Source organism: Streptomyces sp. NPDC059010 (assembly GCF_042740355.1).
Taxonomy (GTDB): domain Bacteria; phylum Actinomycetota; class Actinomycetes; order Streptomycetales; family Streptomycetaceae; genus Streptomyces.
On record NZ_JBHYJA010000001.1, the window covers coordinates 289,314 to 346,984 of the forward strand.

A 57,671-nucleotide genomic window follows, 5' to 3' on the forward strand; every position below is an offset into this window, starting at 1 on the left:
GGGTGTCTGGGCTGTGGGTGGGCGCGCGTCCCATCGACGCGTTGTGCGTTAGAGTTGTTGTTCTTGTTTTTCCCCGTCGCGCGCCGCCCCCCCCCCGGGGGGGGCCCCCCCCCCCCCCCTTTTGCGTGCCCAAGTGGGGCTGGGTGGGGGCGTGTTTGGGGGCGCGCCTACCGGTGTGTCACAACCGATGCGCCGCCCCGGTGGGCGCCGCCCCCCGCGTGTCCAGCAACAGTTGCGCCTTCACCGACAGCCCCTGCAGGTCGTACGTCCGATGCTGCTGGAGCAGGATCGTCAGGTCGGCCTCCGCGACGGCCTCGTACAGGGCGTCCGCGCGGGGGACCGGGCGGTCCAGGATGCTCCAGGAGGCGACGTAGGGGTCGTGGTAGCTGATGGAGGCGCCCAGCTCCAGCAGGCGGATGGCGACCTCCTGGGCGGGGGTGGACTGCTGGTCGGCGAGGTCGGGCTTGTAGGTGACGCCGAGGAGGAGGATGCGGGCGGCGCGCACGGATTTGCCGTGTTCGTTGAGGAGGGCGGCGGCGCGCTGGACGACGTAGCGCGGCATCTGGCTGTTGACCTGCTCGGCCAGTTCGACCATGCGCAGGGTACGGCCGGCGGGGCCGGTGAGGTCCTGGGGGACGGCGTGGCCGCCGACGCCGGGGCCGGGTCGGAAGGCCTGGAAGCCGAACGGCTTGGTCTCCGCACAGCGGATGACGTCCCACAGGTCGACGCCCAAGTCATGGCAGAGGACGGCCATTTCGTTGACGAGGGCGATGTTGACGTGCCGGAAGTTGGTCTCCAGCACCTGCACGGTCTCCGCCTCACGCGGGCCACGCGCGCGTACCACCTTGTCGGTGAGACGGCCGTAGAAGGCGGCCGCCGACTCGGTGCACGCGGGGGTGAGGCCGCCGATCACCTTGGGGGTGTTGGCGGGTGTGAAGTGGCGGTTGCCGGGGTCGACGCGACTGGGGGAGTAGGCCAGGTGGAAGTCGCGGCCGGCGCGCATCCCCGAGCCCTCTTCGAGGAGCGGGCGCAGGACGTTCTCGGTGGTGCCCGGGGGTACGGGCGACTCCAGGATGACGGTGGTGTGCTGGCGCAGCTGGGCCGCCAGGGTGCGGGCGGCCGTCTCCAGCTGGCTCAGGTCGAGCCCGCCGTCCGTGCCGCGCGGGGTGGGCGGGCAGATGACGGCGGTCCGTACCCGGCCGAGTTCGGCCGGGTTGGTGGCGTGCCGGAAGCCCCCCGAGAGCATCCGGCGCAGTTCTGCGGGACTGAGGGAGCCGGGCTCGGGCCCGGTTCGGTAACCGAGCGTGGGGATGCCGACGGCGATGGCGGCCTTGGCCAGCGGCAGGCCGTACGGGCCTAGTCCGATGACGGCGAGATCTGCGGGCATGGCGTGGGCCGTCCTTCCCAATAACCGAAGCGAAGCAGGTGCGCAAGCCCTGTGGACAGAACGAGGGGGCGCAATGTCAGACTAGGAGTAAATATGACCGATTTGCTGGATTGAATGATCGCGTTTCCTTGAGTGTTGTCCACAGGGTGAGGGTGCGTAGTGGCTGAAGTTGGGCAAGCCGGTCAGAATTTGGGCATGGGGGGTTCGAACCGGGCTTCGCCCGACGGGTGCGGCCTACGCGACCGATGAGCGGGAGGCAGCGGTGAGGACAGCGACACTGGGGCCGGCGGAACGCGCCGAGTCACTGGCAGCGATGGCCGAGCGCGAGCTGGACCTACTGGTCGTGGGCGGCGGTGTCGTGGGCGCGGGCACCGCCCTCGACGCGATGACCCGCGGACTGTCCACCGGCCTGGTCGAGGCCCGCGACTGGGCCTCGGGCACGTCCAGCAGGTCCAGCAAGCTGATCCACGGAGGCCTGCGCTATCTGGAGATGCTCGACTTCGTGCTCGTACGGGAGGCATTGAAGGAGCGCGGCCTGCTGCTGGAGCGGCTCGCACCACACCTCGTGAAGCCGGTGCCGTTCCTGTACCCGCTGCAGCACAAGGGCTGGGAGCGTCTGTACGCCGGTGCGGGCGTCGCGCTCTACGACGTGATGTCGATGGCCCGGGGCCATGGGCGCGGCCTGCCCCTGCACCGCCACCTGACCCGCAGTCACGCCCTGCGCGTCGCCCCCGCCCTGAGGAAGGAAGCGCTGGTCGGCGCGTTGCAGTACTACGACGCACAGATGGACGACGCCCGCTATGTGGCCACCCTCGTGCGCACGGCGGCGGCCTACGGCGCGAAGGTCGCCAACCGCGCGCGTGTCACCGCGTTTCTGCGCGAGGGCGAGCGTGTCGTCGGTGCGCGGGTGCAGGACGTCGAGGCGGGCGGGGAGTACGAGATCCGCGCCAAGCAGGTCGTCAACGCGACCGGGGTGTGGACCGACGACACCCAGTCGATGGTGGGGGAGCGCGGGCAGTTCCATGTGCGCGCCTCCAAGGGCATCCACCTGGTCGTCCCCAAGGACCGCATCCACTCCTCGACGGGCCTGATCCTGCGCACCGAGAAGTCCGTGCTGTTCGTCATCCCCTGGGGCCGGCACTGGATCGTCGGCACCACCGACACCGACTGGGACCTCGACAAGGCCCACCCGGCCGCGTCCAGCGCGGACATCGACTACCTGCTGGAACACGTGAACTCGGTGCTCGCGGTGCCCCTGACGCGCGACGACGTGGAGGGCGTGTACGCCGGACTGCGGCCCCTGCTCGCGGGTGAGTCGGACGCCACCAGCAAGCTGTCGCGCGAGCACACCGTGGCCCACCCGGTGCCCGGGCTCGTCGTCGTGGCCGGCGGCAAGTACACGACGTACCGGGTGATGGCCAAGGACGCGGTGGACGCGGCGGTGCACGGGCTCGACATGCGGGTCGCCGAGTGCGTCACGGAGGACATCCCGCTGCTGGGTGCCGAGGGGTACCGGGCGCTGTGGAACGCGCGGGCGCGGATCGCCGCGCGGACGGGCCTTCATGTGGTGCGGGTGGAGCACCTGTTGAACCGGTTCGGGTCGCTGGCGGAGGAGGTGCTGGAGCTCATCGCCGCGAATCCCGCGCTGGGCGAGCCCCTGCACTCGGCCGACGACTATCTGCGCGCCGAGATCGTGTACGCCGCCTCGCACGAGGGCGCGCGGCACCTGGACGACGTGCTGACGCGGCGGACGCGCATCTCGATCGAGACGTTCGACCGCGGGACCCGGTGCGCACGCGAGGCGGCCGAGCTGATGGCGCCGGTGCTGGGCTGGGACAAGGACCACATCGAGCGCGAGGTCGAACACTACGAGAAGCGGGTGGAGGCCGAGCGGGAGTCGCAGCGGCAGCCCGACGACCTGACGGCGGACGCGGCGCGGCTGGGGGCGCCGGACATCGTGCCGCTGTAGGAATCCGGCGGCCCCGAACCGGGGAACGTCACCCGAACGGGCGACGGAAGTGGGGATATCTGCTCGAACCCCGTCCGTTCTACCTGGTGCGAGGGCAGAACTCGGCGGCGAGCAGCCGGGGTTCGAGACCGGGATCTGCGATCGCCGTCGTGTTCACCCGGAAGGTCAGGACACGACGACCGCCGACGGTGGCCGCGGAGCGCACGTAGCTGCCGGAGATGCGCCCGTTGTGCCCCCACACGACGGTGCCGCACGGCAATTTTGTGGGAAAGAGCCCCATGCCGTACGAGCCATGCGCGGCACGGGTGTCGAGCATCTCGCGCAGCCAGCGCGGGGGCAGCAGCCGCCCGCCGAGCAGTGCGGCGTAGAAGCGGTCCAGATCGGCGAGCGTGGTCACCAGCTCGCCCGCGGCGCCGGCCACCCGCGGGTCGAGTTCGGTGACGTCGGTCCCGTCGGTGGCGTAGGCGCGGCCGTGCGGGGAGGGGAGAGAGGTGCGGGAGCCAGGGAAGGAGCTGCCGGCCAGACCCAGCGGAGCGATGATGCGCCGCTCGGCCTCGGCGGCGTACGAGCGGCCCGTGACCCGCTCGATGACCAGGCCGAGCAGGACGTAGTTGGTGTTCGAGTAGGAGTAGCTGCCGCGTTCGGCAGGGGGGTGGGTGAGCGCGATGCGCAGGGCCTGAAGCGGCGTGACGGGGACGGTGCCCCCGGTCTCGGCGGTGAAGTCGTACAGGCCGCTGGTGTGGGTCAGCAGGGAACGAAGGGCCAGCGCGCGCCCGTCGTTGCCCGCCCCGCGCACCAGGCCCGGCAGGTACCGCTCCACCGTGTCGGAGAGGGACAGCTGTCCTTCGGCGGCCAGTTGCAGTACGACCGTCGCGATGAAGCTCTTGGTGATGCTGCCGGCGCGGAAGTGGTCGGTGAGGTCGACGCCCTGGCCGGCCTGGGCGTAGCGGGTGCCGGTCTCCTCGCGGGCGAGCAGGACCGCGGCGGGGGCCTTGCCCTGGGAGACGAGCAGAGGAAGGAGGGCGCCCGTCGCCCGTGCCGGGGGCGCCGATGCGGCGATAGGGGCCAGACCGAGCAGCGCCACGGACACCAGACCCAGCAGGGACAGGCACACAGGAACGCCCAGTAGCGTCCGGAACAGCGGCGTCGCCGGTCGTGCCATTGCGGGTTCCTTCCCTTGCCGCGGCCCATCATGCCGGGCAGCGGAATGTGCGATTCAGCGGGGCTCGGGTGTGATGTGGCGGAGAGGTTCGGGTCGTGCGGCCGTGTGGCGGCGCGACGGGCACCCTGGGCGTTGGGCACTTGTCGGGTGAGAGACAATGGAGGCTCTGTCAGGGCGGGTTGTATGAGGGGACGCATGTCGGAGGCGGAGCGGGCGGGGACATCCCGTCAGGACACTCGTCAGGACAACCACGAGCGTCTCCTCGCGGGGCGGTACCGGCTGGGAGGAGTACTCGGCCGAGGCGGCATGGGCACGGTGTGGCGCGCCGAGGACGAGACTCTGGGGCGGACGGTCGCCGTCAAGGAGCTGCGGTTCCCGTCGAACATCGACGAGGAGGAGAAGCGTCGCCTCATCACGCGCACACTGCGTGAGGCCAAGGCGATCGCGCGGATCCGCAACAACAGCGCGGTCACGGTGTTCGACGTCGTCGAGGAGGACGACCGGCCGTGGATCGTGATGGAGCTGGTCGAGGGCAAGTCGCTCGCCGAGGTCATCCGGGAGGACGGCCTCCTGGAGCCCAAGCGGGCGGCCGAGGTCGGTCTGGCCATCCTCGACGTGCTGCGCTCCGCGCACCGCGAGGGCATCCTGCACCGTGACGTGAAGCCGTCGAACGTCCTGCTGGAGTCCGACACCGACCGGGTCGTGCTCACCGACTTCGGCATCGCCCAGGTCGAGGGCGACCCGTCCATCACCTCGACCGGCATGCTCGTCGGCGCGCCCTCCTACATCTCCCCGGAACGGGCCCGCGGCCACAAGCCGGGTCCGGCGGCCGACCTCTGGTCGCTTGGCGGGCTGTTGTACGCGTCGGTCGAGGGGGTGCCGCCGTACGACAAGGGCTCCGCGATCGCCACGCTGACGGCGGTGATGACCGAGCCGATGGAGGAGCCGAAGAACGCGGGGCCGCTGAAGGACGTCATCTACGGCCTGCTCACCAAGGATCCCGTCAAGCGGCTCGACGACGCCGGAGCGCGGGCGATGCTCAGGGCCGTCATCCACGCGCCCGACCCCAAGGACGAGCCGGAGCCGCTGGACGCGACGCGGGTCGTGCCGCTGCCGCCGCAGCCCGACTCGCCCGAGGGCAAGAGCCGTTCGGGTGCCGGGTCCGGGTCCGGTGGCAAGCGGGGTGAGGAGGCCGGGGAGCGGTTGCGCGGGGCGCTGCGGTCCGTGCGGAAGGCCGCGGTGAGCGCGGGGGCGGCCGGAGCGGCGGCTGCGTCTCGGGCCAAGTCCGGGAGCGAGGCCGCTGGTTCGGGAGCCGGCGCGGGGTCCGAGGCGGCCGAGTCCGGTCGGGCGGCTGGTGGGGCGGCGTCCACGGGCGTGGGCGGGGCCAAGGCGGCGTCGGGTGCGGAGGCTGCGGAGCGGGGTTCCGGTGCTGGTTCCGGTGCCAAGGCTGCTGCCGGTTCCGAGGTCACTCGTGTGAGCTCCGGTGGAAGTGGGAGCTCCAGCGCCGGGGCCGCGGCCGGTGCGGGTGTCGGTGAGGGGGATGCCAAGACGGCGAAGGTGCAGAGCGGGGGCCGGAGTTCGGGGTGGCCCGTGATGACGCCGCCGGATCTGCCGTCGCGGCCTGTGCCGAGAGCGCCGCTCAGCGATGTGGTGCCGAAGCGGACGCTGGTGATCATCGCGGCCGTCGTGGTGCTTGTGGTGGTCGCCGTGGTGCTGGCCATCACGTTCAACGGCGGTGACGATTCGAAGGCGTCGGCGAGCGGCGGCGGGGGCGCGAAGGCCTCTGCCCGTGCGAGCGGGAGTGCCGACACCAAGCAGGACAAGGGCGGCGGTACGCACACGGACGGTGCGGCGACCGCGTCCGCGACCACCGGGGCGAAGGGCGGGAGCACGCCGAGCGCCGGGGCGAGCGCGACCGGTGAGAGCGGTGCCGAGGCGGGGTCCGGGAGCGACAGCGGGGCCAAGTCGACGCACCAGGGGGGCCAGGGGTACTCGATCGGGCTGCCCGACGGGTGGAAGTTCCAGTCCTCGGCGTCGGCGGGGGACCGGTTCACCGGGCCCGACGGACAGAAGCTGCTCGTCGCCTGGACGTCCACGCCGAAGGACGACCCGGTGGCGGACTGGAAGAACCAGGAGCGGTACATGGAGCGCTCCCAGTACGAGCGGATCCGGATAGAGAAGGCGGACTACCGCGGTTGGAACACGGCCGACTGGGAGTTCACTTATGACGAGGGCGGGACGAAGTACCGGACGATCGACCGTGGGTTCGTGGTGAACGGCCAACTCGGATATGCGCTGATGTACACCGCGAAGGGTGCGAACTGGGACAGCGGCCTGCGCAAGGAGACATGGCGGACGCTGACGGATTCGTTCAAGCCGAAGTCGTGAACTGAGCTGGTCTCGGTTCCGGGTTGCGGTCGGGTTTGAGCCGTGAGATACGGCAACCCCTCTTTGTGGGTTGCCTCCGGCACGTATCGTGAATGATTGCGGACCGTACGCATCCAGTCCTGCGTTCGAAACGGGACGCAAGGCGAACGGGATTGACCAACCGGGCGGCCGGGGGAGGCAACGTGGACGACTATGCGGGTCGGGTACTCGCCGACCGCTACCGCCTGCCGCTGCCGCCTTCCGACGAGTACGAACTCACCGAGTCCCATGCCTTCGACACCTACAGCGGGCAGGAAGTCCTGGTCCGGCAGGTGCCGTTGCCGGAGGTCGTCGAGGCGGAGGTGCTCGACGCCGAGGGGCTGCCCGACGGTTTCACCGCACGGGAGACGCGGGACCGCGGGGCGGGGCGACGGCCCTCGGGGCGTTCTAGTGCGCGTCGGCCCAGCGATCCCGCCGTGCGGCGGGCGGTCGAGGCGGCGCAGGCCGCGGCGCGGATCCCCGACCATCCGCGGCTGGACCAGGTCTTCGACGTGTTCGCCGAGGGCGGTTCGCTGTGGATAGTGAGCGAGTTGGTGGCCGCGCGTCCGTTGGCCGCGTTGCTCGCCGAGAAGCCGTTGACGCCGTATCGGGCCGCCGAGGTCGCCGCCGACGTGCTCATGGCGTTGCGGGTACTGCACGCCCATGGCTGGGTGCATCGGAACATCACCGCGCGCACGGTGCTCGTCTGCGACGACGGCCGGGTCATGCTGACCGGGCTCGCGGTCGGGGCCGCCGAGGAGGCGCTGTGCGGGTATGACCCGGTGCCGGTCGAGGACGGCGCCGGTGGCGCGGGCGCGGGCGCGTCGGTCGAGGTGCTTGGTGGTGGGCCCGGTTCCGGTGGCGCGGGGCGTCCCGGTGAGCTCGCGGGCGCGAGCGGGGCCGGTGGGATCGGTGGGATGGGTGGACCCGGTTCCGGTGACGCGGATCCCGAGGCCGCCCGGCGTGCCGCCATCGAGGCGCGTGCGGCCGGTGGGCTGCCGGCGCCCGGGGGCGAGGTGGGCAACGGCACCGGGGGGTCCGATGCGGCGCCGCACGGGGCCCTTGAAACCGGCGGGGACATCAGGGCGGCGCGGGCCGGAGCGATCGCCGCGTATCGGGCGGGGGCGCGTGCCGCGGCCCGCGTCCAGGAGGGGCAGCAGAACGGCCGGGCCGCGCTGCCCGGAGCCCGCCCGGCACCCGAAGGCGGCCCCGCCGCCCACACCAATGGTTCGGCACAGCACCCGTACCCCACACCGCCGTACCCCTCCCAGCCCCACCCCTCCACCAACGGCGCCACCACACCTCCGGGCCAGATCGCCGACCCGTACGGCGTGCAGGCCACGCCCTGGCACGGCGCGGCGCCTCGAAGCGGTGCGGTCGGCGGCATACCCACGGACGAGAGCCGTGACCGCACGGCACTGCCTCCGGCGGGCCCGGACGCCCAGCCCCGGCCTGACGGCACCGACGGCTTCCCGACGCGGGGCGTGCCTGCGCCAGGCACGGGCGGCTTCCCGGCGCAAGGCCTCCCGGCCCCCGGCGCCATGGGCTCCTCCACGACGGGGTTCGCCGCTCCTGGCGTAGACGGCTCCCCCGTGCAGGGCGTGCCCGCTCCAGGCACTGGCGCCTTCCCCACGCAGGGTCTCCCCGCTCCCGGCGTTGACGGCTCCCCCGTGCAGGGCGTGCCCGCTCCAGGCACCGGCACCTTCCCCACGCAGGGTCTCCCCGCTCCCGGCGTTGACGGCTCCGCCACGCAGGGCCTCCCCACACCAGGCACCGGCACCTTCCCCACGCAGGCCGTCCGAGCCCCAGGTCCCACCGGCTTGCCCACCCCGGGCGCGCCCATCCCCACCGGCTCCCTGGCGACAGGCAGCTCCGCCTCCGCCGCTCCCTCCGGGCCCTCCGCGTCCTCCGCCCCCGACGGTGCCCCCCACTCCCCGGCCCGCTGGGACGATCTCGTGGCCCGTACCCCCGCTCACCGTGGTCCCGCCACCGCGCTGGCCGCGGAGCGGGCTCGGCAGGCGCGGATGGCTGTGGTGGGGCCCGTGACCGAGCGGTGGGCTCCGGAGCAGGCCGGGCCGGTGCATGAGAACTGGCAGCTGGCCGCGCCGATCGGGCCCGCGACCGATCTGTGGGCGCTGGGGGCGCTGCTCTTCCGCGCCGTGCAGGGGCATGCGCCGTATCCGGAGGAGTCGACGGCCGAGCTGGTGCAGATGGTGTGCGCGGAGCCGCCCGCCTTCGCCGAGGAGTGCGGGCCGCTCAGGCCGGTCGTGGAGTCGTTGCTGCGTCAGGACCCCACCGACCGCCTCGACTTCGAGGAGCTGGGCGGCTGGCTGCGGTCGCTGGTGCGGTCGGCGCCCGAACCGGACGCCGGTACGCATGTCGTCGCCGCGCCGCCGGTCGACCCGAACCGGCTGCCGATCGTGCGGCGCCGCGGCGAGCTGGTGCGCCGGCGGCGGGCCGGGCTGCCCGCGCATCACGGGCGGCACAAGCGGGCCAGGCAGGAGGAGCCCTCGCCGCGGAGACTCGGCCGGACGCTGCTGCTGCTCGTCCTGCTGGGCATGGCCGCGGCGATCGCGTACGCCATGCTGTTCATGCCGAAGGCCGGCCAGGGCGACGGCGCCACCGCGGACGCCGATCGCACCGGCGCCGCGGGCCGGGCCGATCAGGCGACGCCGGAGCAGTCCGCGGAGGCGAGCAGTGAGCCGCGGCCCGACCAGACGTCCCCGGAGTCCGGCAACGGCCCTTCCGAGTCGGCCGGTTCGACCGAGGCTCAGTCCAACGACCCCGAGGTCCCCGACGGTTTCACCCTCCGTGAGGACTCGGCCGGTTTCCAGGTCGCCGTGGCCAACGGCTGGGACCGCACGCCGAAGAACGGGCGCGGTCAGGTCGTGTACACGCACGGCGACTTCGACCTCATCGTCGTACCGGGGCGGGACACCGCGGACCAGTACGGCAGCGACCCCATGGTCTACCAGCGGGAGAACGAGCGGGAGCTGCAGCCCTACCGCGACTCCAGCTGGGCCGCCTCCAGCGGGCTGAAGTCGATCCGGGTCGGTGAGCGGAGCATGGCCGAGGGGCAGTTCACCTGGACCGACGACCAGGGGCGCGAGCTGTTCGTGCGCAACCTCGCGATCCTGATCGGCGGGCGGTACCACGTGGTGCAGGTACGCGGTCCGGAGGCCGAGCGGGACGAGGTGACGCGGCTGTTCGAGCAGGCGTCGGCGACGTATCAGGTCACCGGCTGACTGGTTGACGGATGTATCAAGTCGTCGGCCGACGGACGTATCAAGTCACCGGCTGGTTCCGGGCGTAAACCCTGTGTGATGGTTGCTTCCGAGCTGCGAAAGCGACAACCATCACAGTGCGGTCTCCTTGGCGCCCCCGTGGTTCCAGTAGTGTCGGCCGGTCCTTAGTCTGACCCTGTCAAGAGCATTGCGGGGCAACGTGAATCAGATGCAGGGCCAGCTCGTTTCGGGGCGCTACCGGCTCGCCGACGCGATCGGCAGCGGCGGTATGGGCCGAGTCTGGCGTGCGCACGATGAGGTGCTGCATCGGGCCGTCGCGATCAAGGAACTGACCGCCGCGCTGTATGTCTCCGAGAGCGACCAGGAGCGGCTGCTCGCCCGCACCCGTGCCGAGGCCCGCGCCGCCGCGCGCATCAACCACTCCGCCGTGGTCACCGTCCATGACGTGCTGGAGCACGACGGCCGGCCGTGGATCGTGATGGAGCTGGTCGAGGGACACTCGCTCGCCGACGCGGTCAAGGAGCGCGGGCGCGTCGAGCCGGCCGAGGCCGCCCGGATCGGCCTGTGGGTGCTGCGGGCCCTGCGCGCCGCGCACTCCGCCGGGGTCCTGCACCGGGACGTCAAGCCCGGCAACGTCCTGATCTCCGCCGACGACGGCCGGGTCCTGCTCACCGACTTCGGTATCGCCCAGATCGAGGGCGACACCACCATCACCCGCACCGGAGAGGTCGTCGGCTCGGTCGACTATCTCGCCCCCGAGCGCGTCCGCGGCCATGACCCGGGCGCCGCCTCCGACCTGTGGGCGCTCGGCGCGACGCTGTACACGGCGGTGGAGGGCCGCTCGCCGTTCCGGCGCACCTCGCCGCTGTCCACGATGCAGGCGGTCGTGGACGAGGAGCCTGCCGCGCCGCAGCACGGCGGCGCGCTCACGCCCGTGATCACCGCCCTGCTGCGCAAGGATCCGGCCACCCGCCCCGGCGCCGTCGAGGCCGAGCAGATGCTGGCCGAGGCGGCGGAGGGGCGCAGGCCCAGCACGGCGCAGGCGTTCGTGCCGACGCAGCACACCCGGTACGAGCCGGAGGCGCGCACCGGGCCCGAGTACGCGGGCTCCGAGTACTCCGGGACCCCGCACACCGGAGCCACGGCCCGCACCGGGCACCAGACGCCCACCGGGACGCCGTATCCCCCGATGACCGGCCCGACCGCGATCGGCCCGCCGCACGACAGGACGGGCACCGGCACGGGCGCCCGGCCGGGCAAGCGGCGGCGGCGGTTGCGCACGGTCGTCCTCGTCGTCGCCCTCGCCGCGATCATCGGCGGCGGCACCGCGGTCGTACTGCAGAAATGGGCGCTGCAGAGCGACGGTACGTCCGCCTCGGTCGCGCCCGAGCCGAGTGCCACGGAGTCGAAGGGCCCGGGAGGTGTCGTCTGGGAGAAGGTCGACGACCCGCTGGGATTCAGTCTGGACCTGCCCAAGGGCTGGAAGCGGAAAGTGGTCCAGGACGACGGCGATCTCAAGCAGATCGACTACACGCCGGACAACGGCCGGCACTTCGTCCGGATCGCCGTCGACAGGTCGCCCGACTTCGCCAGCCCGTATGAGCACCAGCGTGACCTGGAGGAACAGCTCCAGCGGCTGGCCGACTACAAGCGGGTGGCCATGGAGGAGAACCTCTACCGCGACCGCAAGGGCGCCCAGTGGGAGTACACCTGGACCGCCCTGGCGAAGGACACGCCCTACCCCGGGCCGCGGCGGGCCATCGAGGAGACGTACATCGCCCGCGACGGCACCGAGTACGCGATCTACATGTCCTCGCCGGCGAGCAGCTGGAGCACCACGCGCGAGCAGTTCAAGGCGGTGCTGCAGGGGTGGCAGCCGGACGGCTCCTGAAGCGCCGGTTCCTGAAGCCCTTTGCCGGTTTGCAGAGCCTTTGCCGCTTTGCATAGTTGGCCGATCGGCACCCCGGAGTCGGTCCATCCGGTGCGGCATGATGAGGCGCATGGGGACCGAGGGGGCCAACTTCCGTGTGATCGCGGGGCGTTACCGCCTCGACGCGAAGCTCGGCCGCGGCGGCATGGGTGTCGTGTGGCGGGCGACCGACCAGTTGCTCGGGCGCAGGGTGGCCGTCAAGGAACTCCCTCTCGACGAGACGCTCTCCGCGGCCGACGCCCGGCGCCAGCGTGAGCGCACGCTGCGCGAGGCCCAGGCGGTGGCGCAGCTCAGCCATCCGCACGTCATGGTCGTCCATGACGTGGTCGAGGACGACGAACGCCCGTACATCGTCATGGAGTTGATCGACGGCGACTCCCTCGCCGACCGGATCGCGGCACAGGGCCCCGTCGACGCACCGGAGGCCGCCCGGATCGGCGTCGACCTGCTGAGCGCGCTGCGCACGGCCCATGCGGCCGGGGTGCTGCACCGGGACATCAAGCCGGACAACGTGCTCATCGAGAACGGCACCGACCGCGTCGTCCTCACCGACTTCGGCATCGCCCAGATGCCGGGCGCCAGCACGCTCACCGAGTCCGGGTCCTTCGTCGGCTCGCCCGAGTACACCGCGCCCGAGCGGATGTCCGGCGCCGGGACCGGCCCGGCCGCCGACCTGTGGTCGGTGGGCGCGCTGCTGTGCGCGGCCCTGAGCGGTGAATCGCCGTTCCGGCGCGACTCGTTGAGCGGCATCGTGCTCGCCGTGGTGTCCGACGACATCCGTCCGCCCGCGCAGGCGGCGCCGATCCTGCCCGTCGTGGAGGGGCTGCTGGAGCGCGATCCAGGGCTGCGGCTGGATGCGGCGGGGGCCGAGCGGATGCTGCGGGAGTTTCTGGTGACGGGCTTTCTGCCTGTGCCGAAACGGTTCAGCAGAGGGGGGCGCACCTACTCGCCCCGCAGTGTGCTGGCCACCGCCGTGCTGGTCGCCGCGATGGCGGTGGCGGGGGTGTCGGCGGCGGCGCTGCTGGTGAAAGGGGGCGGGGACGGCGGTGTCGTGCCGACCAGTTCGGTGCCGGGCACATCGGTCGGGCGGACGGCCACGGTGACCATCTCCAGTACGGTCACCACTTCCACCACGGCGACCACCTCCAGTACGGCGACCACCTCCTCGCCCAGCGGATCTCCCTCCCGTAGCTCGTCGCCCTCCCGCACTCCGTCCCCTTCGCTCACCCCGTCTCCCTCCCGCACCCCCTCCCCTTCGCTCACCCGGCCTCGCCCACCGGGCGCTTCGGGGACTTCGGCCCCCGTACCCGCCAACTCCGAATAAAGGGGAGATAAGCAGCATCGTGGGTCACGGCTCTGTGACCGGAAAGGGTTCTCGCTGGATGCCGAAGCGCTTGCCGCGATATGCATGGAGCCATGAGCAACAACGGGGGAGCCCCTTATCGGCCCGACGAGCCGACGAGTTTCGACCTGCAACCGCCGCAGCCCAACCCGCCCGCGGCACCGCTGCCGCACCCGGACAATCCGTACGCGGCGCCCACCCAGGTCGTACCGCAACAGGCCGCACCCGCCCGGCCGTCCGCACCGGCTCGGCGGAGTTCCCCTGAGCCCGCCCCCGCCCCCGCCCCTGCCCCCACCCCCACTCCCGACCCCGGCACCGGCCGCCTGATCGCAGACCGTTACCGGCTGCTCGCCAAGCTCGGGCACGGCGGCATGGGTACGGTCTGGCGGGCCAAGGACGAGACGGTGGACCGCGAGGTCGCCGTCAAGGAGCCCCGCGTACCGGATCACCTTCCCGAACGCGAACGCGACACCGCCTTCGAGCGGATGCGCCGCGAGGCACGCGCCGCGGCCCGGCTCGACCACCCTGCCGTCGTGAACGTCCATGACGTGGCCGTCGTGGACGGACGGCCCTGGATCGTGATGGAGCTGGTGCAGGGCCGTTCGCTGGGGGACGCGTTGCAGGAGGGCACGCTCGGGGCCCGGGATGCGGCGAGAATCGGCCTCGAAGTGCTCGGCGCGCTGGAGGCCGCCCACGCGGCGGGCATCCTGCACCGTGACGTGAAGCCGGACAACGTCATGCTCGGCCGTCACGACCGCGTCGTCCTCACCGACTTCGGCATCGCCCAGATCGAGGGCGAGACCAACCTCACCGACACCGGCGGCTTCGTCGGCTCGCCCGAGTACATCGCGCCCGAGCGGGTGCTGGGCCAGCGCCCGGGCCCGGCGAGCGACCTGTGGTCCCTGGGCGTCGTCCTCTACGCGGCGACGGAGGGTGTCTCGCCGTTCCGCCGCAGCAACACCCCGGCGACCCTCCAGTCGGTCCTCAACGCCGTACCCGCCCCGCCCGCCGCCGCGCAGGGCCCGCTCGCCGAGGCCATCAACGGGCTGCTCCAGAAGGACCCGGCCCGCCGCCCGAACGCCGCGCAGACGCGTGCGCTGCTGGAACAGGCCGCCAATCCGCCGACGCCGGCCACCACCCAGGTCGTACGCATACCGGAGGGCGTCAAGGCCGGCATCCGGCTGGGGCCCAAGGTGCTGCTCGGCATCGGCGCGGCGGTCGTCGCCGGTGCGGTGGCGGCGTATCTGGTGATCGCCGACCCGTTCGCGGGGCCGCTGCCGGACCACTGGAAGATCCGCGAGGAGAAGTCCCTCGCCGCCTCCATGGCGGTGCCCGACAGCTACAAGCGGGGCGTGCCCGAGAAGACGGACGACGACCACTGGGTCACGTACACCGACGAGAGCGGCGCCATCTCGATCGGCCTGAGGCTCGACAAGAAGGCCGAGGACATCAACAACGAGATCGCCGGCTCGGCGGCGGCCGAGATGTACGACGACGACGGCGAGTACAAGGCGAACGGCGCCTACGACGCGAGCATGCCGGAGAACCCGAAGACGAATCCCGACGAGACCACGTACCAGGGCCGCAAGTCCGCCGAGAACACCATCACCTTCATCACCACCGACACCCAGAACCCCCGCCCCCGCGAGCTGCGGATCTTCTACTACAAGACCTCCGCCGGCAACATGTACAAGCTCACCGTCGGCTACCCGAGCAAGGGCGACTTCGCGGACCGGGGGCGTGAAGTGGCGCAGACGGCCATCGACAACCTGAAGATCGACAAGCTCTGAACTGGCCAAGGGTCGCTCCCGCAAGGTAGTCATGGGACATGAGCGATGACGGGGGCGCCGCGGGCCACAACAGGCGGGTGATCGGCGGGCGTTACCGGCTGGTCGAGCGCATCGGCTCGGGTGGGATGGGCACCGTCTGGCGGGCCGTCGACGAACTGGTCGAGCGTGAAGTCGCCGTCAAGCAGCCGAGGTTGCCCGGCGACCCGGAGGACGCGGCGCATCAGCGTGCCGCCCACCGGCTGCACCGTGAGGCCCGCGCCGCCGCCCGCGTCGACCATCCGGCCGCCGTCTCCATCCACGACGTCGTGGTCGAGGACGGAGTGCCCTGGATCGTCATGGAGCTGGTCCGCGGCGAGTCCCTGCACGAGGTCCTCCAGCGCGGACCGCTGCCGCCCGCCGAGTCCGCCCGTATCGGCCTCGCCGTCCTGCACGCCCTGCGCGCCGCGCACGACGTCGGCATCGTGCACCGCGACGTCAAGCCCGCCAACGTCCTGCTCGGCCGTCACGACCGCGTCGTCCTCACCGACTTCGGCATCGCCCATATCCAGGGCGAGGAATCCCTCACCGTCAGCGGCGAGTTCATCGGCTCCCTGGAGTTCATCGCCCCCGAGCGGATGTCGGGCCGCGGCGCCGGCCCGTCCTCCGACCTGTGGTCGCTGGGCGTTCTGCTGTACGCCGCCGTGGAGGGCTGGTCGCCTTTTCGCCGTACGACGCTGGAGTCCACGCTCGCCGCGATCCTCGCCGCCGACCCGCCCGAGCCGAAGCAGGCGGGACCGCTGTCGTCGCTGATCGTGCGGCTGCTGGCGAAGGCCCCCGAGCGGCGGCCCGGCGCGGAGGAGGCCGCCGCGGTCCTTGAGGCGGTGGCGGAGGGGTGGCCGGTGCCGGAACCCTCCGGGGGTGCGGCGGTGGCCGGGCCCCAGGACGCTTCCGGGCTGCGGGAGTTCGCGGAGGACTCGGGGACGGTACGGCTGACTCGCGGGGCGGCGTCGTCCGGAGCGACGGATGGGACGAAGCCCGGGCCCGAGCCCGAGTCGAGCTCCGAATCCGCGCCCGAGCCGATGTCCGAACCCGCCACGGGAACATCCGGCGAAGCGGTGACCGGATCCACTTCAGCCGTAAGGTCCCAGCGCCGCTCCCGGCTGCTGCGCCCCGTCCCCGTCGCGGTGCTCGGCGTTCTTCTCGTCGCCGGGACCTGGTTCGCCACCTCCTCCTTCCTCGTCGACAAGGGCGATGACGTCAAGGAGATGAACCCCACCTACAGCTCGGCCCCCCTGGCCCCGGCGACCAGGTCCACCCCGACCTCCACCCCCAGCCCCGGCACCTGGACCGAGCACCGCGAGAAGGACATGGACGCCGTCCTCTTCCTCCCCGCCGAGTACAAGGAGGCCGCACGGGAGGGCGGCGCCACCGACCAGCCCCGGCTCGTCGTCTACGACATCGAGGCCGGTCTCGTCCAGGTCCGCCTCACCCAGTGGGACAAGTCGCCCCGCCCGCTGCTGGACATGGCCGAGGAGGCCAGGGAGACCTGGGACAGCTACAACCACGACGCGAGCGGCCAGTACACCCGCACGAGCTTCAAGGGTCACGACGCCGTCCTCGCCGACACCACCTACGACAAGGAGGAGTCCCCGACCCGCGTCATGCAGCTGTTCATCGCCACCGCGGATGACCGCATGTACGAGCTGCGCGTCGACATGCCCAAGGGCACGCCGTCGGAGAAGAAGGGCACCGCGGTCTTCAAGGGCGCCCGTGACCGACTTGAGATGGGACAGGGATGAACGACCTCCGGTCGTCGTTGGCAACGCCCTGATCAGCGCGTTTGTTGCCAGTGGACACTGGCGGCATGTGAGCACTCGGTGAATCCCCGTTACCGACGGGTACACAAAGCCCCGGCTCCGGCATACCCTGCGCCTCATGACGGACGCGCAGGCCCCGGCCCAGACCGGCACGAACCCCCTCGCCCCCGCCCCGGAGGGCGCCCGTACCGCAGCCGACGTGGTGACCCCGGAGCTGGTGGCCCAGCTGACCAAGGGCGTGGTCGGCTCCGGCCGTACCGCCAACCACACGCCGTTCACCGGTGAGAAGCTGGCCGACCTGCCCGAATCCACGCCCGAGGACGTGGAGAAGGCCTTCGAGGCGGCCCGCGCGGCGCAGGCCGTCTGGGCGCAGGTCCCCGTCCGGCAGCGCGCCGCCGTCCTGCTCCGCTTCCACGACCTGGTCCTCGAACGCCAGGCCGAGGTCCTCGACCTCATCCAGCTGGAGACCGGCAAGGCCCGGCTGCACGCCCACGAAGAGGTGCAGGCCGTGGCCGTCGCGGCCCGCCATTACGGCCGTAAGGCGCCCGCCTACCTCAGGCCGAAGCGGCACGCGGGTGCCATGCCCACGCTCACGAAGGTCACCGAACTGCGCCACCCGCGCGGCGTCGTCGGCCAGATAGCCCCCTGGAACTACCCCCTGGAGCTGTCCGTCGGCGACGCGCTCCCGGCGTTCGTCACGGGCAACGCGGTCGTCATGAAGCCCGACACGGAGACCTGCCTGACCGCGCTCTGGGCCCGTGACCTGCTGATCGAGGCGGGCCTGCCCGCCGACGTCTTCCAGGTCGTCCTCGGCGAGGGCCCGGTCGTCGGCCCCGAGGTCGTCAAGCACGCCGACTACGTCTCCTTCACCGGCTCCACCCGCACCGGCCGCCAGGTCGCCCAGGGCGCCGCCGCCCGGCTGGTCGGCGTCTCCCTCGAACTCGGCGGCAAGAACGCCATGCTGGTGCTTCAGGACGCCGACATCGAGAAGGCCGCCGCGGGCGCCGTCCGCGCCTGCTTCTCCTCGGCCGGCCAGCTGTGCATCTCCATCGAGCGGCTGTACGTCCACGAGTCCGTCGCGGACGCCTTCGTCGAGCGCTTCGCCGCCCGCACCAAGGCGATGCGGCTGGGCAAGTCCCTCGCCTACGGCGCCGACATGGGCTCCCTGGTGGGCGAACGCCAGCTGGAGACGGTCACCCGGCATGTGGAGGAGGCCGTCGCGAAGGGCGCCAAGCTCGTCGCGGGCGGTGCGGCCCGCCCGGACATCGGCCCGTACTTCTTCGAGCCGACGATCCTGGACGGCGTCGAGCCGGAGATGACCGTCTGCTCCGAGGAGACCTTCGGCCCGGTCGTCTCCATCTACCGTTTCAAGACCGAGGACGAGGCGGTCGAGCACGCCAACTCCACGCCGTACGGCCTCAACTCGTCGGTCTGGACGAAGGACGGCCGACGCGGCCGCGAGGTCGCCGCCCGGCTGCGCACCGGCACGGTGAACGTCAACGACGGCTACGCCCCCGCGTACGGCAGCGTCCAGTCGCCGATGGGCGGCATGAAGGACTCCGGCCTCGGCCGCCGCCACGGCTCCGAGGGCATCCTCAAGTACACGGAGGCCCAGACGGTCGCCCAGCAGCGGCTGCTGCCGATGGCGCCGTCGCTGGGCATGGACGACGAGAAGTACGCGCAGTTCATGAGCCGCAGCCTCCGGATGATGAAGGCTCTGCGCTTCAAATAACGACCCCGTTCAGGAACACCGTTCTCAACGAGGAGAGCACGTGCCACAGGACACCTACGACTACGACGTGATCGTCGTCGGCTCCGGCTTCGGCGGCTCCGTCACCGCCCTTCGACTCACCGAGAAGGGCTACCGCGTAGGCGTCCTGGAAGCCGGCCGCCGCTGGACCCGTGAGGCCCTGCCCAAGAACTCCTGGGACCTCAAGAACTACCTCTGGGCGCCGAAACTCGGCATGTACGGCATCCAGCGCATCCACCTGCTGGGCAACGTCATGGTGCTGGCCGGCGCGGGCGTGGGCGGCGGCTCCCTCAACTACGCCAACACCCTCTACGTACCGCCGAAGGCCTTCTTCGACGACCCCCAGTGGCGTGACATCACCGACTGGCAGGAGGAGTTGGAGCCGTACTACGACCAGGCCCGGCGGATGCTCGGCGTACGGCTCAACCCGACGATGACCCCCTCCGACGTCCATCTGAAGGCGGCCGCCGAGCGGATGGGCGTCGGCGACAGCTTCCACATGGCGCCGGTCGGCGTGTTCTTCGGGGACGGCGAGGACGCCGCGGGCGAGGCCAGGGTCGAGCCGGGACAGGAGGTCGCCGACCCCTACTTCGGCGGGGCGGGACCGGCGCGCAAGGCGTGCACCGAGTGCGGTGAGTGCATGACGGGCTGCCGGCACGGCGCCAAGAACACCCTCAACGAGAACTACCTCTATCTGGCCGAGAAGGCGGGCGCGGTCGTCCACCCCATGACGACGGTCGTCTCCGTCACGGACGACTCGCAGGGCGGGTACGCGATCGCGACGCTGCCGACCGACCGCAAGAAGGGGGACGAGGGCAGGCTGTTCAAGGCCCGCCGCGTGGTGATCGCGGCCGGTACCTACGGCACCCAGACCCTCCTGCACCGTATGAAGGCGGGCGGCCAGCTCCCGTACCTCTCCGCGAAGCTGGGCGAGCTGACCCGCACCAACTCCGAGGCCCTGGTCGGCGCGCAGACCGACAACCGGCGCTACCGCCGGGCCACGGGCGAGGCGAAGGTCGACTTCACCCGCGGCGTCGCCATCACGTCCTCGATCCACCCGGACGAGAACACCCACATCGAGCCGGTGCGCTACGGCAGGGGCTCCAACTCGATGGGCGGCCTGTCGATCCTTCAGGTGCCGTACGCGGAGGGATCCTCGCGGGTCGCGGGCTGGCTGGCCAACGCGGTCCGGCATCCCCTGCTGGTCCTGCGCTCGCTGTCCAACCGGCGCTGGTCGGAGCGGACCATCATCGGCCTGGTGATGCAGTCGCTGGACAACTCCCTGACGACGTACCTGAAGGCGGACGGCGTGGGCAAGGGCCTGCTGACCGCCCGCCAGGGCCACGGTGCCCCCAACCCCAAGCAGATCAAGGCCGCCTCCGAGGCCGCGTCGGCCATAGCCGCCGACATCAACGGCTTCGCCGGCTCCAACGTCGGCGAGCTCATGGGCACCCCCCTCACCGCCCACTTCCTCGGCGGCTGCCCGATCGGCGACTCGCCCGAGACCGGCGTGATCGACCCGTACCACCGGCTGTACGGCCACCCCGGCATCTCCGTCGTCGACGGGGCGGCGGTCTCGGCCAACCTGGGCGTGAACCCGTCGCTGACGATCACCGCGCAGGCCGAGCGGGCGATGTCGTACTGGCCGAACAAGGGCGAGGCGGATCCGCGTCCGGCGCAGGGGACGGCGTACGAGCGACTGAAGCCGGTCGAGCCGCAGTCCCCGGCGGTCCCGTCGGAGGCCTTCGGCGCGCTGAAGCTGCCGTTCCTGGGGATACCGGCGGTGCCGCCGAAGAAGTAGGCCGAACGGCGCATAGAGAAGGACCTGCACCCCCCTCCGAGCGCAGGTCCTTCTCTGTCTTGCGTAGAGCTTTGGTGAGGCTTAGGCCTCCGCACCGACCTTGCGGCGGCGCATGGCGAACACCACACCGGCACCGGCGAGGATGGCGACACCACCGACGGTCGCGATGACCGGCAGGGTGGAGCTGGAGCCGGTCTCGGCGAGCGAGCCGTCCACGTCGACCTCGCTGACGTCGGAGATCGGCTTCTGGCCACCCGTCTGCGGCTTGGCGTCGTCCGGGTCACCCGGGTCCGAGCCCGCGGCGAGGATGTCGAAGAAGTAGACCCAGCCGTTCGGGTCGTCGGCCATCCAGCAGCCGTCCGCGTCCGAGTACTGCGCGAAGCCACCGGTGATGCCGATGGCGTCCGGCACCTTGCCGCTGACGCTCAGCCGCAGCTTGAACGACGTCGACTGACCGGCGCCGAGCCCGAACGCGGTGAAGGTCGCGCCCTCACCCGCGGCGTCCGCGAGGGTCTGCCACGAGCCGGTCTGCTTGTTGAAGACCTGGACCGTGATCTGGCCGGAGTAGTCCTCCGCGTCCCAGCCGACCGCGGCGACGCCGATCAGCGGCTTGATGTTCTTGATGTCCTGGTCGCCGGAGTTGGAGACGTTGAACGTGAAGTCGGTCCAGCCGCTGCCGGCGACGATCGTCTCGGGCAGACCCGACAGACCGCTGTGCAGGTCCTCGCTGAGACCGACCTCCTCGTCGCCGGCGTCCTCGCAGAAGTCGACCTCCTCGGGGGCGCTCTCGCTGGCGCTCGGCGTCGGAGTGACGGTGGCCGTCGGCTCCTCGGTGGGCGTCGGGTCCTCGGTCGCCGGGGTGGTCTCGTCCTCGGTGGGCGCCGGCTCTTCGGTGGTCGGCGTGGTCTCGTCCTGGGTGGGCGTCGGCTCTTCGGTGGCCGGGGTGGTCTCGTCCTCGGTGGGTGCCGGCTCCGCGGGAGCCGACGTGCTCTCCGTCGGCGCCGCGGTGGTCTCGTCCGTGGCGAACGCGGCCGGCGCGGACAGCAGCGCGATCGGTGCTATGACTGCCGTCGTCGCTGCGGCGGCCAGTGCACGGCGAAGCTTCATGAAGACCTCGAAAGTCCGTAGGTGCTGCGACATCGCAACACGCGTCTACAGGGGAGGCCTCCGCGTGTGGGGCGCGGGTGTGGCCCTTGATACGCAGGGTTTGATCGGCGACGGCTGTGAAAGGTTGCACGCTCACTAACAGATTTCTTATGTGGCCTACGTCACGCCCGAAGGGGCTCCATGCGGCGGCCCGGAGCTGACGTACGCTCAGCCGGCGTTACAGCCCGCCGAGTCGACAGCCCACCGAGAGGAAGCGCACACCGCCGTGACCGACAAGCCGTCCGAGGGCTCGTCCATATCGGACGAGGAATGGGAGAAGTTCGTCCAGGACGCCGAGCGCGACCACCCCTCCGCCCCGAAGGAACCCTCCGCCCGCGCCCGTATGGTCACCGAGCGCCTGCGGCGGCAGGACGCCCTGGGGGAGCAGCCACCGGGGTGGCGTACCGGCCCCGCCGGGCATGAGGTGCACGGCCGGACCGCGCGCCGCCGGAGGATGTGGAGCGTCCTCGGCGTGCTGCTCGCCGTCGCCGTGGCCGTGATCGCCCTCAAGCCGTCCACCGCCCTGTCCTGGCTGCCCGGCGGCGGCCCGGACGCCGGCGCACCGCCCGCCTCGCCGCTGCCCGCGGAGACCGGCCGGCCCACCGGCGCGCCCACCGACGTCGCAGGTCAGCCCACACGGAAGCAGCCGTTCGCCGGTTCCCCGGCCGAGCGCTGGGCCACGGGCGAGGACGCCATCGAGGTGCCGAAGGCCAAGGCCGTCGGCGGCGTCCCCGCCGCACGGATCGAGACGGCCCTGAGGCGCACGAAGAAGTTCCTCGTCGCCTCCAACCTGGACCGCGAGGTGCTGTACGGCGCCGAGCCGAAGGAGGCGCTGGCGCTCCTCGACCCGATGGCGAAGGATTACGTCGCCGAGATACGCGAGGGCCTGCGCCGCCCCACCGTCGAGAACGACCCCAAGTGGAAGTTCACCCGTTTCGACCCGGACGAGATCGAGCTCGTCGGCACCGAGGTGAAGGTACGCGGCCGGATGACCGTCGAACCCGGCAAGGAGCGGGGCAGACCGCTGATCCGGGCCGACTACACCTTCGTCTACCCGGTGGCCAGGGCCGACGGCGGTGACGAGGTCACACGCGTGATCGTCCGCCGCGTCGTCGAGGTGGCCGTCTTCGACCCCGCCGAGTACCGGGCGACCGAGGGCCGCATCTGGGTGCGCGAGGTCAGCAGCGAGATCGGCAACGACATCTGCCGGCAGGGTGACGGCTTCATCCATCCGAGGTTCCGGGCCGACCTCGACGCCCGCCCCGAGCCCTCCGGCGACGTGATCGACCCGTACGACCGCAGCAGAGGACTGAGCGGGGCCGGAAAGGAATGCGGCACCGTCTCGCGCACCTGACGAGGGCTCGGCCCGAACGGCATGAACGCCCGCCCGAACGGCATGAGAAGGGCCCCGCAGGCAGTAGCCGCGGGGCCCTTCTTTCGTCAGCACCGACGTCAGGGCAGCGTCGGTGCTTAGGGAGCGGCGCCGGGGGGTGCGCCGCTGGTTCTGGTCCGGTGGGTCTGGTCTCGACCTCTGGCAGTGCAGTCGTCTCATCGCATCGTGCTGGACGGGCGCGTCCACCGCAACCGTTTGACCCGCCCCTGTACGTCGTCGTACGTATTCCCGCAGATCCGCCGGCCGGCCCCGGGCGTCCCCGGAGCCGACCCTCTTGGGTGACCGGGCTGCTGTCCCCTGCCGTCCGGTCACTTACCTGGAGCGAGGTCCCACGGCGCCGGCACGATCCGTAACGCCTCATCGCTCCAGTGAGCCACGCGTGGTTTCTTCGGGCCCGCCCCTGGCTGGCACGGACACCGGTACCAACGAAGGGGTGCGGGAGGCGTCACGCGCCGTACGGGTGAGAGGGGGCCCGAACTCAGATGCGACCGCGGCACAGTTCGAGCAGCGTCATCGCCAGCGATGTGCCCGGCTTGCCCAGCGCCTCGCTGTAGTGGTTGAGGACCTCCATCTCGCGGGAGAGATTCACCCGCCGGCCGCCGGAGGTGATCCGCGCCTCCTGGATGACGGCCGAGACGGCCATGCGTTCCTGGATCAGCCCGATGATCCGGTCGTCCAGGGCGTCGATGCGTTCACGGGCACCGGTGATCACGTCCGCGGCCTCGGAGGTACGGGCGCCGGTCACGTCGATGGCGGTCATTTCGGGGCTCCTCGTGGAAGGGGGGCGGTGCCCCGGAGCGGCAGGACCCGGAAACGCCAGACGCCCCGGGCCTTGTCGGCCCGGGGCGCCTGGGAAGTCGCTTGTCAGTTGCTCAAGCAGCACGACCATGGCAGCCGGCGGGCCGGGTGCCATAGGTAAAGACGAAGGTCTGGTGCGTGAGCATGGGGTCAGTATGCCGCGCCTTCCGGGGGCGGCCAACCCGGTTCGCATCCTGAGACGAGGCTTGCCCCAGGGGTGGCCCCGGGGATCCCGGTAGACTCGGCCCCACACACACCTCGCTCACCGCCGGAAGGCAACCCGTGTCATCAGCGAACCCCGCCGCCGCCCCCGACACCGTCCTGGTCGTCGACTTCGGTGCGCAGTACGCCCAGCTCATCGCCCGTCGTGTCCGCGAGGCCCGGGTCTACAGCGAGATCGTGCCGAGCACCATGCCGGTCCAGGAGATGCTCGCCAAGAACCCGGCGGCGATCATTCTCTCCGGCGGCCCCTCGTCCGTGTACGAGAAGGGCGCCCCCCGTCTCGACCGCGCGCTCTTCGAGGCCGGCGTCCCCGTCTTCGGCATGTGCTACGGCTTCCAGCTGATGGCGCAGAGCCTGGGCGGCACGGTCGACAACACCGGCGCCCGCGAGTACGGCCGTACGGATCTCCACGTCTCCCGGTCGTCCTCCACCCTCTTCGAGGGCACCCCGGCCGAGCAGCACGTGTGGATGTCGCACGGCGACGCCTGCTCCGCCGCCCCGGAGGGCTTCTCCGTGACGGCCTCCACGGACGTCGTCCCGGTCGCCGCTTTCGAGAACGACGAGAAGAAGCTGTACGGCGTCCAGTACCACCCGGAGGTCATGCACTCCACGCACGGACAGCAGGTGCTGGAGCACTTCCTGTACCGGGGTGCGGGCCTGAAGCCGGACTGGACCACCGGCAATGTGATCGAGGAGCAGGTCGCGGCCATCCGCGAGCAGGTCGGCGACAAGCGCGCCATCTGCGGTCTGTCCGGCGGCGTCGACTCCGCCGTGGCGGCGGCGCTGGTCCAGAAGGCCATCGGCTCCCAGCTGACCTGCGTGTATGTCGACCACGGCCTGATGCGCAAGGGCGAGACCGAGCAGGTCGAGAAGGACTTCGTGGCCGCGACCGGCGTCCAGCTGAAGGTCGTGGACGCCGAGGAGCGGTTCCTCAAGGCGCTCGCCGGGGTCTCCGACCCCGAGGAGAAGCGGAAGATCATCGGCCGCGAGTTCATCCGGGTCTTCGAGCAGGCGCAGCTGGAGATCCTCCAGGAGGACGGTCCCGAGGTCGCCTTCCTCGTGCAGGGCACCCTCTACCCGGACATCGTCGAGTCCGGCGGCGGCACCGGCACAGCCAACATCAAGTCCCACCACAACGTGGGCGGCCTCCCCGACGACATCGAGTTCGAGCTCGTCGAGCCGCTGCGTCAGCTGTTCAAGGACGAGGTCCGGATGGTCGGCCAGGAGCTCGGGCTCCCGGAGGAGATCGTCCAGCGCCAGCCCTTCCCCGGTCCCGGCCTGGGCATCCGCATCGTCGGCGAGGTGAACAGGGAGCGCCTCGACCTGCTGCGCGAGGCCGACGCCATCGCCCGTGAGGAGCTCACGGCGGCCGGCCTCGACCGGGACATCTGGCAGTGCCCGGTGGTCCTGCTCGCGGACGTCCGCAGCGTGGGTGTGCAGGGTGACGGCCGGACGTACGGCCACCCGATCGTCCTGCGGCCCGTCTCGTCCGAGGACGCCATGACCGCCGACTGGTCGCGGCTGCCGTACGACGTGCTGGGGCGGATCTCGACGCGGATCACCAACGAGGTGCGGGACGTCAACCGGGTCGTCCTCGATGTGACCAGCAAGCCCCCGGGCACCATCGAGTGGGAGTAGGCCCCCTGGGCTTCATGGGTCTCATGTGCGCTTGAGTGTGCGCAGGGGCTCGCCGGGCTTCCAGATCTGGACGACCAGGTACTTCTCGTCCTCGACGTAGGTCCTGACGACCTCTGTCAGCTCGGTGCGGAAGAGGTGGAACGGCTCCGGTGACTCCGGGGGTTCCACCTCTTCGGTGTATGCGGCCCGCAGCGCCGGGTCCTCCACCTCGATCGCCCACCCCGAGATCCGTACGTCGCCCCCGCCCATCGACTGCCCCTCCCCGGGGTTCGCCTGGAGTGCGAAGCGCTGGTCGCGGCGCAGGTCCAGGGCCTTGAGCGAGTTCGGCATCATGCCGAGCCACAGCTCGCCGTTCAGAAAGCGGACCTCCAGGCCCGTGGTGCGCGGGGAGCCGTCCTTGCGGAGGGTGGCGAGGATGTGGTGGGTGAAGGCGCCGAAGCGTTCCTCGGTGGTGCGGGCTAGGTCGGGTTCGGCCTCGGTGAAGGATGCCCAGTTCGCTGTCATACGGTGAGTGTCGCGCCGATACCCGACATCCGCTGTCCGGATTCCATCCGGCTTCCGGGTACGTCGGCCTCCGGGGGCGTGGGCGTCGGATCTTTACAGAACATGTCTGTTCTCCTGCGCTGACCGAGGGTAACTTCCGCCCCGTAAGCAACCCAGTGCTGGAGGACAGATGCACGGGACGCCCCTCGGGCCCACTCCGCCCGCACCGCTGCCGACCGACCGGTTGCAGTTCGCGATGCCGCCGATGCACGAGTCGGTCGAGGACGAGCGCCGGCACCGCAAGGAACGGCTCGCGGGCGCGTTGCGGATCTTCGGCCGGCTCGGGTTCGAGGACGGGGTCTCGGGGCACATCACCGCGCGCGACCCGGAGTTCAGCGACTGCTTCTGGGTCAACCCGTTCGGGATGCCGTTCAGGCACGTCACCGTCAGCGACCTGGTCCTCGCCAACTCCGAGGGGCAGGTGATCGACGGCCGCTACCACGTGAACCAGGCCGCCTTCACCGTGCACTCCCAGGTCCACGCCGCCCGCCCCGACGTCGTCGCGGTCGCCCACTGCCACTCGGTGCACGGCCGCGCCCTCGCGGCGCTGGGCGAGCTGCTCGACCCGATCACCCAGGAGAGCTGCGCCTTCTACGAGGATCACGCCCTGTACGACGCCTACTCGGGGGTCGCCGTCGACGCCGTGGAGGGCCGCCGGATCGCGAACGCCCTCGGCTCCCGCAAGGCCCTCGTCCTGCGCAACCACGGGCTGCTCACCGTCGGCGACTCGGTGGACGCGGCGGCCTGGTGGTTCCTGTCCATGGAACGGTCCAGCCAGGTACAGCTGACCGCCAAGGCGGCGGGACGTCCGGTGCTCATCGAACATCGGCAGGCGGTGGCGACATGGGAGCAGCTGGGTGGGGATCTGGTGGGCTGGATCAACTATCAGCCGTTGTGGCAGGACATCAGCCGGAGTGAGCCGGATCTGTTGAGCTGAAGCCGGCGGATCGGGAACGTCGTGTTCAGAAGCCTCGCAGGACGACCGCTTTCGTCATCGCGAACTCCTCGTCGGTGAGGACGCCGTCCCGGTGGAGTTCGCCCAACTCCCTCAGCCTGCGCAGGAGTACGTCGTGATGGTCGGCCGGGGGCGGGACGGATGCCGCCAGCCGTGGGCGGTCGGCGTGGTCGACGCCGGTGCGGGTGGACGGGTGCGGGAGGCGGGCGGTGACCGCGGTGGCGACCAGCGCGGTGAGCAGGTCGCGGCGGGCGCTGCCCCACAGGTCCAGGGCGTACGGGTCCTTCTCCGCCGGCAGTTTCGAGAACACCGTCTCCCGGGTCACGAAGCGCAGGAAACCGTCCTCGTAGCCGGAGTTGGGCAGCCACTCGACCTGGACGAGGTCGCCGACGTTGATGATGCGCGGGCCGGTCGCCCGTTTGACCCGGTCGGAGGTGTCGGACCAGTCGATCCGCACCTGGGTGCCGTCGAAGGAGACCATGCCGTCGGAGGAGCGGACGGAGACCGGGACCGGCGGGCCGGGCAGGAGGTACGCCTTGGTCGGCTCCGTGGGGATCTGGTCCAGGAGCAGCGCGTGACGGATCTCCTCGGCGACGTACTCGGCGACCCCGGCCCGGTCGACGTCCACCACCAGCCGGTACGGGTCCGCCGTGTCGGGCAGCCGGCCGCCGGTCGCCTGGAGCAGCGGGTCGGCGCCCTCCCGCAGCCGTATGCGCAGCCGGCCGCGCTTGCGTTCGGGTTCGAAGACGATGCTCGCGACGGCTTCGAGGGGCACGGCGATCTCTCCGTACGTCTGCCGGAACAGTGGCACGGAGCGGTGGAGTCCCGGCGTGATCCGGACCGTTGTGCCGTCGAAGGCCCAGGTCCCGTCGCGCTGGATGATCTCGGCCATAGGGAAATTCTCGCAGCCGGGTCAACACGGGGGGCCGCTCATCACCCGGGCCGACCGGGACCGGTCGGTGGGCGGCGGGACGTGTGCGGCACAATTCGCCTTCGTCGTAAGGGAGTTGTGGCGGCGGTGGTGGGTGGCCCGGGCGGTGTCCGAAATCCGTGGTGGCCGGTATCTGAGATACCGCTGCCGGTCGCGGGCTGGTGGGGTTATAAGGCCTTGAGGTCATAAGTCCTTGAGGTCATGAGGCCTTGAGGGTATTTCGGTCACTGGGAAGGCGGGCATCGGGCGTGGCGGTGCAGGAGGCTGGGCAGGGCAGCGCGATGGCGGGCGCGCACAGAGGCGGCTGCACCTGTGGGGACTGTCCGCACGGGGCGCGTGCGGGGCATCGGCGGGCCATCGCCGAATTCCTGCTGAAACGGGACGAATTCGCCGCGGGGCAGGGGCTGCCCGCGGCCGTCGCCCACTCGGCCTCGGCCTCCCGGCAGTGGGTCTCCGAGGCGTTGACGCAGTCGGCGGAGGTCGTCGCCGAGCGCGGGCGGGCCGAGGGCGCGGCCTGGCTGGCGCGGCTGTGGTGGCGTACGACGTGTGTGGTCTGGGCTCTGGTCGTGGCGCTGCTGCTGGTGCAGGCGTTCACGGCGATCGGGGCGGGGTGGACGGCGGCCCGTACGGCCGGGCTGCTGGCGGCGCTGGTGACGGCCGGTGCGCTGACCGCCGCGTCCTGGTTCCACCGGGCCAGGGGCGGCGCGGTGGCGCCGGTCATCGGCGAGGACAACCGGCTGTCCACCTCGCGGGCGGTGGCCGGGGCGTGGGTGCTGTTCGTCGCGTACGCGGTGCTGGTGCTGGTGGGACGGCTCGCGGCGGCGTCCGGGCACGCGGAGCGCGATGCGCTGATCGCCGGGCTTGAGCTCGGGCGGGCGGCCGGTGTGGTGACCGTGCTCGCCGTGGTGTGCGCGATCGCTGTGCTGGTGCGGCGGGTCGTCGGGGTGCGGGTGCTCGGGCAGCGGCTGCAGAAGGTGCGGGCGGATCGGCCTCGGGCGGCTGATCTGCTGACGGATGACTCGGGGCGGGGGACGTTCGCGGACATTCAGTACGTCGTGATCGGTGGGGTCGCGTTGCTGTTCGCGGCGGTGCGGTTGGGGCGGCGGCCGGATCAGTTGCCGGATCTGCCGTGGGGGTTGGCGGTGGTGGTGCTGGTTTCCGCGGCGACCTATGTGGCCGGGAAGTACGCGGAGGGGGGTCGGCCGGTGATTCTGTCCGTGGTGCGGGCGCGGGAGGCGGGGGATCTGGATGCGCCGATCCGTACCGGGGACGACATCGAGATCCGGGGGGCCGGGTTTGTGCCGCCCGGGGCGCAGGGGGCGGATCGGTTGTCGCGGATGGTGGTGCGGATCGGGGCGGTGCATGTGCATGTGCCGTTGGTGCCGGTGGCCGGGGGGTTCAGCAATCCGACGGACGCGGTGTTGAGGGTGCCTGTGCCGGCGGATGTGGAGCCGGGGCGGGTGGAGGTGCAGGTGGTTACTGCGGTGGGGGTGGAGACTAATCGGTATGCGATCGATGTGACCGAGTGACGGTTGCCTCCGGCGGGTGGGCCGGGATGCCTGCGGCGGCCTGTGTCCCTGAGTGGGGGTTCGCGTAGCGCCTTGGGTTTGGGGGTGCCCTTGCCGCCGTGGGCGGCTGCGGGCTCGTGGGACTCAGGCGACGCAGTCACCCCGGGGGGTTTCGGTCAGGGTGGGTGGGCCGGAAAATGTGGGGCGGGGCTGGATTGAGCGGGGCAGGCGATGCGTACGTATCGTCTTTGAGGGGTCACGGCACGGCGGGCGAGAGGCGGCTACGGGCGATGACTCACGGTATGCACACGGACTCCCCCTACCTCGACGGCGGCCGGGACTGGCGAGATACCGCCACCCGATACGCACTGCTTCCTCTCCGTGTCTTTCTCGGCGTCACGTTCATCTACGCCGGCCTGGACAAACTGACCGACAGCGCCTTCATGAAGGACTCCGGTTCGGGGTCGATCGGCGACATGATGCGTGCCGTGCGCGATTCGTCGGCCATCCCGGCGATGGTCGACATGGCTCTGAACAACCCGGTCGCGTTCGGCTATGCCATCGCCTTCGGTGAACTGGCCGTCGGTATCGGCACCCTCATCGGGCTCTTCGCCCGTCTGGCGGCGCTCGGCGGTGCGCTCATCTCGTTGAGTCTGTGGCTGACGGTGAGCTGGGCCTCCGATCCCTACTACTACGGCAATGACCTGGCCTACCTGATGGCCTGGCTGCCCCTGGTGCTCGCCGGTGCCTCCATGCTCTCCGTGGACTCCGCGCTTCGGGCGCGGCGGCGGCAGCGGGTGGGGGGCTATCGATAGCCCCTTCAGCTCCGGTTGGTGGGTGCTGAGCGGTGGCGTTTGCGTATGCCGTGGGTTATCGCTGCCGTCGTGCCTGCCAGGAACAGGCCGACCACGAGCAGGGGGATGACCGTGAACCACGGTGTCTCCCAGGCGTCGCCCGCGTCACCGGCGTAGATGATGCCCGTGAGGGTCAGGAAGGTGCCGGCTATCAGTCTGCCGGGCTGGAACTCATGACGTAGCACGGCTCACCTCCGCCTGTCCGACGCCCACGCTGAGGTCGAGGTCCAGCGTGCCCGTGCTCTGGGTACCCGTGGTCGGTTTCAGGGTCAGCTCCTTGTGTTTGCCCGGTGCCACGTCCACGTCCTGCTCGTCGTCGCCCGGCAACTGGATGTCGCCCACCCCCACGTCGATGCTCGCCTTCACGGTCACGTCCTTGGGGACGATCACCTTCAGCCGGCCCACTCCCACGTCCGCTCTCGTGGTCACCGTCCGGCCCTCGGTGAACTTCACCCCGGTCAGGTCCAGGGTGCCGACGCCGGTGCCCAGGTCGTAGTGCTGTTGTACGTCGGCTGCCGTCGCCGGGCGCCAGTCCTTCTCGATCCAGTGGGTGCTGATGTCCTTGGGCAGTGCCGCCGAGGCGGCCAGCAGGCCCGCGGTGATGATCGCCAGGAAGACGGAGCCCGCTCCCGTGCGGCCCAGGAACGCGCTGATCGCTATGCCCAGGCCGAGGACGAGCAGTGCGCAGGACAGGCCCATCTGCAGGCTGGTGCCCAGGGCGTGGTCCTCCCAGGTCGCGCCGGTGCCGAGGGCGCCCGCCAGCAGGGCCAGCAGGAAGACCCAGCCGCCGATCCACCGGGGGCCGCGTTGCTTCGGCTGCTGGGGGCGGCGGGCCCGTATGTCCTGGCGGCTGGTCCAGCTTGTACCGAGGCCGATGTTGACCGCTGCCGCGATGTCGCGTTCCTGGGAGTCGCGGGGGCCCCACAGATAACCCGTGCCGCCCTCGTGGGTGCCGTCCTTGACGATGGGGTCGCGCCACCAGGAGTAGGCGGCGGGGACCGGTGGTGCCTGGGCCTCCGGCGGGGCGTCGGCGACGGCCTGGGCGGCCAGCGGGTCGGGGTCGGGGGTGCTGCGGTGCCGTGACCAGTAGCCGGCGCCTGCGAGGAGGAGGGAGAGGACGACGGCGAAGGCCAGCACGCCGCCGTTGCCCAGCAGGGTCAGGAACACGCCGCAGCCGACCAGGGCGAACAGCACCGCGGTCAGTGCGTGGCCGTCCACGCGGCCGGTCAGCAGTTTGCGCACCTCGTTCTGCTCCTCGTCGTCGTACGGGACGAAGAGCCAGGCGAAGCCGTAGAAGATGAGGCCTATGCCGCCGGTCGCGGAGAGCACGGCGAGGGTGATCCGGAAGATCACCGGGTCCATGTCGCACTGCCGTCCGAGCCCGGCGCACACGCCGGCCAGCATCTTGTGCCGCCGGTCGCGCCGGAACTTGTGCGGGGGGTCGAGTACGCCCGCTTCCGCGGACCCGTCTGTCTCCGCGCCCGCGGGTGCGCGCGGTTCCTCACCCGCGGCGCTCGCGGGTGCCGGGCCGGACGGGGTGCCCGCGGTGGGCACGGCGTCCGGCCCGGGCACGGAGTCCGCGGCGTGCTGGTGATCAGTCATGTGTCCATGGTGACGGGCGGACCGCCTCGGCGGGAGTCGGAATGACCCTGGTCGGACCCTGATATCGGCCCTGAGCCGGGGACGGGGGAAGCGTTCGAGGCGGTGGGCCTCGAAGATCAGGGGAGTCTCGGGGGTCGACCCTGATGCCCTGGTCGTCCGGGCGTGTGAACATCGATGGCATGCCGGAAGCCGCAGCAGCGCCACTCGCCGAACCGCGGCCGCCGCGCAAGCTCTACCGCAGCAGCGACGGACGCTGGCTCGGGGGCGTGGCGCGGGGGCTCGCCGGGCATCTCGGGCTGCCCGTCATCTGGGTGCGGCTCGTCTTCGTGGGCCTGTTCATGGCGGACGGCCTCGGGGCGCTGCTGTATGCCGCGTTCTGGTTCTTCGTGCCGCTCGGCGTCGGCGGGGTCGACGCACAGCGGCCGTCTCCTTTCGCCACCGAGACCGCGTCCGACGGCCGCCGCAGACTCGTCGCCCGCAAGCCGGACAGGGGGCAGATCGTCGCGCTGCTCCTCATGGTCGTCGTGGCGATGGTCTTCGTCGGCAGCGTGGACCTGGGCAACGGCGCCAAGGCCTACCTCCTGCCCGCCGTGCTCGTCGGCGCGGGCGTCGCCCTGGTCTGGCGCCAGGCGGACAACGCCCGCCGGGCCCGCTGGATGGAGGCCGGGCGGCGTCGGCGCACCCTTACTCTGCTGCGTGCCGCGGGCGGCGTCGTGCTCGTCACGGCCGGCGTCTCCGGCATCTTCGTCCTGCAGGGCTCCGCCGCCCACCTCGGCTCCGTCCTGCAGGCGGCCCTGGCGGTCCTCGTCGGCATAACGCTCCTCGCGGGCCCGTATCTGGTCCGGATGACCCAGGACCTCTCCGAGGAGCGCCTGATGCGCATCCGTGCCCAGGAGCGCGCCGAAGTCGCCGCACATGTCCATGACTCGGTGCTGCACACCCTGACCCTGATCCAGCGCAACGCGGAGAACGCGAACGAGGTCCGTCGCCTCGCCCGCGCCCAGGAGCGCGACCTGCGCACCTGGCTCTACAAACCCGAGGGCACCGGCAAGGACGAGGCCGACGAACCCGCCAACCTCGCCGACGCGGTCCGGCGCAACGCCGCCGAGATCGAGGACAAACACGGCGTCCCCATAGAGGTCGTGGTCGTCGGCGACTGCCCGCTCGACGAAAGAATCGGCGCGCAGATGCAGGCCGCGCGCGAGGCGATGGTGAACGCCGCGAAGTACGGTGGCGAGGGCGGCGCCGTGCAGGTCTACGCCGAGGTGGAGGGGAAGACCGTCTTCGTCTCCGTCCGGGACCGCGGTCCGGGCTTCGACCTGGATTCGATACCCGCCGACCGCATGGGCGTCAGAGAATCGATCATCGGCCGCATGGAGCGCAACGGCGGTACGGCCCGGCTGCGGGCGGTACCCGACGGCGGCACGGAGGTCGAGCTGGAGATGGAGAGGGCGGAGAAGACGTCATGAGCGACCCGACCGAGGCCAACGAGCCTGTGGAGTCGACCGGCGGGAGCACGGCCGAGCGACGTGTGCGCGTGGTCCTCGTCGACGACCACCGCATGTTCCGTACGGGAGTCCAGGCCGAGATCGGCCGGACCGAGCAGACCGGCGTCGAGGTCGTCGGCGAGGCAGCGGACGTCGACCAGGCGGTCACGGTCATCACCGCGACCCGGCCCGAGGTCGTCCTCCTCGACGTGCACCTCCCGGGTGGCGGCGGGGTCGAAGTCCTGCGCCGCTGCGCCCCGTTGATGGCGGACACCGAGCAGCCCGTCCGTTTCCTCGCGCTGTCCGTCTCGGACGCGGCGGAGGATGTGATCGGCGTGATCCGGGGCGGTGCGCGCGGCTATGTGACCAAGACGATCACCGGGACCGATCTGGTCGACTCCGTCTTCCGGGTCCAGGAGGGCGACGCGGTGTTCTCGCCGCGCCTCGCCGGGTTCGTCCTGGACGCGTTCGCGTCGACGGACGCGCCGCCCGTGGACGAGGACCTGGACCGGCTCACCCAGCGCGAGCGGGAGGTGCTGCGGCTGATCGCCCGGGGGTACGCGTACAAGGAGATCGCCAAGCAGCTCTTCATCTCCGTGAAGACGGTCGAGTCGCATGTCTCGGCGGTGCTGAGGAAGCTCCAGTTGTCGAATCGGCATGAGCTGACGCGGTGGGCGACGGCACGGCGTCTGGTCTGAGCCCTGGCCGGGGTCCCGGCCCGCCCTGATGGGTCACACCACCCGCGTGGCCCCCGCGAACGGCATCTCGTCGAGCGGGGCCACTCGGACCGGGGCCGAGGGGTTCGGGGCGTGGATCATCTGGCCGTTGCCGATGTAGAGGCCCACGTGGCTGATGCTGGAGTAGAAGAACACCAGGTCGCCCGGGAGCAGTTCGGAGCGGGAGATGCGGCGGCCCGCGTCGATCTGGGCGTACGTCGTGCGGGGGAGGGAGAGGCCTGCCGAGCGGTAGGCGGCCTGGGTGAGGCCCGAGCAGTCGAAGGCGTCCGGGCCGGTCGCGCCCCAGACGTAGGGGCTGCCCAGCTTGGAGTAGGCGTACGAAATGGCCGACGCCGCGCGGGAGTTGGGGGCCTGGGCGGGTGCGGAACCGGGGGTCGTCAGGGCGTCGCGGCTGCCTGTCGAGGAGCGTGCGGCGCGGTCCGCGCTCTCCTGGAGCCGGGCGCGTTCCTCGGCGGTCATCCGGGCGAGCAGGCTCCGGGCCGAGTCCAGCTTGCCGGTGATCGTGGTCTTGTGCCGCCGCAGCTCGGCCTGGCGGGACTTCAGCGAGGTCAGTTCGATGCGTGCGGCGCCGCGCAGTTGCTCGATCTCCCGTAGCTGTCGGCGGACGCCGGCGACGGACGTCGCCTGCCGGTTGCCGGCGCGTTCGGCGAACTCCGCGCCGTCGAGATAGCGGTCGGGGTCGTCCGAGAGGGCGAGTTGGACGGCCGGGTCGATCCCGCCGTCGCGATACTGTGCCGCGGCCATCGAACCCAGCGCCTCCCGTGCCGAGTTGAGCTTCTCCGTCCTGCGCGCGGCCTCGTCCTGCAGCGTCCTGATCCGCCGCTCGGTCGAGTCCGCCTGCTCCTTCGCGCCGTTGTACTTCTCGGTGGCGACCTCCGCCTCCTGGTACAGCCGGTCCACCTTCGCCTTGACCTGCGCCGGGGTGAGTTGAGGCTCGGCGTGACCGGTACCGTCGAAGCCGGTCGCGCTCGCCGCGCCCGCCAGGGCGATCGTCCATGCCGTGCGGGCCGTGTTGCCGCCGAGCGAGCGCTGACGGGGCTTTCGGTGCGCTGCCACCTGGACTGCACGTCCTTTCGTACGACCGCCTGGTCCCGCTGCGTCCGCCGGGGCGGGGGGGCGTTTGACCGCCCCGGGAGAGCGGCGGCCGTAGGAACGCCTGGGGGGAGCGGACGTACGGCCGCCCCGGGGCGGGTTACGCGTCCGGCGGCGGCCCACACAGGGGGAGCGGGCCGCCGCCGGACCTTTCTCGGCGGTGGTGTCCGACTGCCGCCCCTGGCCCGGGCGGCGGTGGGGAGCCGGTCACCTGGTGGAGGACGCTAAACCTCAATGTGTCGGGTCGGTAACGCGTTGTGCGGAAGTGCCGGGAGCGGACCGCGAGATGACCGTAAGTGAGCGTGATCCCGGAATGGGGGCGTCGTGTTCACGCGGGGTGATGACCGATGTGGCGGTTTCCGGGTTCGTGGGCGTGGCGGGGTGCTATGGGGCGCATATATGCAAGATCGGGAAGTGGGTGCGGGGAACGGGTTCGGGGAGTGGGCTCGGGGAGCGGGTTCGGGGGCGGGCGGAGGGTGGGGCTGGTGTCGGGGGTGCGGTTGGTGCTGGTTAGGCTCCCGGTCCATGGACGTACTCATCCATCTCTTCGTCGGCCTGCACATCATCGGCATCGCCGCGCTGCTCGGCGGGTTCTTCACCCAGATGAAGGCGATGGGCCAGGGCACCGCCCGGTTCGTCCCCGCGATGCTGCACGGGGCCCTGACCATGCTGGTCACCGGCGTGGTCCTGGTCGGGCTCAACCAGGCGGACGATCAGTCCGTCAACAACATCAAGATCGGTGTGAAGCTGGCGCTACTGGTCGTGATCCTCGGGCTCGTCTATGTGAAGCGGGACGAGGAGACGGTGGACAAGCGGCTGTTCGGGCTTGTGGGGCTGCTGACGACGGTGAACATCTTCATCGCCGTTCTGTGGACGTGACCTCGGTGTAGGTCGTCCGTACCGCGCCCATGGCGACCGCCAGCCATGCCGCCACCGCGATCCAGAGCAGTACTTCGCCCGGAGTCCTGAGCCACGGGACGTCCAGGGCGGTGGAGACGGAGAGTGTCGCCGCCGCCGTCATCCCCATCGGGAAGGCCGTTGCCCAGCGGCATACGTCGTAGTGCAGCCGTGGCCATCCGATCTCGGCGACGGCCATGACGGTGTACCAGGCCAGGTCGAGTACCAGCAGGGCCGCGGTCACCGCGTGCAGGACGCCGTTGTCGTCGTCGTTCCAGAGGTACTGGCCGGGAACGTCGGCGGCGATGAGTTTCGAGCCGGCGAGCGCGGAGATGGCGAGGGCACCGCCGGCCACCCAGTGGTCGCCGGAGCCCTGGGTCACCTGGCGTAGGTCGAAGCGGGTCAGGGCGATGACGTAGAGGACCAGGCCCAGCCAGAAGAGCATGAGTGCGGCGTGTGCGAGCCATGCCGTGGACTCGGTCGCGGCGAGTGTGGCGGCGAGGACGGCCAGGCCCTGGGTGGCCACGCAGCCGAGGAACACCGTGCCGGGCATGCGGCGGTGCCAGTGGCGTACCACGGCGATGAGCAGGCCCGGCCAGAGCACGGCTGCGAGGGCCAGCAGGGCCTGGGCGAGGTGTTGTCGGCCGAGGGTGCTGAAGCGGGTGCCGAGGACGGTCGTCGCGGCGACGGCGGTCAGGGCGGCCGGGGTGGCTGATTCCCTCAGCCATCTGGAGCGGTCCCAGAGGAGGCGTGCGACGAAGTCGCCGGCCAGCGCCAGCCAGGCTGCGCAGGCCAGGGCGAGGGCGATCCGGGACAGGGTTTCGTGGTTCGTCTGGTGCAGGGCCACCGACAGGATGCCCGTCGCCATGACGGCGGCGCCGGCCGTGGGGGGACGTTGCGACCACCAGGTGCGGAGGGGGGAGGTGGGGGTGGTCGTGGTGCTGGCGGGCATGGGGCCGATGCTAGGGAGCGGGGTGGGGGTTGGCGGTGGGGCGCGCCGGTTGCCTCCGGCGGTTGGGCCGGGGATGCCTGCGGCGGCCTGTGTCCCTGAGTGGGGGTTCGCGTGGCGCCTGCGGTGTGTGGGTGGGGCGGGGCCGCGGGGGTGTGTTCACGGGCACGCGCGCGTGGGGGATTTGTGGGCCACGCGCGCGTGTGTGTGCCTTAGGCGGGGCGGAGGACGCTGTGGATTGCGGACTCTCCGTCGTAGTAGATCGATTCCTCGCGGACGTAGGCGCCGGGCTTCGGGGCGTGGATCATCATGCCGTTGCCTATGTAGAGGCCCACGTGGGTGATGTCGTCGTAGAAGAAGACGAGGTCGCCGGGCTTGGCGTTGGCCAGGGAGACCGTGGTGCCGGCGTTGACCTGGTCGTAGGTGACGCGGGGGATGTCGACGCCGGCGGCCTTCCAGGCGGCCTGGGTGAGGCCGGAGCAGTCGTAGGAGTCGGGGCCGGTGGCGCCCCAGACGTACGGCTTGCCTATCTGGGAGCGGGCGAAGGCCAGGGCCTTCTCGGCCTTGGTGGCGTACGAGGAGTCCGAGGAGGAGGGGGCCGAGGTGCCCGAGTCGGCCGGCGGCTGGGTGGTCTCCTGCTGCTGGGCGGCCTCCTGGCGCTTGCGCTCGGCCTCTGCCTCCGCCTGCTGGCGGGCCAGTTCCGCCGCCTTGCGGGCGGCCGCCTCCTGCTTGCGCTTCTCGATCGCGGCGAGGCGTGCCTTCTCCTCCGCGGTCAGCTTGGAGAGGAGTTCGCGGGCGTCGGACAGCTTCGTCTGGACCGTGGACTTGGCCGTCTGCAGGTCGGTCTGCGACTCGGTGAGCGTTTCGAGGCTCTGGGTGGCCTCCCGGCGCTTCTTCATCGTCGCGGACTGCTGCGTGAAGTAGTCGTCGACCGCCTCCTTCTGACGGCCGGTCATACGGTCCATCAGCTGGGTCTGGTCGAAGTAGTCCTGCGGGGTCTCCGACAGGAGGAAGGTCGCCGTGTCGGGGGCCGCGGCGCCGGTGCGGTACTGGGCGGCGGCGGACCGGCCGAGTTCCTCGCGGGCCTCGTTGAGCTCCTGGGTGCGCTTGGCGACGTCGTCGAGGAGGGTGTCGACGCGCTTGCGCTGCTTCGCGGTCTTCTCCTTGGCCGCGTTGTACTTCTCGGTTGCCGTCTCCGCCTGGCGGTAGAGGTCGTCGACTTTCTTCTCGACCTCTTCGAGGCTGGGCTTGTCGTCGGTGGACGGGCTCGCGTTGGCCGTCTGGGACAGCAGGGCCACGGACGTGAGGGCCGCCGTGGCGAGGGCGGGGGTCCGTATGCCTGCTACGCGCGGCCCAGCGGGACGCGACTTGCGGTGCGACGCCAAGGGAGGCGACTCCTTCCGTGCTCCGCCTACCGAGTTAGCTGTCGGGTTCGGGCGGGTGGATCGGAAGGGTTGCCCTACGGCCGGTCCCCTGGCGGGTCCGGGCCGATTCACCCCAAGTTCGGTGGGTCCCCGGCTCCGGCTGCGGTGGCGTACCGGACTCGGCGGAGGCCGCGCGGCCCGGCGTCGTTCGCCGGTGGAGGTCGTGCGGCCTGTCCGGCACGGTAGCCAACTCGTGTGGTGCCTGTGAAGGTTGATGTTCGATATGCCCGATACATTTTCGTGACCTTGAGTCAGGGAGCTGTGGGCGGTCGTCCATTCGTGGGTTCCTGTGGGGGCTTGGTGGGGTGGGGGTGTTTTGGGTTGGATGGGGTTTCTGTTCGGCTTAGGGCGGAGTGCGGTCGGGGCGGAGCGGGTGATCTTCGAGGGATCTTCGGGGGTCTTTTTTCGGGCTGTGGAGGGGTGGGGTTCTCGGCCGGTGGTTTGGGTTTGGGTGGCCGTTGCGGACTGTGACCAGGTGGTTCTGTAGGGCGAGGGGGTTGCCGGGTGGGCGGGAGTGGAAGATCGTCGCGGTTTGGAACGGGCGATGTTCTCGGGGTGGCCGCGGGCTGTCAGTGGGGCGCCCTAGACTCGGAGAGCGATGAGCAGCCTCTTTGACGACAGCTTCCTGGCGGACCTCCAAGCCCCCCGCGGCCATGAGGAGGGGCCCCCGCCGCCCGAGGACGATCACGCTCCGGAGTCGGTTCCGGACGATCTGTTCGGCGGGAAGTTCGACGTGCCACCGGACCGGGACGGCCACTACCGCGACGGTGCCCCGCGGCCGGTCATCGACGCCGCCGCGCTGCTGGAAGGGCTGAACGACAACCAGCGTGCCGCCGTCGTGCACTCCGGCACCCCGCTGCTCATCGTGGCCGGCGCCGGATCCGGCAAGACCCGTGTGCTCACCCATCGCATCGCCCATCTGCTCGCCGAGCGGAATGTGCATCCGGGGCAGATCCTCGCGATCACCTTCACCAACAAGGCCGCGGGCGAGATGAAGGAGCGCGTCGAGCAGCTCGTCGGCCCGCGCGCGAACGCGATGTGGGTGATGACCTTCCACAGCGCCTGCGTGCGCATCCTGCGCAGGGAGAGCAAGAAGCTCGGGTTCACCTCGTCGTTCTCGATCTATGACGCCGCCGACAGCAAGCGGCTGATGGCGCTCGTCTGCCGTGATCTGGATCTCGATCCCAAGCGGTTTCCGCCCAAGTCCTTCAGCGCCAAGATCAGCAATCTGAAGAACGAGCTGATCGACGAGGAGGACTTCGCCGCCCAGGCCACGGACGGCTTCGAGAAGACCCTCGCCCAGGCGTATGCCATGTACCAGTCACGGTTGCGGGAGGCCAACGCCCTCGACTTCGACGACCTGATCATGACGACGGTCAATCTGCTGCGTGCCTTCCCGGACGTCGCCGAGCACTACCGCCGGCGGTTCCGCCATGTGCTGGTGGACGAGTACCAGGACACCAACCACGCGCAGTACGCGCTGGTGCGCGAGCTCGTGGGGACCAGCGAGCATCCCGTCGACGTGCCGCCCAGCGACTACGACGTCCCGCCCGCCGAGCTGTGCGTGGTGGGTGACGCGGACCAGTCGATCTACGCCTTCCGGGGCGCCACCATCCGCAACATCCTCCAGTTCGAGGAGGACTACCCGGAGGCGACGACGATCCTGCTGGAGCAGAACTACCGCTCCACGCAGACGATCCTGACCGCCGCCAACGCGGTCATCGAGCGCAATGAGTCCCGCCGGCCGAAGAACCTGTGGACCAACGCGGGCGCGGGCGCGCGCATCACCGGCTATGTCGCGGACACGGAGCACGACGAGGCGCAGTTCGTCGCCGACGAGATAGACCGCCTGACGGACGCGGGGGACGCGAAGGCCGGCGACGTCGCCGTCTTCTACCGGACGAACGCCCAGTCCCGTGTCTTCGAGGAAGTCTTCATCCGCGTCGGGCTGCCCTACAAGGTCGTCGGCGGGGTCCGCTTCTACGAGCGCAAGGAGGTCCGCGATGTGCTGGCCTACCTGCGGGTGCTGGCCAACCCCGAGGACTCCGTGCCGCTGCGGCGCATCCTGAACGTGCCCAAGCGCGGCATCGGTGAGCGCGCCGAGGCGATGATCGACGCCCTGTCGCAGCGGGAGAAGATCAGCTTCCCGCAGGCGCTGAAGCGCGTCGACGAGGCGTACGGCATGGCCGCGCGGTCCACCAACGCCGTCAAGCGGTTCAACACGCTGATGGAGGAGCTCCGTACGATCGTCGAGTCGGGGGCCGGACCCGCGACCGTGCTGGAGGCCGTGCTCGAACGGACCGGCTATCTCGCCGAGTTGCAGGCCTCCACCGACCCCCAGGACGAGACCCGTATCGAGAACCTTCAGGAACTCGCGGCCGTGGCCCTGGAGTTCGAGCAGGAGTCGGGCGAGGGCGAGGCCCCCGGCGGGCTCTCGGACTTCCTGGAGCGGGTCGCGCTGGTCGCCGACTCCGACCAGATCCCGGACGAGGAGGAGGACGGCTCCGGCGTCATCACCCTGATGACCCTGCACACCGCCAAGGGCCTGGAGTTCCCGGTCGTCTTCCTCACCGGCATGGAGGACGGCGTCTTCCCGCACATGCGGGCGCTCGGCCAGACCAAGGAGCTGGAGGAGGAGCGGCGGCTCGCGTACGTCGGCATCACGCGCGCGCGTGAGCGGCTGTATCTGACGCGCTCGTCGATGCGCAGCGCGTGGGGGCAGCCGTCGTACAACCCGCCGTCCCGTTTCCTGGAGGAGATCCCGGCGGCGCATGTGGACTGGAAGCGGACGGGGGCGACCGCGCCGGTCTCCGCCGGGCCCGTGTCCGGGGTCGCCGCCTCGCTGTCCTCGTCCCGCTCGCGCTCCTCCGCGTCGGGCGCGTCCGGCTTCGCCACGCGCCGCACCTCGGAGAAGCCGGTCGTCCAGCTGGCCGTCGGCGACCGTGTCACGCACGACCAGTTCGGGCTCGGCACGGTGACCGGGGTGAAGGGCACGGGCGCGAACGCCGAGGCGACGATCGACTTCGGGGACGTCAAGCCGAAGCGGTTGCTGCTGCGGTACGCGCCGGTGGAGAAGCTCTAGCTGCCGAATGCGGTGAACCCCCGCTGGAAGGGCGGGGGTTCAGCGGGAGTTGCGCCGTCTTACGACGGGTCGAGGCCGTGGCTGCGCAGCCACGAGAGCGGGTCTATCGCGTCGCCGCCGCCCGGCCGGACCTCGAAGTGCAGGTGCGGGCCGGTGGAGTTGCCGGAGTTGCCGGAGTACGCGATGGGGTCGCCGGCCTTCACCGTCGTACCGGAGGCGACGCGGTAGCTGGAGAGGTGGCAGTACCACGTCTCCGTGCCGTCCTTCGCGGTCACGATCATCATGTTGCCGTAGGCGCTGTTCCACTGCGTGCGGACGGTGCCGTCGGTCGCGGACATCACCGTCGTGCCGTACGAGACGGGGAAGTCGATGCCGGTGTGCACGGACATCCAGTTGATGCCGGACTGGCCGAAATAGGCGCTGAGGCCGTGGTTGAGGACCGGAATGGCGAACTTCGGGCGAAGCCGCTCCTTGCGGGCCGCCTCCTCGGCGGCCTTCTTCTTCTCGGCCACCCGCTGGGCCTTGAGGTCGATGCGCTCCTGGGTACGGCTGGCCCGGTCGGCGAAGTCGTCGGCGCCGGCGGAGAGGCTCTCAAGCTGGGTGTCCAGCTTGTTGTTCGCCGTGGACGGCTTGACGGCGGTCGCGTCGGACGCGGTTGTCGCCGTCTCCTTGTCGCCGGTCAGGTTGCCGACCGAAGCGGCGGCGATACCCGCGACGCCCATCACACACGCCGAGGGCACGGCGACCGTCAGCAGCGCGGAACGCTTGGGGGGCGTACGGCGGCGGGAGCGGGACCCGCTGCGGGAGGCGGCGCGGGGGGAGGGAGCCGGGGCGGCCTCCTCCTGGTCGTCGAGAAGCGGGGCGGCGTCGGCGAGTTCGCCGGTGGCGGCCGGCTCGGCGGCGTGCTGGGACGGATCTTCGTAGCCGGTGAGGTCGATGTGCTCGACCTGCTCGAAGTGCCCGGTCGCCTGCTGGTCGAAGGATTCTGCTGACTGCTCGTACCCGTCGGCCGCGTGCGTGTGGGTGGTGCCGCCGTCGGAGTTCCACTGGGTGGCGTCGTACGTCCCGGTCTCGAAGGTCTGCGTGCCCCATTCCCACTGCTGGGTCTGGTCGGCCGGGGCGGCGGACTGGTCGGGCTGCAGCCACGCGTTCGCGTCCCACTGGCCGGAGACGTCGTGGCCGGTGGCCTGCTGCGGGACGAAGGGGAGCTGCTGGTGGCCGGTCGCCCAGGCGGTGTTGTCGTACGCGCCGGTGTCGTAGGCGGCGTGGTGCTGGGCGGCGTAGGCGTCGTAGTTCAGCGTCTGCTGGCTGCCCGTGGACCACTGCGTGGCGTCGTACGCGCCTGTGCTCTCACCGGGGAGGCTGCCGAACAGGGGGTCCGCGTCGAAGGTCGCGGTGGCGTGGCCGGCGGTGGCGAATCCGGTGGCGTCGTACGTGGCGTACGTGGTGGCGTCACCGTAGTGGGCTTCCTGGGCGCCGTACGACGCGTAATGCCCCGAGGCGGCATCGGAAGCCGAAGCCGGGGAGGTCATGGTCCCCGACGGGTGACGATCGTTCACCAACTTCTCTCTCGCCTCGACAACAGGGGCTGCCAGAGCAGTGCGGCGACTGTACCCGGCGGTATGCGGGCACGACAATCTTCGGCAGGTTTCGCGCGCGCAGGAAACGGGCATTCGGCCGTGTTTTGGCGGACTGCGGGCGCGAGTTTGGCCTTGTGTTCGAAGGCTGTTCGATGTCGCTGGCCTGTTCCGAGGCTGTGAGAGGTGTGTGAGTCGTTACGCCACTGTCAGGCCGCCGGACGCGGTGGCGGCTTCGGCTCCGGTCCCCGGCGCGTCGAGGGCCTGCCGTATTCCGGTCGCCACCGCGGGGTGCACCGGCAGGGCGAGGTGGCCGATGCCGCTCACGCGGACGTTCTGCGCCAGCAGGTCCGGGTGGTCGATGCAGGCCGTCTCCAGCGGGTCCATCAGATGGTCGAGGTCGCTCCAGAAGCTCACGAAGTGCGTACGGCAGCCGGGTGCGGGGCGGGCCAGCTCGTCGAGGAGTGCTGAGCCGGGGCGCATCTGACGCACGATCGGGTGCGCGTTGGCCAGCGGTACGACGCTGGTGCCGGAGTGCGGTGTGCCGAGCGTGACGAGCGTACGGACCCTGAGGTCGCCGCCGAGGCACTGTACGTAGTAACGCGCTATGAGCCCGCCCAGGCTGTGCCCGACGATGTCGACCCGCGGGCTGCCGGTGCGCTCGCAGATCTCCTCTATATGCCGGCCGAGCAGTTCGGCGGCGGTGCGGATGTCGCAGGTGAGCGGCGAGTAGTTGAGCGACTCGACCTGGTGCCTGCCGTGCTGGGCGAGGTTGCGGCGCAGCAGGACGAAGACCGAGCGGTTGTCTATGAAGCCGTGCAGCAGGACGACCGGGGGGTTGGTCTCCGTCGGCAGCTGGGTGGTGCTCTGCGAGTCCGGGGAGTCCTGTGCGGGGAGCGCCGGGATGGTGCGGCGCTCCTGTGTGATGCCGGAGGGGTAGAGGAGCAGGTGTCCCGCGAGGATCGCGATCTCCAGCGCGGTCGCCTTCAGCAGGGCCAGGGAGAGACCGGCGAGTCTGCTCGGGAGCAGGCGACGGCAGAGCGGAAGAAAGGGGAGTGCTGCCCCGGTGACCTTCATGGCCGACCTCCTTGCGGCACGCTGGAGGACGGCTCCGGCCCCCGTGTGCCCTCGTGGGAAGTCGTGGCGGAGGCGGCCGGCGGGGTATGAGGAGGGCGCGTGGGGCAAGCGAGGCGCGTGAAGTGCGTCGGCCGGGTCGGCCGTGGCGCACCGGTGACCTGACGGGGCTCCCTGCCGGTGTGGCGACGAGGCTCCCCGCTGTCGTGCCTTACCTGCCCTACGTGCCCTTCGTACCACCGTCGATACGCCGCACCCTCACGTCGCGCGGCCCTGCGGCGCGGTGGTGCGGCGACCTCTTTGCGACTCCCGTTGCGCGTGGTTCCGCTGCGGCGTGTGTACCGCAGGTCAGTGCGGCCCGTGTGCCGCAGAGATGTGGAACGTTGCGCGGCGAACGTGTCCCATCGTGTGATTTCCCCCTCGGTCCACGCCGCGAAACTGCCGGTTACGGGATGCTGTCGATAACGTTCGTTCACCTCCCCGGGCGGTGCCGCCCGGGTGTCCGTGTCGTCGTGGCACGTCCGGCGCGGTGCGTGACTGAAAAGTGCGATACGCGCACCATGTATGACATGTAGGCCGAGTGCGGCATAACTCATACATGAGCGGTACTTGTCGGTACGGATGGATGTAGTCGCTTCATGGAGGCAGTGATGGGTGTGGCAGCCGGTCCGATCCGCGTGGTGGTGGCCAAGCCGGGACTCGACGGCCACGATCGCGGCGCCAAGGTGATCGCGCGGGCGCTGCGCGACGCCGGCATGGAGGTCATCTACACCGGGCTCCACCAGACACCCGAGCAGATCGTCGACACCGCGATCCAGGAGGACGCCGACGCGATCGGTCTGTCCATCCTCTCCGGCGCCCACAACACCCTCTTCGCCGCCGTGATCGAACTCCTCAAGGAACACGACGCGCAGGACATCCTGGTCTTCGGCGGGGGGATCATTCCCGAGGCGGACATTCCGCCGCTGAAGGAGAAGGGTGTCGCGGAGATCTTCACGCCGGGGGCCACGACGCAGTCGATCGTCGACTGGGTGCGGGCCAACGTCCGGCAGGCGGCGGAGGCCTAGGTCGCCGCATCGCGCGGGGCGCACGGGGATGACGGGGTGACCGGGCCGGGTGTCTCCAGCTCGTCGAGCATCGCCGCCCGCAACCGCAGTGTCGTACCCAGTCGCTGGAACGCCTCCGCCCAGTACCCCACGGCCCCCGGCGACGCGTCCTCCGGCTCGTCCGGTACCGCCAGCAGGCCATCCAGGCGGCTTGCCTCCGCCGGGTCGAGGCAGCGCTCGGCCAGGCCCATCACGCCACTGAAACTCCATGGGTAACTCCCCGCGTCCCGTGCGATGTTGAGCGCGTCGACCACCGCGCGCCCGAGCGGCGCCGCCCAGGGCACCGCACACACTCCGAGCAGCTGAAACGCCTCGGACAGGCCATGTGTCGCGATGAACCCGGCGACCCACTCGGCCCGTTCCGCGGCGCCCAGCGTGCCGAGCAGCTTCGCCCGCTCGGCCAGCGACACCGCACCCGGGCCGCCGGCCTCGGGGGCCGAGGGTGCTCCGAGAAGCGCCCGCGCCCACTCGGGGTCCCGCTGCCGTACCGCCGCCCGGCACCACGCCGCGTGCAGGTCGCTCTGCCAGTCGTCCGCCACGGGGAGCGCCACGATCTCCCGGGGCGTGCGTCCGCCGAGCCGCCCCGGCCATGCTCCGAGCGGTGTCGCCTCCACCAACTGGCCGAACCACCAGGACCGTTCGCCCCGCCCCGCCGGAGCCTTGGGTATGACTCCGTCGCGCTCCATGCCCGCATCGCACTGGTGCGGTGCCTCGACACCGATCGTCGGCGTCCGCTGCGTGTGGTCCAGCGCGACGCAGCCTCCGGCACGTGCGGCCATCCGCGCGGCGAGCGCCGAGCCCGGCAGCGCGGAGAGCAACTCGGCGGCCGTCGCCCGGACGTTGCGGCTCCGGTCGGCCAACGCCCGCTCCAGGAACGGCTCGTCCTCCGGGGCCAGCCCGGTCCGCAGCGAGTCGAGGAACATCAGCCGGTCCTCGGCCCGCTCCGTCGCCCACGTCGTGGTGAGCAGTTCGCGCGCGGCGGCGGGCTCGTGCGCCCGTATCGCGGCGAGCAGGGCGACGCGCTCGGCGAACAGTCCCTCCTGCCACAGCTGTTGGACCTCGGTCGAGTCCGCCGGATGCGGCAGTGCCGTGCCGCCGCCGGGTGTGGCGCGCAGGGCGAAGCGCCAGTCCGGGTTCAGCCGGGCGAGCCATACTGCGCGTGGGCCCGCGAACGTCAGTGCCGCTGGCCGCAGATCCGTCCGTCCCCGTGCCGCGTCCAGCAGTGCGGGCAGGGACTGAGGGGGCGGTGCGAAACCACGGTCGTTGGCCGACGCGAGCCATTGGGGCAGCAGTTCCATGAGGTCGGGTGCCGTGCCTCTGCGGCCACCGGCCGTGCCGGGACGGTCGGCGAGCAGCATCGCCAGCCTGCGGGCCGCCGCCCGGGGCAGCGCGGGGCGCGGATCCTCGGGGGCCGGCTGCGGTCGCCGCGCCGCACGCGTCGGCTTCATCCCGGCACGGCGCCGTACGGTCTCCACGGCCGCGGCGTCCAGCAGGGCCACCGGTGCCTCCCGGCCCGGCTCGCAGCCCGGGGGTGTGCGCCGGTCCGTCCCGAGCAGCGCGGCCGTGACGAGTTCCTCCCACGCGCTCGGCGTCGGTGAATCCACAGGAGCGGAGGGACTGTTCACGAGGTTCCTTCCTCTCTGCCTTCATGCTCGGTGCCGTGAGGTGGGTGAAGGGTCACCCGAGTCGGGTGTTCCGCATGACGGGCGGATGGGCGGGCCAGGGCGCTCAGCACAGCTGCACCGCCTCGCCCGCTCCCTCCGGCCAGGCCGTCAACGGGGTGAAGCCGCGGTGGCCGCACTCGCCGAAGACCTTGACCGGGGCGCCGCCCGACAGCGCGACCAGGCGCCACAGACCCGGACGGGCCCGGGCGGCCGGGGTGAGCGGCAGAGCCGTGTCCGCGTCGGCGTCCGCCAGCTGCCACGAGTCGCCGTCCGGGGCCGGTACGACCTGGTCCAGGGTCACCGGGACGGAGTCCAGCCAGGGGTCGTCGCGCAGCGCCTCGCCGTAACGGGCGGTCGCCTCGGTCGTCGTCATGCCCGGCGGGCGTATCGCCGCCGGAGCTGGCGGTGCGAACCGCTCGACCAGGGCCGCTCGCAGCTGCCCGGCGCCCGGGTACGCCGACACCTCCGCCTCCAGGGCCAGCCCCACCGGCAGCGCCAGCTCCGGAGCGCGGCCGGCGGCGCCGTAGGAGAGGAGCAGTGCGGTACGGCCCGAGTCGGCGCCGTACAGCCATATCCGGCGCGTCGTCAGTTTCACGTCCGCCGTGTCGTACTGGGCGAGGACCAGCCAGCGGTCCCTCACCGGCGGGCCGTCCGCCGAGGCGGGCAGGCCGATGCGGGAGCGGACCGTGTGGGTCAGGCCGTCGGGCAGGCGCTCGCGGCCCAGCCAGCCCTGGTCGAGGAGGTGGAGGAGGGCGCACTCCTCCAGCAGGCGCACCGGCCAGCCGGGGCCGGACGCCGGGATCGCCCCCAGCTCCCGCACCCGTGCGGCCAGTCCGGGGGCCTGGGCGTCGACCATGCGGGCCGCCGTCTCCTCCCACAGGCCGTATCCCGCCTGTTCCGCGCCGGCCAGGCCGCCGCGCAGCAGGTCCGCCAGGCGCTGCTCCAGCTCCGTCGCCCCCGCGGTGACGCGCATGGCCCGGCGCTCCGCCCTGCGCCGCGCCGCATCCGGGTCACCGGTCCCGGATGCGGAACCGGGCGCGTCCGCGGTCCGCTTCTCCTCCGCGCGCTGCCTTCTCCCCCTTGTCCACTGCTCCGCCCAGTCCGGCGGCGGCCCGGGCGGCACCGCGCCGTCCCCGCCCGCCCAGAGCAGCAGCAGCCCGAGCGCGTGTTTGCACGGGAACTTCCGGCTCGGGCAACTGCACTTGTACGCGGGCCCGGAGGCGTCCGCGATGTCGATGACCGTCTGATACGGCTTGCTGCCGCTGCCCTTGCACAGCCCCCACACCGTCCCCTCGTCGGAACTCCCCGCCTCGGACCACGGCCCCGCCGCCCCGAGTTTGCTTCCCGCATTGCGTGACGCGGCGTCAGGCGCCAGTGCCAGCACCTGGTCCGCGGTCCAGCGCACCCCCTGCTGAGTCATGACATCGAAGGTAGATCCCACCACTGACAATCGGCCGGGGCCGAGGTCCCACGAGCAGTGCCCCGAAGGCGTTTGCGCAGGTCGGAACGCATTGTCAGTGGCGTGGTGCAACGTGGATGCCAGATCCGAAACGGCTGGACAACCGGCCGAGCTGGAGGGGGACTTTGCCATGCCTGTGTCCGTAGACCCGACATCCGTCGCAGCGGGGGAGGCGGAGGCGGTCGAGGCGTTGCGACCGCACGCCGAGGACGCCTTCGCCGATGAACTCGCCACGCTGGCCGCGCAGGACGACCGTCCGCGCCCGGCCCGCTGGAAACTGTCGCCGTGGGCCGTGGCCACATATCTGCTCGGCGGCACGTTGCCGGACGGCACGGTGATCACACCGAAGTACGTGGGTCCGCGCCGCATCGTCGAGGTCGCCGTCACCACGCTCGCCACCGACCGCGCCCTGCTCCTGCTCGGCGTGCCCGGCACCGCCAAGACCTGGGTGTCCGAGCACCTGGCCGCCGCGGTCAGCGGTGACTCGACGCTGCTGGTGCAGGGCACGGCGGGCACGCCGGAGGAGGCGATCCGGTACGGCTGGAACTACGCGCAGCTGCTGGCCAACGGCCCGAGCCGGAACGCGCTGGTGCCCAGCCCGGTCATGCGGGCCATGTCGGAGGGGATGACGGCGCGGGTGGAGGAGCTGACCCGTATCCCGGCGGACGTGCAGGACACACTGATCACGATCCTGTCCGAGAAGACGCTGCCGATACCGGAGTTGGGGCAGGAGGTGCAGGCGGTCCGCGGCTTCAACCTCATCGCCACGGCCAACGACCGCGACCGCGGTGTCAACGACCTCTCCAGCGCGCTGCGCCGCCGCTTCAACACGGTCGTGCTGCCGCTGCCGGAGAGCGCCGAGGCCGAGGTGGACATCGTCTCCCGCCGCGTCGACCAGATCGGCCGCTCCCTCGACTTGCCGGCCGCGCCCGACGGCATCGACGAGATCCGCCGCGTCGTCACCGTCTTCCGCGAGCTGCGGGACGGGGTGACGGCCGACGGCCGCACGAAGCTGAAGTCGCCGAGCGGCACGCTGTCGACGGCCGAGGCGATCTCCGTCGTCACCAACGGGCTCGCGCTGGCCGCCCACTTCGGCGACGGAGTGCTGCGGCCCGGCGACATCGCCGCGGGCATCCTCGGCGCCGTCGTCCGCGACCCGGCGGCCGACCGGGTCATCTGGCAGGAGTACCTGGAGGCGGTCGTGCGTGAGCGGGACGGGTGGACGGACTTCTACCGGGCGTGCCGGGAGGTGAGCGCGTGAACGACGAAGACCTTGGGTGGGGTCGCCCGAGCGGAGGATCGAAGTCAGGTGGCTCTGTGGTGGAGGGGCCCTGACGGCCGGTGGCGTGCGGGGCGGCCGGGGGGCTGTGTCGGGGCCGCACCCCCCGGGGCTGGTGGCTGCGTAGGAGAGAGGGGAGAAGAGGGGGAGCGTGCTGTGAGGGGTGGCGGGGTGCGTAGGGCGTGGGGCGAGCGGGGCTGTGCGGGTGGGGCTGTCGGGGGTGCCGGGGCTGTCGGGATCGGCGGCCTTGTCGGCGGGGAGTTGGGATCGAAGGGGACGGGGTGATGGGCATGGACAGGACTGGGAGTGGGGAGCTGGAGGTGGGCGCTCACCGGGCCGGCGACGGGGCGGCGGGGTCCCTGAACGCCGGGGCCGGACTTGCTCCGGTGCCGAATCCTCGGGTGCTGAAGTCTCCGGTGCCGAAGCCTCCGGGGGTGTTGCTGCTCGGGGTACGGCATCACGGGCCCGGGTCGGCGCGGGCCGTGCGGGCGGCGTTGGAGGCGGCCCGGCCTCGGGTCGTGCTGATCGAGGGGCCGCCCGAGGCGGATGCGCTGATCCCGCTCGCCGCCGACGAGGGCATGCGGCCGCCGGTCGCCCTGCTTGCCCATGCCGTGGACGAGCCCGGCCGTTCGGCCTTCTGGCCGCTGGCCGAGTTCTCCCCGGAGTGGGTCGCGATCCGCTGGGCCCTGGAGCACGGGGTTCCGGCCCGCTTCATCGACCTGCCGGCCACGCACACGCTGGCGTGGGGGAAGGACGTGGAGCCTGCGGCCGTCGACAAGCCCGCCGGAGAGTCCGCCGACCCGGCCGATGAGTCTGCCGACCAGCCGACCGACCAGCCGACCGACCAGCCGGCCGGCCAGCCCGCTGGTGAGCCCGTCGGAGAGCCCGCCGGCGAGCCTGTCGACAAGTCCGACGGTGAGCCCGCCGGCGAGCCTGTCGGGGAGCCGGGTGCCGGGGAACGGAGTGATGCGGAGCAGGGTGATGGGGGCGGCTCCGGTGCCGATGTGCGGGTCGATCCGCTCGCTGTGCTTGCCGATGCCGCTGGTTACGACGATCCCGAGCGGTGGTGGGAGGACGTCGTCGAGCACCGGGGTGTGGGGGACGGGGACGCGTTCGCGCCGTTTCTCGGGCTTGAGGAGGCCATGGGGGCGCTGCGGGAGGCGTACGGGAGCGGGGGACATGAGCGGGATCTCGTGCGTGAGGCGTATATGCGGCTCCAGGTGCGGGGCGCTCAGCGGGAGTTCGGGGACGAGGTCGCCGTGGTGTGCGGGGCCTGGCATGTGCCCGCGCTGCGGCAGAAGAGCACCGTGGCCGCCGACAAGGCTCTGCTGAAGGGGCTGCCCAAGGTCAAGGCGGACATGACCTGGGTGCCGTGGACGTATCGTCGGCTGGCCCGGGCCGGCGGATACGGGGCGGGGATCGACTCACCGGGGTGGTACGGGCACCTCTTCGGCGCACCGGACCGGCCGGTCGAGCGGTGGATGACCAAGGTGGCCGGGCTGCTGCGGGACGAGGACCGGATCGTGTCCTCGGCGCATGTCATCGAGGCGGTGCGGCTGGCCGAGACGCTCGCGGCGATGCGGGGGCGCCCGTTGGCGGGGCTGGGGGAGACGACGGACGCGGTGCGGGCGGTGATGTGCGACGGCTCGGACGTGCCGTTGGCGCTGGTGCGCGACCGGCTCGTCGTGGGGGACGTGCTGGGGGAGGTGCCGCCGTCGGCGCCGGCGGTGCCGTTGCAGCGGGACCTCGACCGGATCCAGCGTCGGCTGCGGATCAGACCGGAGGCGCCGGAACGGGAGTTGGAGCTCGACCTGCGCAAGGAGAACGACGCCGAGCGCAGCAGGGTGCTGCACCGGCTGCGGCTGCTCGGTGTGGAGTGGGGCGAGCCGGTCACGTCGCGGGGCAGCACGGGGACGTTCCGGGAGACGTGGCGGCTGCGGTGGGAGCCCGAGCTGTCCGTGCGCGTCGCCGAGGCCGGGGTGTGGGGGACCACCGTGTTCGCCGCGGCGACCGCCAAGGCGGAAGCGGACGCCGTGGGTGCGCGGGGTCTCGCCGACGTCACCGCACTCGCCGAGCGCTGTCTGCTCGCCGAACTGGCGGACGCGCTGCCCGCGGTGATGCGGATCCTCGCCGACCGGGCCGCTCTTGACGCCGATGTCGGCCATCTCGCCCAGGCCCTGCCCGCGTTGGTCCGCTCCCTGCGGTACGGCGATGTACGCGGCACGGACACCGGGGCGCTGACCGAGGTCGCCGCGGGACTCGCCGAGCGCATCTTCGTCGGGCTGCCGCCGGCCTGTGCCGCCCTGGACGCGGATGCGGCCGACGAGATGCGGCGCAATGTGGATGCGGTGCATGGGGCGGTGGGGATGCTGGGGGACGCGGTCGCAGCAGTGACAGAGGCGCCAGAGGCGCCAGAGGCGCCAGAGGCGCCAGAGGTGGCAGCGGCGGCACCGGGGAAGGAGTCCGAGTCCAGTCGCGATCCCCGTCGGGACGGTCGGGACGGTCGGGACGAGGGGAACCCGTCGCCCGCTCCCGGCCACGGTGACCTGCGGAATCGGTGGCATGCGGTGCTTCGGGTGCTGTCGCTGCGGGACACCGTGCCCGGCGTCATCCGGGGGCGTGGTGTGCGGCTGCTGCTGGACGACGGGAAGTTGGCGCAGGACGAGGCGGCACGGCTGATGGGGCTGGCGTTGTCGCCGGGGACGCTGCCGGCGGACGCGGCCGCTTGGATCGAGGGGTTCGTCGGCGGTGGCTCGGGCGGCGGGATGCTGCTCGTGCACGACGAGCGGCTGCTCGGGTTGGTCGACGCGTGGCTTACGGGGGTGCCGGCGGAGGCGTTCACCGATGTGTTGCCGCTGCTGAGGCGCACTTTCTCGGCGTATGAGTCCGGGGTGCGGCGGACCTTGGGTGAGTTGGTCCGGCGGGGGCCGGGGCAGCGGGGGAGTGCGGGGGCCGGCGGTTCCGGCATACCCGGCTTCGCCGCGGAGCTCGACGTCGAGCGGGCGGATGCTGTGGTGCCGGTGGTGCGGCTGCTGCTGGGGCTGGGTGCAGTGGAGGAAGTCGCTGGGAAGAATCGCGGCGACAACAACCTTGTGGGGGCTACGGGATGACGACTGACGCAGTGAGTGAGCCGAGGGTGCCGGCCGGGGTGGTGGGGACCGTCGGGCGACCGGGCGGGTCGGCGGCGCCGGGGAGGCCCGTGACGACGACCGTGACGATGACCGTGCCGGTGATTCCGTTGTGGGAGCGGCCTCGTGAGGGAGCGTGCCGATGACGACCGGGGCGATGGACCCGGCGCAGGAGCGGCTGCGGCGGTGGCGGATGGTGCTGGGCGGGGGCGAGGCCGACGGCACCGGGTGCGCACTCTCCGGGCGCGACGCCGCGATGGACGGGGCGCTGGGCGCTCTCTACGGCAAGGGAGACAAGGGGCAGCCGGGGAGGGACCGTTCGGCGGGGCTCGGGGCGTCGGCGCCGTCCGTGGCGCGGTGGCTCGGGGACATCCGGACGTACTTCCCGTCGAGCGTCGTCCAGGTCATGCAGCGGGACGCCATCGACCGGCTCGGGCTGAACACGTTGCTGCTGGAGCCGGAGATGCTGGAGGCGGTGGAGGCCGACGTGCATCTCGTCGGCACGCTGCTCTCGCTCAACCGGGCGATGCCGGAGACCACGAAGGAGACGGCGCGGGCCGTCGTGCGCAAGGTCGTCGAGGACCTGGAGAAGCGGCTCGCCACCCGTACCCGGGCCACCCTCACCGGCGCGCTCGACCGCAGTGCCCGTATCAACCGGCCGCGCCACCACGACATCGACTGGAACCGCACGATCGCGGCCAACCTCAAGCACTACCTCCCGGAGTACCGGACGGTCGTGCCGGAGCGGCTCATCGGGTACGGGCGGGCGTCGCAGTCCGTGAAGAAGGAGGTCGTCCTGTGCATCGACCAGTCGGGGTCGATGGCGGCGTCGGTGGTGTACGCGTCGGTGTTCGGGGCCGTGCTGGCGTCGATGCGGTCCATCAATACGCGGCTCGTGGTCTTCGACACCTCCGTCGTCGACCTCACCGATCAGCTGGACGATCCGGTCGACGTGCTGTTCGGCACCCAGCTCGGCGGCGGCACGGACATCAACCGGGCACTCGCGTACTGCCAGTCGCAGATCACCCGGCCCGCGGAGACGGTGGTCGTGCTGATCAGCGACCTGTACGAGGGCGGTATACGGAACGAGATGCTCAAGCGGGTCGCCGCTATGAAGGCGTCGGGGGTGCAGTTCGTGACGCTGCTGGCGCTGTCGGACGAGGGGGCGCCCGCGTACGACCGGGAGCACGCGGCCGCGCTCGCCGCCCTGGGGGCACCGGCCTTCGCCTGCACGCCGGATCTGTTTCCGGAGGTGATGGCGGCGGCCATCGAGAAGCGGCCGATTCCGGTGCCGGACGCCGGGTGAGGGCGACTGTGAGGCGAGTGTCACAGGGGCAATGGCGAGGAATTACCGGTGATTTGTCGACCTGGTGACGACCGACTTGGGCCAGCAAAACGGACATGAGTACGCATCGGTAGCGGGGGGCTTGCGCGACCTCGGGAGGGGCGTGCGAGGATCAACGCCGCCTGGGCGGTGCGCCACGCGCCGCTTGTCCGCACCGCGTCGCGCCGACTCGTCGCTCGTCACGTGTACCTCGTTCCGCCGCACGGGAGGACCCACCTCGCCTTGACCTGGCCAGCCGCTTTGCCCGTTGCCGCTCTGCGCGTTCTGCGCACTGCGGCCGGACGGCGTGCGCTGCAGGGGGCGTTGCTGGTGGGCGGTCTGTTCGCGCTCGGGTTCCTGTGCGGGGAGCGGGCGTATGCGGCGGACGGGCTGTCGGTGGGCTCGGGCACATCGTCGGCCGCGTCGGCTCCCTCGTCCCCCACGTCGGCTCACCCCGCGTCGGCTCCCTCCTCCTCCGTGCCGTCCACGGCCTCGGTGTCCGCCAGCCCTGTCGGCGCGGTCGAGCGGTTGGTGACCGACCCGGCCGGGACTGCCGCACAGGCCGCGGACGGCAAGTCCGGTCAGCAGGCTCCGGCCGAGCCCGGTCAGCAGGCTCCGGCCGAGCCCGGCCCGCACAGCCAGGCCAAGCCCGGCCCGCACACTTCGCCCAGCCTCGGGGTGCACGACAACGAGGCGCCCGCACCCGCCGACCCGGCGACCTCAACGTCCCCGGCCGGCCCGGTGTCCCCGGCCCACCCCGCACCCCCGGCCCACTCCTCCACACCCCCGGCCACCCCGACAACTCCCCAGTCCCCGGCCGCCCTCGTCCAGGGCGTCGGCGGCCGAGTCGTCGCCCCGGTCGTGGCCGTCGTCGAGTCCGTGACCGCGGGTCTGGCCGAGGCGCCGCCGCTGTCGGCGTTGCCTTCGTTGCCCTCGCTGCCGCTGCTCCCGGCGGCGCCGGAGTCGCCGAGCTGGCCGGGTCTGCCGGGGTTCGAAGTCCCCGGCATGCCCGAACTGCCCGGTGCCCCCGGTCTGCCCACCCTTCCCGGCGGTCCCGCCCAGGTCCTGCCCGCGCCCGTCACCGCGACGCCGCAGCCGGGGTCGCAGGCGCCCGCCTCCGATGGCGTACGTGAGGACGAGAGCCGTACCGGTGCCGCCGCACCCGTGACCTACGGGCCGCGGTTCGTTGCCGATGCCGTGGTGTCCAGCGGCTGGGCGTCCAGTGGCGCGCACCGCCTTGTGGCGCCCGGTTACACCCCCGTCCACCAGGCGCCGGTCGAGCAGCCGGGCGGCGTGGCGGGCAATCGCTCGGCGGGGGACAACGGCACGTCCCGGCACGGTGACGTGCACGCGGTCTCGCTGAGTCGGCGGGACATGATGCTGCTGGTGCCGGGGGTCGCCGTGGCCGTCGACGCCGATGAGATCCAGGACAGGCACGGGGACATTCCGGTTTCCCCCGCGTAGGGCAGTAGGCCGGCCCTCCCCGCCGTAGACCTGCCGCGCGGGGGCGGAAACAGGTCTGCCCGCCCGTCCGGACCCCCCAGTTCACGGATGTCCCTCTGACATTCCCCGGACGGAAGCCGCCGGAGCCGTACCCGGTGTCGATGGTCCCCAACTCCCCGGACCGCGACCGGAAACGGCGCCGGAATGTCCCCAACCGTCCGAAGTCCCGGAGTTCTCGGAGTCAGCAGGGTTCTTCCCTCTCCGTTCTCCGGGGGCCTTCGGAGCCCCAAGATCTAGGGATCCGACGCACGCATGAACAAGAACATCCGCCGCTCGATCGTCATAGCCGCCGGTGTCACCGGTGCCTGGGCGCTCGGCTCGGCCGCCGCCAGCGCGGACGAGCTGCCCTCCTCCACCCTCTCCGTACCGGACACGGCCACTGACACGGCCGCCGACACGAATACGGCCGACAACTCCGACGCCCCCGGCCTCCTGGGCGCCGTCACCGACACCGTCGACGGCGTCGTCTCCGATGTGACGGGCACCGTCTCCGGCGTCACCGACGGCGCCACCGGCACGGCAGCCGACACGGCCAGGACGGCTCCCGCCGGCACCGCCGACCAGGCCCGCCGTTACGTCGACGCCAAGGTCACCGTCCCGGCCGCCGGAAACTCCGGTACCTCCACCGCCTCCAAGGCGGCCAAGGCCAAGGCCGCGGCGCACGTCATCCATGGCGCCAAGGCCGCTCGCGCGGACAAGGCGGCGCTGAGTGCCGCCGCGCAGGCCGAGGCCCACGGCTCCGCGGTCGCCGCCGACGCGGTCGCCGGCATCCGCGGTACGACCCCCGACACCCCGCACCACCCCGGCCCCGTCGACTATCTCTTCGGTCCCCTCGCCGCCTTCGCCCCCGAGCTGGAGCAGGCGCTCGCCGCGGCGCAGACGAAGTTGCAGGGCACGCAGGCGGCGGCCCGTTCGCAGGCGCAGGGCGTCGAGGGCGTCGTACGGACGAAGGCGGAGTACGCCGTCGCGGGCGCGGGCCGCACCGGGGCCGGCGTGCAGGACGTCGCCCGGGCCGGCGTCGCCCGCGTCCAGGGCAGGGCCACCGCCACGGCGACGGACACGCAGGCCGCCGTCACCGGCAGGGCCACCGCGGTCAAGGGGGCCGCCGAGGCATCCGTCTCCGCGGTCCCGGGCCACGTCACCGGCACGGTCGGCGGCGTGGAGCAGCGGGTCGTCGGCACGGTCAGCACCGTCCCCGGCACGGCCACCCCGGTCGTCGAGCAGACCGCCGACGCGGTCGTCCCGCCGGTCGTCACCGAGGCCGTGCACGGCGTCGTGCCGGTCGCCGGGTACGCCGTCGAGGGTGTCGTCCCCGCCGCCCAGCACGCCGTGGCCGGGGTGACACCGGTCGCCGGTGACGCGGTGTACGGCGTCCAGCCGGTGGCCACCCAGGCCGTCGCGGGCGTGCGGCCGGTCGTCGGCCAGGCGGTGGACGGCGTGGTCCCGGTCGCCCGCGGTGCGGTGGCCGGGGTCGCCCGGACCGCCGGGCACACGGTCGACGCGGCGACCGCGCTCGCGTACGGCGTCGCCGCCGACGTCCAGCCCGTGGCCACCCAGGCCGTCGCGGGCGTCCAGCCGGTCGCGGCCGGTGCGGTCCAGGGCGTGCAGCCGGTGGCCCACGGTGCGGTCGGCGACGTCCGGTACTTCGCCGACGGCACGGTCGCCGACGTCCAGCCCATCGCGTACGGCGCCGTCGCCGACGTGCAGCCGGTCGCGCAGGG

General features: G+C 71.6%; 39 protein-coding genes and 1 riboswitch (1 of these 40 only partly in view). Of the genes, 24 read left to right on the top strand and 15 right to left on the bottom strand.

Features of this window, described 5'->3' with window-relative positions:
• Positions 1–178 precede the first annotated feature (178 nt).
• Positions 179–1,387, bottom strand: coding sequence for a nucleotide sugar dehydrogenase (locus ACFWYS_RS01480; RefSeq protein ID WP_384761950.1), 1,209 nt, complete (start codon positions 1,385–1,387; stop codon positions 179–181).
• Positions 1,388–1,649: 262 nt separating this feature from the next.
• Between ACFWYS_RS01480 and ACFWYS_RS01485 the strand changes: the two genes are divergently transcribed.
• A complete protein-coding gene (locus tag ACFWYS_RS01485) occupies positions 1,650–3,356 on the top strand; it encodes a glycerol-3-phosphate dehydrogenase/oxidase (RefSeq protein ID WP_384761952.1) in 1,707 nt (568 codons plus the stop codon).
• Positions 3,357–3,435: 79 nt separating this feature from the next.
• Here ACFWYS_RS01485 and ACFWYS_RS01490 read toward each other — a convergent pair whose 3' ends face one another.
• Complete coding sequence (locus ACFWYS_RS01490; RefSeq protein WP_384761954.1) at positions 3,436–4,518, bottom strand: serine hydrolase domain-containing protein; 1,083 nt, start codon at positions 4,516–4,518, stop codon at positions 3,436–3,438.
• A gap of 195 nt (positions 4,519–4,713) precedes the next feature.
• On the opposite strand from ACFWYS_RS01490, the gene ACFWYS_RS01495 reads away from it, so the two are divergent.
• The 8 genes from ACFWYS_RS01495 (at position 4,714) to ACFWYS_RS01530 (ending at position 20,578) form a co-directional block, all read left to right on the top strand.
• Positions 4,714–6,906, top strand: coding sequence for a serine/threonine-protein kinase (locus tag ACFWYS_RS01495; RefSeq protein WP_384761956.1), 2,193 nt, complete (start codon positions 4,714–4,716; stop codon positions 6,904–6,906).
• Between the two features lie 182 nt (positions 6,907–7,088).
• Positions 7,089–10,169 (top strand): protein kinase, encoded by a 3,081-nt coding sequence (locus tag ACFWYS_RS01500; protein WP_384761958.1) that lies wholly within the window; start codon positions 7,089–7,091, stop codon positions 10,167–10,169.
• A 208-nt stretch (positions 10,170–10,377) separates the two neighbouring features.
• The gene (locus ACFWYS_RS01505; protein ID WP_384761960.1) at positions 10,378–12,060 is read left to right on the top strand and encodes a serine/threonine-protein kinase; all 1,683 of its coding nucleotides are present in this window, start codon (positions 10,378–10,380) and stop codon (positions 12,058–12,060) included.
• Between the two features lie 109 nt (positions 12,061–12,169).
• Positions 12,170–13,423, top strand: coding sequence for a serine/threonine-protein kinase (locus ACFWYS_RS01510; RefSeq protein WP_384761962.1), 1,254 nt, complete (start codon positions 12,170–12,172; stop codon positions 13,421–13,423).
• Between the two features lie 92 nt (positions 13,424–13,515).
• Entirely contained in the window at positions 13,516–15,231 is a 1,716-nt protein-coding gene (locus tag ACFWYS_RS01515) for a serine/threonine-protein kinase (protein WP_384761964.1), read from the top strand.
• A gap of 38 nt (positions 15,232–15,269) precedes the next feature.
• A complete protein-coding gene (locus tag ACFWYS_RS01520; RefSeq protein ID WP_384761966.1) occupies positions 15,270–17,009 on the top strand; it encodes a protein kinase in 1,740 nt (579 codons plus the stop codon).
• Between the two features lie 136 nt (positions 17,010–17,145).
• Positions 17,146–18,759 (top strand): succinic semialdehyde dehydrogenase, encoded by a 1,614-nt coding sequence (locus ACFWYS_RS01525; protein ID WP_384761968.1) that lies wholly within the window; start codon positions 17,146–17,148, stop codon positions 18,757–18,759.
• Positions 18,760–18,799: 40 nt separating this feature from the next.
• On the top strand, positions 18,800–20,578 hold the full coding sequence (locus tag ACFWYS_RS01530; RefSeq protein WP_384761970.1) for a GMC oxidoreductase: 1,779 nt from the start codon (positions 18,800–18,802) through the stop codon (positions 20,576–20,578).
• 81 nt (positions 20,579–20,659) lie between these two features.
• Here ACFWYS_RS01530 and ACFWYS_RS01535 read toward each other — a convergent pair whose 3' ends face one another.
• Entirely contained in the window at positions 20,660–21,685 is a 1,026-nt protein-coding gene (locus ACFWYS_RS01535; protein ID WP_384761972.1) for an LAETG motif-containing sortase-dependent surface protein, read from the bottom strand.
• Between the two features lie 265 nt (positions 21,686–21,950).
• Here ACFWYS_RS01535 and ACFWYS_RS01540 point away from each other — a divergent pair, with 265 nt between their 5' ends.
• Positions 21,951–23,078, top strand: a complete 1,128-nt coding sequence (locus ACFWYS_RS01540; RefSeq protein ID WP_384761974.1) for a hypothetical protein — start codon at positions 21,951–21,953, stop codon at positions 23,076–23,078.
• Positions 23,079–23,595: 517 nt separating this feature from the next.
• On the opposite strand, the gene ACFWYS_RS01545 is transcribed toward ACFWYS_RS01540, so the two are convergent.
• Positions 23,596–23,877 (bottom strand): chorismate mutase, encoded by a 282-nt coding sequence (locus ACFWYS_RS01545; RefSeq protein WP_266823084.1) that lies wholly within the window; start codon positions 23,875–23,877, stop codon positions 23,596–23,598.
• Between the two features lie 320 nt (positions 23,878–24,197).
• On the opposite strand from ACFWYS_RS01545, the gene guaA reads away from it, so the two are divergent.
• Positions 24,198–25,775 carry a glutamine-hydrolyzing GMP synthase gene (gene guaA / locus ACFWYS_RS01550; RefSeq protein WP_384761976.1) on the top strand — a complete coding sequence of 526 codons (1,578 nt, stop codon included), beginning with the start codon at positions 24,198–24,200 and terminating at the stop codon, positions 25,773–25,775.
• 21 nt (positions 25,776–25,796) lie between these two features.
• Here the strand turns inward: guaA and ACFWYS_RS01555 are convergent, their stop codons facing one another.
• Positions 25,797–26,279 carry a pyridoxamine 5'-phosphate oxidase family protein gene (locus ACFWYS_RS01555; protein WP_384761978.1) on the bottom strand — a complete coding sequence of 161 codons (483 nt, stop codon included), beginning with the start codon at positions 26,277–26,279 and terminating at the stop codon, positions 25,797–25,799.
• Positions 26,280–26,448: 169 nt separating this feature from the next.
• Here ACFWYS_RS01555 and ACFWYS_RS01560 point away from each other — a divergent pair, with 169 nt between their 5' ends.
• On the top strand, positions 26,449–27,255 hold the full coding sequence (locus ACFWYS_RS01560) for a class II aldolase/adducin family protein (RefSeq protein WP_384761980.1): 807 nt from the start codon (positions 26,449–26,451) through the stop codon (positions 27,253–27,255).
• Between the two features lie 25 nt (positions 27,256–27,280).
• Here the strand turns inward: ACFWYS_RS01560 and ACFWYS_RS01565 are convergent, their stop codons facing one another.
• The gene (locus tag ACFWYS_RS01565) at positions 27,281–28,165 is read right to left on the bottom strand and encodes a DUF4429 domain-containing protein (RefSeq protein WP_384761982.1); all 885 of its coding nucleotides are present in this window, start codon (positions 28,163–28,165) and stop codon (positions 27,281–27,283) included.
• A gap of 287 nt (positions 28,166–28,452) precedes the next feature.
• On the opposite strand from ACFWYS_RS01565, the gene ACFWYS_RS01570 reads away from it, so the two are divergent.
• Both ACFWYS_RS01570 and ACFWYS_RS01575 read left to right on the top strand, forming a co-directional pair.
• Positions 28,453–29,733 (top strand): hypothetical protein, encoded by a 1,281-nt coding sequence (locus tag ACFWYS_RS01570; protein ID WP_384761984.1) that lies wholly within the window; start codon positions 28,453–28,455, stop codon positions 29,731–29,733.
• Between the two features lie 269 nt (positions 29,734–30,002).
• Positions 30,003–30,527, top strand: coding sequence for a DoxX family protein (locus ACFWYS_RS01575; protein WP_384761986.1), 525 nt, complete (start codon positions 30,003–30,005; stop codon positions 30,525–30,527).
• A gap of 5 nt (positions 30,528–30,532) precedes the next feature.
• On the opposite strand, the gene ACFWYS_RS01580 is transcribed toward ACFWYS_RS01575, so the two are convergent.
• Entirely contained in the window at positions 30,533–30,751 is a 219-nt protein-coding gene (locus ACFWYS_RS01580; protein WP_384761988.1) for a hypothetical protein, read from the bottom strand.
• A complete protein-coding gene (locus ACFWYS_RS01585) occupies positions 30,738–32,168 on the bottom strand; it encodes a PspC domain-containing protein (RefSeq protein ID WP_384761990.1) in 1,431 nt (476 codons plus the stop codon). Before ACFWYS_RS01585 ends, ACFWYS_RS01580 begins: the two co-directional genes overlap by 14 nt.
• Positions 32,169–32,311: 143 nt before the next feature.
• Here ACFWYS_RS01585 and ACFWYS_RS01590 point away from each other — a divergent pair, with 143 nt between their 5' ends.
• Positions 32,312–33,637 (top strand): PspC domain-containing protein, encoded by a 1,326-nt coding sequence (locus tag ACFWYS_RS01590; protein WP_384761992.1) that lies wholly within the window; start codon positions 32,312–32,314, stop codon positions 33,635–33,637.
• Positions 33,634–34,353 (top strand): LuxR C-terminal-related transcriptional regulator, encoded by a 720-nt coding sequence (locus tag ACFWYS_RS01595; RefSeq protein WP_384761994.1) that lies wholly within the window; start codon positions 33,634–33,636, stop codon positions 34,351–34,353. The genes ACFWYS_RS01590 and ACFWYS_RS01595 overlap by 4 nt, the downstream gene beginning before the upstream one ends.
• Before the next feature lie 33 nt (positions 34,354–34,386).
• On the opposite strand, the gene ACFWYS_RS01600 is transcribed toward ACFWYS_RS01595, so the two are convergent.
• Positions 34,387–35,448 (bottom strand): NlpC/P60 family protein, encoded by a 1,062-nt coding sequence (locus ACFWYS_RS01600; protein ID WP_384761996.1) that lies wholly within the window; start codon positions 35,446–35,448, stop codon positions 34,387–34,389.
• Positions 35,449–36,009: 561 nt separating this feature from the next.
• On the opposite strand from ACFWYS_RS01600, the gene ACFWYS_RS01605 reads away from it, so the two are divergent.
• On the top strand, positions 36,010–36,363 hold the full coding sequence (locus ACFWYS_RS01605) for a hypothetical protein (RefSeq protein WP_384761998.1): 354 nt from the start codon (positions 36,010–36,012) through the stop codon (positions 36,361–36,363).
• Here the strand turns inward: ACFWYS_RS01605 and ACFWYS_RS01610 are convergent.
• Positions 36,341–37,333, bottom strand: coding sequence for a tellurite resistance/C4-dicarboxylate transporter family protein (locus ACFWYS_RS01610; protein WP_384762000.1), 993 nt, complete (start codon positions 37,331–37,333; stop codon positions 36,341–36,343). The genes ACFWYS_RS01605 and ACFWYS_RS01610 overlap by 23 nt on opposite strands.
• 209 nt (positions 37,334–37,542) lie before the next feature.
• Positions 37,543–38,715, bottom strand: coding sequence for an NlpC/P60 family protein (locus ACFWYS_RS01615; RefSeq protein ID WP_384762002.1), 1,173 nt, complete (start codon positions 38,713–38,715; stop codon positions 37,543–37,545).
• Between the two features lie 8 nt (positions 38,716–38,723).
• Positions 38,724–38,889, bottom strand: a riboswitch (cyclic di-AMP (ydaO/yuaA leader).
• Between the two features lie 463 nt (positions 38,890–39,352).
• Here ACFWYS_RS01615 and pcrA point away from each other — a divergent pair.
• Positions 39,353–41,836, top strand: a complete 2,484-nt coding sequence (pcrA, locus tag ACFWYS_RS01620) for a DNA helicase PcrA (protein WP_384762004.1) — start codon at positions 39,353–39,355, stop codon at positions 41,834–41,836.
• 59 nt (positions 41,837–41,895) lie between these two features.
• On the opposite strand, the gene ACFWYS_RS01625 is transcribed toward pcrA, so the two are convergent.
• Together ACFWYS_RS01625 and ACFWYS_RS01630 are read right to left on the bottom strand one after the other, a co-directional pair.
• Positions 41,896–43,368 carry a M23 family metallopeptidase gene (locus ACFWYS_RS01625; RefSeq protein ID WP_384762228.1) on the bottom strand — a complete coding sequence of 491 codons (1,473 nt, stop codon included), beginning with the start codon at positions 43,366–43,368 and terminating at the stop codon, positions 41,896–41,898.
• A 243-nt stretch (positions 43,369–43,611) separates the two neighbouring features.
• Positions 43,612–44,490: a lipase family alpha/beta hydrolase gene (locus ACFWYS_RS01630; protein WP_384762006.1), complete on the bottom strand. Its 879-nt coding sequence runs from the start codon at positions 44,488–44,490 to the stop codon at positions 43,612–43,614.
• Positions 44,491–45,137: 647 nt separating this feature from the next.
• Between ACFWYS_RS01630 and ACFWYS_RS01635 the strand changes: the two genes are divergently transcribed.
• The gene (locus tag ACFWYS_RS01635; RefSeq protein ID WP_384762008.1) at positions 45,138–45,554 is read left to right on the top strand and encodes a cobalamin B12-binding domain-containing protein; all 417 of its coding nucleotides are present in this window, start codon (positions 45,138–45,140) and stop codon (positions 45,552–45,554) included.
• Here the strand turns inward: ACFWYS_RS01635 and ACFWYS_RS01640 are convergent.
• On the bottom strand, positions 45,551–47,218 hold the full coding sequence (locus tag ACFWYS_RS01640) for a DUF5691 domain-containing protein (protein ID WP_384762010.1): 1,668 nt from the start codon (positions 47,216–47,218) through the stop codon (positions 45,551–45,553). The genes ACFWYS_RS01635 and ACFWYS_RS01640 overlap by 4 nt on opposite strands.
• A 103-nt stretch (positions 47,219–47,321) precedes the next feature.
• A complete protein-coding gene (locus ACFWYS_RS01645; protein WP_384762012.1) occupies positions 47,322–48,677 on the bottom strand; it encodes an SWIM zinc finger family protein in 1,356 nt (451 codons plus the stop codon).
• A 169-nt stretch (positions 48,678–48,846) separates the two neighbouring features.
• Between ACFWYS_RS01645 and ACFWYS_RS01650 the strand changes: the two genes are divergently transcribed.
• From ACFWYS_RS01650 to ACFWYS_RS01670, 5 genes are all read left to right on the top strand, one after another.
• Complete coding sequence (locus ACFWYS_RS01650; protein WP_384762014.1) at positions 48,847–49,977, top strand: AAA family ATPase; 1,131 nt, start codon at positions 48,847–48,849, stop codon at positions 49,975–49,977.
• Positions 49,978–50,285: 308 nt separating this feature from the next.
• Positions 50,286–53,105 (top strand): DUF5682 family protein, encoded by a 2,820-nt coding sequence (locus ACFWYS_RS01655; protein ID WP_384762016.1) that lies wholly within the window; start codon positions 50,286–50,288, stop codon positions 53,103–53,105.
• Positions 53,106–53,265: 160 nt separating this feature from the next.
• Entirely contained in the window at positions 53,266–54,429 is a 1,164-nt protein-coding gene (locus tag ACFWYS_RS01660; RefSeq protein ID WP_384762018.1) for a VWA domain-containing protein, read from the top strand.
• A 261-nt stretch (positions 54,430–54,690) separates the two neighbouring features.
• On the top strand, positions 54,691–55,911 hold the full coding sequence (locus ACFWYS_RS01665; protein WP_384762020.1) for a hypothetical protein: 1,221 nt from the start codon (positions 54,691–54,693) through the stop codon (positions 55,909–55,911).
• Between the two features lie 291 nt (positions 55,912–56,202).
• Positions 56,203–57,671 carry the 5' portion of a hypothetical protein gene (locus ACFWYS_RS01670; RefSeq protein ID WP_384762022.1) on the top strand. It continues 658 nt past the right edge of the window, so the window shows 1,469 of its 2,127 coding nt (coding positions 1–1,469); it begins with the start codon at positions 56,203–56,205; the stop codon falls past the right edge of the window.

Bases quoted from the DNA above. Each gene is read 5' to 3' on its own strand.
- ACFWYS_RS01545 (WP_266823084.1), bottom strand. From the start codon at position 23,877: ATGACCGCCATCGACGTGACCGGCGCCCGTACCTCCGAGGCCGCGGAC.
- ACFWYS_RS01520 (WP_384761966.1), top strand. From the start codon at position 15,270: ATGAGCGATGACGGGGGCGCCGCGGGCCACAACAGGCGGGTGATCGGC.
- ACFWYS_RS01505 (WP_384761960.1), top strand. From the start codon at position 10,378: ATGCAGGGCCAGCTCGTTTCGGGGCGCTACCGGCTCGCCGACGCGATC.
- ACFWYS_RS01575 (WP_384761986.1), top strand. From the start codon at position 30,003: ATGACTCACGGTATGCACACGGACTCCCCCTACCTCGACGGCGGCCGG.
- ACFWYS_RS01525 (WP_384761968.1), top strand. From the start codon at position 17,146: ATGACGGACGCGCAGGCCCCGGCCCAGACCGGCACGAACCCCCTCGCC.
- ACFWYS_RS01645 (WP_384762012.1), bottom strand. From the start codon at position 48,677: ATGACTCAGCAGGGGGTGCGCTGGACCGCGGACCAGGTGCTGGCACTG.
- ACFWYS_RS01660 (WP_384762018.1), top strand. From the start codon at position 53,266: ATGACGACCGGGGCGATGGACCCGGCGCAGGAGCGGCTGCGGCGGTGG.
- ACFWYS_RS01510 (WP_384761962.1), top strand. From the start codon at position 12,170: ATGGGGACCGAGGGGGCCAACTTCCGTGTGATCGCGGGGCGTTACCGC.
- ACFWYS_RS01610 (WP_384762000.1), bottom strand. From the start codon at position 37,333: ATGCCCGCCAGCACCACGACCACCCCCACCTCCCCCCTCCGCACCTGG.
- ACFWYS_RS01495 (WP_384761956.1), top strand. From the start codon at position 4,714: ATGTCGGAGGCGGAGCGGGCGGGGACATCCCGTCAGGACACTCGTCAG.
- ACFWYS_RS01515 (WP_384761964.1), top strand. From the start codon at position 13,516: ATGAGCAACAACGGGGGAGCCCCTTATCGGCCCGACGAGCCGACGAGT.
- ACFWYS_RS01625 (WP_384762228.1), bottom strand. From the start codon at position 43,368: ATGACCTCCCCGGCTTCGGCTTCCGATGCCGCCTCGGGGCATTACGCG.
- ACFWYS_RS01630 (WP_384762006.1), bottom strand. From the start codon at position 44,490: ATGAAGGTCACCGGGGCAGCACTCCCCTTTCTTCCGCTCTGCCGTCGC.
- ACFWYS_RS01565 (WP_384761982.1), bottom strand. From the start codon at position 28,165: ATGGCCGAGATCATCCAGCGCGACGGGACCTGGGCCTTCGACGGCACA.
- ACFWYS_RS01490 (WP_384761954.1), bottom strand. From the start codon at position 4,518: ATGGCACGACCGGCGACGCCGCTGTTCCGGACGCTACTGGGCGTTCCT.
- ACFWYS_RS01560 (WP_384761980.1), top strand. From the start codon at position 26,449: ATGCACGGGACGCCCCTCGGGCCCACTCCGCCCGCACCGCTGCCGACC.
- ACFWYS_RS01480 (WP_384761950.1), bottom strand. From the start codon at position 1,387: ATGCCCGCAGATCTCGCCGTCATCGGACTAGGCCCGTACGGCCTGCCG.
- ACFWYS_RS01585 (WP_384761990.1), bottom strand. From the start codon at position 32,168: ATGACTGATCACCAGCACGCCGCGGACTCCGTGCCCGGGCCGGACGCC.
- ACFWYS_RS01535 (WP_384761972.1), bottom strand. From the start codon at position 21,685: ATGAAGCTTCGCCGTGCACTGGCCGCCGCAGCGACGACGGCAGTCATA.
- ACFWYS_RS01635 (WP_384762008.1), top strand. From the start codon at position 45,138: ATGGGTGTGGCAGCCGGTCCGATCCGCGTGGTGGTGGCCAAGCCGGGA.
- ACFWYS_RS01590 (WP_384761992.1), top strand. From the start codon at position 32,312: ATGCCCTGGTCGTCCGGGCGTGTGAACATCGATGGCATGCCGGAAGCC.
- ACFWYS_RS01555 (WP_384761978.1), bottom strand. From the start codon at position 26,279: ATGACAGCGAACTGGGCATCCTTCACCGAGGCCGAACCCGACCTAGCC.
- pcrA (WP_384762004.1), top strand. From the start codon at position 39,353: ATGAGCAGCCTCTTTGACGACAGCTTCCTGGCGGACCTCCAAGCCCCC.
- ACFWYS_RS01650 (WP_384762014.1), top strand. From the start codon at position 48,847: ATGCCTGTGTCCGTAGACCCGACATCCGTCGCAGCGGGGGAGGCGGAG.
- ACFWYS_RS01605 (WP_384761998.1), top strand. From the start codon at position 36,010: ATGGACGTACTCATCCATCTCTTCGTCGGCCTGCACATCATCGGCATC.
- ACFWYS_RS01595 (WP_384761994.1), top strand. From the start codon at position 33,634: ATGAGCGACCCGACCGAGGCCAACGAGCCTGTGGAGTCGACCGGCGGG.
- ACFWYS_RS01655 (WP_384762016.1), top strand. From the start codon at position 50,286: ATGGACAGGACTGGGAGTGGGGAGCTGGAGGTGGGCGCTCACCGGGCC.